At 73.1% G+C, this 56,573-nt stretch carries 51 protein-coding genes and 2 pseudogenes (1 of these 53 running past the window's edge); 29 read left to right on the forward strand and 24 right to left on the reverse strand.

All coding sequences use genetic code 11. The annotated features are described in order from the left end of the window. The 3 genes from QMF80_RS27880 to QMF80_RS27890 form a co-directional block, all read right to left on the reverse strand. The coding region (locus QMF80_RS27880) for an MFS transporter (protein ID WP_283458135.1) at positions 1 to 1,224 on the reverse strand (1,224 nt) is incomplete at its 3' end. Positions 1,225 to 1,930: 706 nt separating this feature from the next. Continuing rightward, on the reverse strand, positions 1,931 to 2,884 hold the full coding sequence (locus QMF80_RS27885) for an EamA family transporter (protein WP_283458137.1): 954 nt from the start codon (positions 2,882 to 2,884) through the stop codon (positions 1,931 to 1,933). Between the two features lie 73 nt (positions 2,885 to 2,957). After that, positions 2,958 to 5,813, reverse strand: coding sequence for an FAD-binding and (Fe-S)-binding domain-containing protein (locus QMF80_RS27890; RefSeq protein WP_502962937.1), 2,856 nt, complete (start codon positions 5,811 to 5,813; stop codon positions 2,958 to 2,960). Positions 5,814 to 5,863: 50 nt separating this feature from the next. Here QMF80_RS27890 and serC point away from each other — a divergent pair, with 50 nt between their 5' ends. From serC to QMF80_RS27920, 6 genes are all read left to right on the forward strand, one after another. Continuing rightward, on the forward strand, positions 5,864 to 6,982 hold the full coding sequence (gene serC, locus QMF80_RS27895) for a phosphoserine transaminase (protein ID WP_283458139.1): 1,119 nt from the start codon (positions 5,864 to 5,866) through the stop codon (positions 6,980 to 6,982). Positions 6,983 to 7,271: 289 nt separating this feature from the next. Continuing rightward, a complete protein-coding gene (locus QMF80_RS27900) occupies positions 7,272 to 7,853 on the forward strand; it encodes a hypothetical protein (RefSeq protein WP_283458141.1) in 582 nt (193 codons plus the stop codon). Next, entirely contained in the window at positions 7,846 to 8,493 is a 648-nt protein-coding gene (locus tag QMF80_RS27905) for a class F sortase (RefSeq protein ID WP_283458142.1), read from the forward strand. The genes QMF80_RS27900 and QMF80_RS27905 overlap by 8 nt, the downstream gene beginning before the upstream one ends. Positions 8,494 to 8,604: 111 nt before the next feature. Further along, positions 8,605 to 11,865 (forward strand): sacsin N-terminal ATP-binding-like domain-containing protein, encoded by a 3,261-nt coding sequence (locus QMF80_RS27910; RefSeq protein WP_283458143.1) that lies wholly within the window; start codon positions 8,605 to 8,607, stop codon positions 11,863 to 11,865. A gap of 81 nt (positions 11,866 to 11,946) precedes the next feature. Beyond that, complete coding sequence (locus QMF80_RS27915; protein WP_283458145.1) at positions 11,947 to 12,222, forward strand: DUF6400 family protein; 276 nt, start codon at positions 11,947 to 11,949, stop codon at positions 12,220 to 12,222. Then, positions 12,209 to 12,469, forward strand: coding sequence for a hypothetical protein (locus QMF80_RS27920; protein ID WP_283458147.1), 261 nt, complete (start codon positions 12,209 to 12,211; stop codon positions 12,467 to 12,469). The genes QMF80_RS27915 and QMF80_RS27920 overlap by 14 nt, the downstream gene beginning before the upstream one ends. 14 nt (positions 12,470 to 12,483) lie before the next feature. On the opposite strand, the gene QMF80_RS27925 is transcribed toward QMF80_RS27920, so the two are convergent. Beyond that, positions 12,484 to 14,952: a cation-translocating P-type ATPase gene (locus QMF80_RS27925; RefSeq protein WP_283458149.1), complete on the reverse strand. Its 2,469-nt coding sequence runs from the start codon at positions 14,950 to 14,952 to the stop codon at positions 12,484 to 12,486. 94 nt (positions 14,953 to 15,046) lie between these two features. After that, on the reverse strand, positions 15,047 to 15,442 hold the full coding sequence (locus tag QMF80_RS27930) for a DUF2530 domain-containing protein (RefSeq protein WP_283458151.1): 396 nt from the start codon (positions 15,440 to 15,442) through the stop codon (positions 15,047 to 15,049). Positions 15,443 to 15,649: 207 nt separating this feature from the next. On the opposite strand from QMF80_RS27930, the gene QMF80_RS27935 reads away from it, so the two are divergent. Further along, entirely contained in the window at positions 15,650 to 17,089 is a 1,440-nt protein-coding gene (locus tag QMF80_RS27935; RefSeq protein WP_283458153.1) for an NCS2 family permease, read from the forward strand. A gap of 94 nt (positions 17,090 to 17,183) precedes the next feature. Here QMF80_RS27935 and QMF80_RS27940 read toward each other — a convergent pair whose 3' ends face one another. Then, on the reverse strand, positions 17,184 to 17,366 hold the full coding sequence (locus QMF80_RS27940; protein ID WP_283458154.1) for a ribbon-helix-helix protein, CopG family: 183 nt from the start codon (positions 17,364 to 17,366) through the stop codon (positions 17,184 to 17,186). A 121-nt stretch (positions 17,367 to 17,487) separates the two neighbouring features. On the opposite strand from QMF80_RS27940, the gene QMF80_RS27945 reads away from it, so the two are divergent. Further along, positions 17,488 to 17,925, forward strand: a complete 438-nt coding sequence (locus QMF80_RS27945) for a MarR family winged helix-turn-helix transcriptional regulator (RefSeq protein WP_283458156.1) — start codon at positions 17,488 to 17,490, stop codon at positions 17,923 to 17,925. A 24-nt stretch (positions 17,926 to 17,949) separates the two neighbouring features. Further along, positions 17,950 to 19,317 (forward strand): MFS transporter, encoded by a 1,368-nt coding sequence (locus QMF80_RS27950; protein WP_283458158.1) that lies wholly within the window; start codon positions 17,950 to 17,952, stop codon positions 19,315 to 19,317. A gap of 87 nt (positions 19,318 to 19,404) precedes the next feature. Here the strand turns inward: QMF80_RS27950 and QMF80_RS27955 are convergent, their stop codons facing one another. After that, positions 19,405 to 20,433, reverse strand: a complete 1,029-nt coding sequence (locus QMF80_RS27955; RefSeq protein ID WP_283458161.1) for a WD40 repeat domain-containing protein — start codon at positions 20,431 to 20,433, stop codon at positions 19,405 to 19,407. Positions 20,434 to 20,510: 77 nt separating this feature from the next. Between QMF80_RS27955 and QMF80_RS27960 the strand changes: the two genes are divergently transcribed. Both QMF80_RS27960 and QMF80_RS27965 read left to right on the forward strand, forming a co-directional pair. Then, positions 20,511 to 21,191, forward strand: coding sequence for a GDSL-type esterase/lipase family protein (locus QMF80_RS27960; RefSeq protein WP_283458162.1), 681 nt, complete (start codon positions 20,511 to 20,513; stop codon positions 21,189 to 21,191). A 70-nt stretch (positions 21,192 to 21,261) separates the two neighbouring features. Continuing rightward, positions 21,262 to 21,414, forward strand: a pseudogene (locus QMF80_RS27965) (aldo/keto reductase); the annotation flags it as partial. Positions 21,415 to 21,489: 75 nt separating this feature from the next. Here QMF80_RS27965 and QMF80_RS27970 read toward each other — a convergent pair. Both QMF80_RS27970 and QMF80_RS27975 read right to left on the reverse strand, forming a co-directional pair. Beyond that, a complete protein-coding gene (locus tag QMF80_RS27970) occupies positions 21,490 to 22,479 on the reverse strand; it encodes an aldo/keto reductase (RefSeq protein ID WP_283458164.1) in 990 nt (329 codons plus the stop codon). Between the two features lie 68 nt (positions 22,480 to 22,547). Then, positions 22,548 to 23,075 (reverse strand): recombinase family protein, encoded by a 528-nt coding sequence (locus QMF80_RS27975; RefSeq protein ID WP_349372247.1) that lies wholly within the window; start codon positions 23,073 to 23,075, stop codon positions 22,548 to 22,550. Between QMF80_RS27975 and QMF80_RS27980 the strand changes: the two genes are divergently transcribed. After that, complete coding sequence (locus tag QMF80_RS27980; protein ID WP_283458166.1) at positions 23,075 to 23,929, forward strand: aldo/keto reductase; 855 nt, start codon at positions 23,075 to 23,077, stop codon at positions 23,927 to 23,929. The genes QMF80_RS27975 and QMF80_RS27980 overlap by 1 nt on opposite strands. Positions 23,930 to 24,046: 117 nt before the next feature. Here QMF80_RS27980 and thpR read toward each other — a convergent pair whose 3' ends face one another. Both thpR and QMF80_RS27990 read right to left on the reverse strand, forming a co-directional pair. Further along, positions 24,047 to 24,592 carry an RNA 2',3'-cyclic phosphodiesterase gene (gene thpR, locus QMF80_RS27985; RefSeq protein ID WP_283458167.1) on the reverse strand — a complete coding sequence of 182 codons (546 nt, stop codon included), beginning with the start codon at positions 24,590 to 24,592 and terminating at the stop codon, positions 24,047 to 24,049. A 76-nt stretch (positions 24,593 to 24,668) separates the two neighbouring features. Then, positions 24,669 to 25,241, reverse strand: a complete 573-nt coding sequence (locus QMF80_RS27990; RefSeq protein ID WP_283458170.1) for a TetR/AcrR family transcriptional regulator — start codon at positions 25,239 to 25,241, stop codon at positions 24,669 to 24,671. Positions 25,242 to 25,330: 89 nt separating this feature from the next. On the opposite strand from QMF80_RS27990, the gene QMF80_RS27995 reads away from it, so the two are divergent. The 3 genes from QMF80_RS27995 (at position 25,331) to QMF80_RS28005 (ending at position 28,832) form a co-directional block, all read left to right on the forward strand. Next, a complete protein-coding gene (locus QMF80_RS27995) occupies positions 25,331 to 26,851 on the forward strand; it encodes an MFS transporter (protein WP_283458171.1) in 1,521 nt (506 codons plus the stop codon). A 96-nt stretch (positions 26,852 to 26,947) separates the two neighbouring features. Then, a complete protein-coding gene (locus tag QMF80_RS28000) occupies positions 26,948 to 27,154 on the forward strand; it encodes an NfeD C-terminal domain-containing protein (RefSeq protein ID WP_283458304.1) in 207 nt (68 codons plus the stop codon). Positions 27,155 to 27,278: 124 nt separating this feature from the next. Then, the gene (locus tag QMF80_RS28005; protein ID WP_502962938.1) at positions 27,279 to 28,832 is read left to right on the forward strand and encodes a flotillin family protein; all 1,554 of its coding nucleotides are present in this window, start codon (positions 27,279 to 27,281) and stop codon (positions 28,830 to 28,832) included. A 184-nt stretch (positions 28,833 to 29,016) separates the two neighbouring features. On the opposite strand, the gene QMF80_RS28010 is transcribed toward QMF80_RS28005, so the two are convergent. After that, on the reverse strand, positions 29,017 to 29,949 hold the full coding sequence (locus QMF80_RS28010) for a DUF3027 domain-containing protein (RefSeq protein WP_283458175.1): 933 nt from the start codon (positions 29,947 to 29,949) through the stop codon (positions 29,017 to 29,019). Positions 29,950 to 30,303: 354 nt separating this feature from the next. On the opposite strand from QMF80_RS28010, the gene QMF80_RS28015 reads away from it, so the two are divergent. From QMF80_RS28015 to QMF80_RS28030, 4 genes are all read left to right on the forward strand, one after another. Then, a complete protein-coding gene (locus QMF80_RS28015) occupies positions 30,304 to 31,671 on the forward strand; it encodes an MFS transporter (protein WP_283458177.1) in 1,368 nt (455 codons plus the stop codon). Between the two features lie 377 nt (positions 31,672 to 32,048). Further along, on the forward strand, positions 32,049 to 32,561 hold the full coding sequence (locus QMF80_RS28020) for a DUF2771 domain-containing protein (protein ID WP_283458178.1): 513 nt from the start codon (positions 32,049 to 32,051) through the stop codon (positions 32,559 to 32,561). 8 nt (positions 32,562 to 32,569) lie between these two features. Continuing rightward, positions 32,570 to 33,340 carry a futalosine hydrolase gene (locus QMF80_RS28025; RefSeq protein WP_283458182.1) on the forward strand — a complete coding sequence of 257 codons (771 nt, stop codon included), beginning with the start codon at positions 32,570 to 32,572 and terminating at the stop codon, positions 33,338 to 33,340. Then, positions 33,318 to 34,184: a 1,4-dihydroxy-6-naphtoate synthase gene (locus tag QMF80_RS28030; protein ID WP_283458183.1), complete on the forward strand. Its 867-nt coding sequence runs from the start codon at positions 33,318 to 33,320 to the stop codon at positions 34,182 to 34,184. The genes QMF80_RS28025 and QMF80_RS28030 overlap by 23 nt, the downstream gene beginning before the upstream one ends. Before the next feature lie 70 nt (positions 34,185 to 34,254). Here the strand turns inward: QMF80_RS28030 and QMF80_RS28035 are convergent, their stop codons facing one another. Beyond that, complete coding sequence (locus tag QMF80_RS28035) at positions 34,255 to 34,638, reverse strand: cold-shock protein (protein WP_283458185.1); 384 nt, start codon at positions 34,636 to 34,638, stop codon at positions 34,255 to 34,257. Positions 34,639 to 34,782: 144 nt separating this feature from the next. Between QMF80_RS28035 and QMF80_RS28040 the strand changes: the two genes are divergently transcribed. Further along, positions 34,783 to 35,049, forward strand: coding sequence for a hypothetical protein (locus QMF80_RS28040; protein WP_283458187.1), 267 nt, complete (start codon positions 34,783 to 34,785; stop codon positions 35,047 to 35,049). Here the strand turns inward: QMF80_RS28040 and QMF80_RS28045 are convergent. Next, the gene (locus QMF80_RS28045) at positions 35,037 to 35,711 is read right to left on the reverse strand and encodes an HAD family hydrolase (RefSeq protein ID WP_502962939.1); all 675 of its coding nucleotides are present in this window, start codon (positions 35,709 to 35,711) and stop codon (positions 35,037 to 35,039) included. The two genes, QMF80_RS28040 and QMF80_RS28045, sit on opposite strands and share 13 nt — an antisense overlap. Before the next feature lie 187 nt (positions 35,712 to 35,898). Continuing rightward, positions 35,899 to 36,906: a hypothetical protein gene (locus QMF80_RS28050; protein WP_283458191.1), complete on the reverse strand. Its 1,008-nt coding sequence runs from the start codon at positions 36,904 to 36,906 to the stop codon at positions 35,899 to 35,901. Between the two features lie 130 nt (positions 36,907 to 37,036). On the opposite strand from QMF80_RS28050, the gene QMF80_RS28055 reads away from it, so the two are divergent. The 3 genes from QMF80_RS28055 (at position 37,037) to QMF80_RS28065 (ending at position 42,136) form a co-directional block, all read left to right on the forward strand. After that, positions 37,037 to 39,487: a helicase C-terminal domain-containing protein gene (locus QMF80_RS28055; RefSeq protein WP_283458193.1), complete on the forward strand. Its 2,451-nt coding sequence runs from the start codon at positions 37,037 to 37,039 to the stop codon at positions 39,485 to 39,487. A 60-nt stretch (positions 39,488 to 39,547) separates the two neighbouring features. Then, positions 39,548 to 40,192 (forward strand): DUF4291 domain-containing protein, encoded by a 645-nt coding sequence (locus QMF80_RS28060; protein WP_283458195.1) that lies wholly within the window; start codon positions 39,548 to 39,550, stop codon positions 40,190 to 40,192. Positions 40,193 to 40,411: 219 nt separating this feature from the next. Further along, positions 40,412 to 42,136, forward strand: coding sequence for a DNA repair helicase XPB (locus QMF80_RS28065; protein WP_283458197.1), 1,725 nt, complete (start codon positions 40,412 to 40,414; stop codon positions 42,134 to 42,136). 31 nt (positions 42,137 to 42,167) lie between these two features. On the opposite strand, the gene QMF80_RS28070 is transcribed toward QMF80_RS28065, so the two are convergent. Further along, a complete protein-coding gene (locus QMF80_RS28070) occupies positions 42,168 to 42,389 on the reverse strand; it encodes a hypothetical protein (protein ID WP_283458198.1) in 222 nt (73 codons plus the stop codon). A gap of 342 nt (positions 42,390 to 42,731) precedes the next feature. Between QMF80_RS28070 and QMF80_RS28075 the strand changes: the two genes are divergently transcribed. Continuing rightward, positions 42,732 to 44,801: a HelD family protein gene (locus QMF80_RS28075; protein ID WP_502962940.1), complete on the forward strand. Its 2,070-nt coding sequence runs from the start codon at positions 42,732 to 42,734 to the stop codon at positions 44,799 to 44,801. A gap of 166 nt (positions 44,802 to 44,967) precedes the next feature. On the opposite strand, the gene QMF80_RS28080 is transcribed toward QMF80_RS28075, so the two are convergent. Next, complete coding sequence (locus QMF80_RS28080) at positions 44,968 to 45,654, reverse strand: copper homeostasis protein CutC (protein WP_283458200.1); 687 nt, start codon at positions 45,652 to 45,654, stop codon at positions 44,968 to 44,970. A gap of 125 nt (positions 45,655 to 45,779) precedes the next feature. On the opposite strand from QMF80_RS28080, the gene QMF80_RS28085 reads away from it, so the two are divergent. Both QMF80_RS28085 and QMF80_RS28090 read left to right on the forward strand, forming a co-directional pair. Continuing rightward, complete coding sequence (locus QMF80_RS28085; RefSeq protein WP_283458201.1) at positions 45,780 to 46,466, forward strand: HD domain-containing protein; 687 nt, start codon at positions 45,780 to 45,782, stop codon at positions 46,464 to 46,466. Positions 46,467 to 46,541: 75 nt separating this feature from the next. Continuing rightward, on the forward strand, positions 46,542 to 47,753 hold the full coding sequence (locus QMF80_RS28090) for a Cmx/CmrA family chloramphenicol efflux MFS transporter (RefSeq protein WP_283458308.1): 1,212 nt from the start codon (positions 46,542 to 46,544) through the stop codon (positions 47,751 to 47,753). Between the two features lie 96 nt (positions 47,754 to 47,849). On the opposite strand, the gene QMF80_RS28095 is transcribed toward QMF80_RS28090, so the two are convergent. Both QMF80_RS28095 and QMF80_RS28100 read right to left on the reverse strand, forming a co-directional pair. Further along, positions 47,850 to 48,119 (reverse strand): DUF4031 domain-containing protein, encoded by a 270-nt coding sequence (locus tag QMF80_RS28095; protein WP_283458203.1) that lies wholly within the window; start codon positions 48,117 to 48,119, stop codon positions 47,850 to 47,852. Positions 48,120 to 48,135: 16 nt separating this feature from the next. Continuing rightward, a complete protein-coding gene (locus QMF80_RS28100) occupies positions 48,136 to 48,513 on the reverse strand; it encodes a DUF8819 family protein (RefSeq protein WP_283458204.1) in 378 nt (125 codons plus the stop codon). A gap of 303 nt (positions 48,514 to 48,816) precedes the next feature. Here QMF80_RS28100 and QMF80_RS28105 point away from each other — a divergent pair. From QMF80_RS28105 to QMF80_RS28115, 3 genes and pseudogenes are all read left to right on the forward strand, one after another. Then, a pseudogene (locus QMF80_RS28105) lies at positions 48,817 to 49,662 on the forward strand (MurR/RpiR family transcriptional regulator); the annotation flags it as partial. Positions 49,663 to 49,763: 101 nt separating this feature from the next. Continuing rightward, a complete protein-coding gene (gene murQ, locus QMF80_RS28110; protein ID WP_283458206.1) occupies positions 49,764 to 50,750 on the forward strand; it encodes an N-acetylmuramic acid 6-phosphate etherase in 987 nt (328 codons plus the stop codon). Positions 50,751 to 50,795: 45 nt separating this feature from the next. Continuing rightward, a complete protein-coding gene (locus QMF80_RS28115) occupies positions 50,796 to 52,325 on the forward strand; it encodes a PTS transporter subunit EIIC (RefSeq protein ID WP_283458208.1) in 1,530 nt (509 codons plus the stop codon). A gap of 54 nt (positions 52,326 to 52,379) precedes the next feature. Here QMF80_RS28115 and QMF80_RS28120 read toward each other — a convergent pair whose 3' ends face one another. The 5 genes from QMF80_RS28120 to groL all read right to left on the reverse strand — a co-directional run. Then, positions 52,380 to 53,624, reverse strand: a complete 1,245-nt coding sequence (locus QMF80_RS28120; RefSeq protein ID WP_283458210.1) for a serine hydrolase domain-containing protein — start codon at positions 53,622 to 53,624, stop codon at positions 52,380 to 52,382. An 87-nt stretch (positions 53,625 to 53,711) separates the two neighbouring features. Further along, the gene (locus tag QMF80_RS28125; RefSeq protein WP_283458212.1) at positions 53,712 to 54,314 is read right to left on the reverse strand and encodes a Uma2 family endonuclease; all 603 of its coding nucleotides are present in this window, start codon (positions 54,312 to 54,314) and stop codon (positions 53,712 to 53,714) included. Between the two features lie 134 nt (positions 54,315 to 54,448). Then, entirely contained in the window at positions 54,449 to 55,225 is a 777-nt protein-coding gene (locus QMF80_RS28130; protein WP_283458215.1) for a LamG domain-containing protein, read from the reverse strand. Positions 55,226 to 55,289: 64 nt separating this feature from the next. After that, positions 55,290 to 55,904 carry a phosphoribosylanthranilate isomerase gene (locus tag QMF80_RS28135; protein WP_283458218.1) on the reverse strand — a complete coding sequence of 205 codons (615 nt, stop codon included), beginning with the start codon at positions 55,902 to 55,904 and terminating at the stop codon, positions 55,290 to 55,292. Positions 55,905 to 56,004: 100 nt separating this feature from the next. Then, a protein-coding gene (gene groL, locus QMF80_RS28140) for a chaperonin GroEL (protein ID WP_283458219.1) crosses the window boundary here: on the reverse strand, positions 56,005 to 56,573 show its end. The gene runs 1,054 nt beyond the window's last position; 569 of the gene's 1,623 nt are visible here — the last part of the coding sequence; the start codon falls outside the window, past its right edge — the gene reads right to left on this strand; the stop codon is at positions 56,005 to 56,007.

A 56,573-nucleotide genomic window follows, 5' to 3' on the forward strand; every position in this document is an offset into this window, starting at 1 on the left:
GGCGGGGGTGGGATGGGGCGGGACGTCCGAAGGGCGGGGGGCGGGCTCGGGGAGGTGGGTGTCCAGGCGGGTGAGACAGGTCCGGCGCTGGACCACGGACAGGGCAGCGACTCCTGCGCCCAGGAGGAGCCAGCCGAGCGGGCCTGCCGTCATGACCACGCCGGTGAGCAGGAGGGGGCCGGCGCACTTCTGCACGGACTGCGCCATACCCGCCACGCCGATGTAGGAGGCCCGGGACTCTTCCGGGGCGAGGGAGACGGCCAGTTCCCAGGAGCTGACGGAACGGATCAGCTCGGCCACCGTGACCAGCATGGCGGCCGCGAGCATCGCGGCGGAGGCGGTCCAGACACCGCCGCCGGTGGCAGTGGCCAGGACGACGCAGCACGAGAGGAGGGCGACGCCGTAGAAGAGCGCGGCGCCGGCGGCCTGGCGCGGCTCTTTGACCCTGGCCGACACGTGCAGCTGGAGGACGACTACCAGCACGGTGTTGAGCGCCAGGAAGGCCGGGACGAAGGCGTGGGGGGCCGAGGTGTGGTTCACGAGCCAGAGCGGCAGGCCGACGTTGAGGATCGAGTCGTCGAGGCTGAGCGGGATGTCCAGCAGGACGAACCGCAGGTACGCGCGGTCACGCCAAGGGCTCGCGGGAGCGCTGGGCCTGGCGTCGGTGGAGCGGGCCACGACGTGGCCCCGGGCCTGGGGTTCACGGGTGCGCCACACGAGGGCGGCGGCCAGCAGGAACGACACGGCGTTGGCCAGGATCAGGACGTAGTACGCCTCGCGCGTGCCGACGGCGAGACCGATCGCGGCGATTCCCGCGCCCACCGCGTAACCGGCGTTCGCCGCACTGCGGGAGAGCGCCTGGTAGGTCGAGCGGCGCTCGCCCGCGACGCGGGTGGCGAACAGCATCTCCAGCGTCTTGGCCGCCCGGTCGCCCAGGTAGGTGACCGCGACCACCAGCAGCAGTACGTCGAACCTCGTGCACACCACCGTCAGCCCGAGGGTGACCACGCGCAGCAGGTGGGCTCCGATGAGCAGGGACCGTACGGGGAACCGGCCGGCCAGGCGGCCCGCCAGCGGCGACCCGGCGATCCCCGCCACCCCGGCCACGCCGAGCAGCAGGCCCAGCCGTTCGGCGCTGAGCCCGACGACGAAGGTGAAGTACAGGACCGACGCGGCGGCCCACACCCCCGAGCCGGTCCGGTCCAGCAGCTGCGCGAGCAGCATGATCCGCGCGTCCCGCCCACCCGGCGGCCGACGCAACTGCGCACCCAGCCCCATCGTCCGCCCCCGAAGTATCTTGACGTCAAGAGATCTGCGAACGGCAGCCTGCCGGAGATCACTCTCGACGTCAAGATATTCCTGCCCCCTCAGCCCGCCCCGCCCCAGGGCCCGGACCGGGCACAAGTAGCCATCAAAGCGCTACACATCCACCACGGGCGGCCGCCTGCGGGCTGCCCGGGCATGAAAGAACGTCTGACGAGCGTGAAGTCGGGTCAGGCGACATCCGACACTCAACGTCCCCACCCAATGCCCCTTTTGTCGGTGTCTGCCTCACCCATCGCGAGCCAATCGGCGTCTTGACCTGCTCCTACTTCGGCTGGGCCGTCGTGTGAGCCCATGACGGCCCGCAGCCGCCTGCCGACCACGACTGTGTGGCGATTCGTGGCGGCTTATACCCAACCCGGGCCGGTCCGCCACCCGCCGAGACGGCCACCGCCCATCACGGCGATCGTGCGTGCTTGTCGCCCGTCGCCTGTCGCCTGTGGTCTGTGGCTGTTCGCCGCCTCCCGGGCCCCGGCCGCTCCACGCGATCCCGGGTCAGGGGACAGCCTCCCCCTGCCCTTCCTCCGGGGGCCGCCCGACCCCGCCCCGAGAAAACCCGCCCCCCGGCGAAGCCGGGACCCGACCCCGGGCACCCACCCGACCCCGCCTATCCCCGCTTGCGCATCTGGGAGCGGACCGCCCCCATGCTGGCCGCGATGACCAGGGAGATCGCCAGGGCGTCCAGGGCCGACAGCGCCTGGTGGAGGACCAGGAAGCCCGCGGTCGCGGCGATGGCCGGCTCCAGGCTCATCAGGATCGCGAAGGTGGGCGCGGGCAGGCGGCGCAGGGCGAGCAGCTCCAGCGTGTACGGGAGCACCGAGGACATCAGCGCCACGCCGACGCCGAGGGCGAGGGTGCTGGGTACGAGCAGGGCCGAGCCCGCCTCGATGATCCCCAGCGGCAGCGACAGCACCGCCGCGACGGCCATCGCCAGCGCGAGCCCGTCGGCCTGCGGGAAGCGACGGCCGGTCCGGGCGCTGAAGACGATGTACGCCGCCCACATCACCCCGGCGCCCAGTGCGAACGCCGCCCCGGCCAGGTCGAGCGAGCCGAAGCCGGCGCCTCCGCCGTGGCCCGAGAGCAGGACGATGCCGACCAGCGCGAGCCCCGCCCACAGGAGGTTCACCAGTCGCCGCGAGACGATGACGGACAGCGCGAGGGGCCCGAGGACCTCCAAGGTGACGGCCGGGCCGAGCGGGATCCGGTCCACCGCCTGGTAGAACAGCCCGTTCATCCCGGCCATGGTGATGCCGAAGACCAGCACGGTGACCCAGTCGGAGCGCGTGTAGCCGCGCACCTTGGGGCGGCAGACCAGCAGCAGTACGAGCGCGGCGGCGGCCAGCCGCAGCGTGACCACGCCCGCCGCCCCCGCGCGCGGCATGATCATCACCGCGAGGGCCGCTCCGAACTGCACCGAGAGCCCCGCCGAGACGACCAGCGCGACCGGCCCGAAGCGGGGTCCCTTGGCCTGGGGCACCGGAGTCGGGGTGGAGGGAGCGGCGGCGACGGCAGGGGCAGCAGCAGGAGCAGGAGTCGTCGGGGACGTGGAAGGTACGGGCATCTCTCCAGGCTAAGGGGTGAGTAAGGACCCGCCGCGCGTGTTTTCCCTTACAAAACGTCCTTACGGCGCCCCCTTACAGCGCCTCCGCCAACAGTTCCGCCAGGTGGCGGGCCCGGAGTCCGCCCAGTTCGGCGATCTGGGTCCGGCAGGAGAACCCGTCGGCCAGGACGGCGGCCTCCGGTCCCGCCGCGCGCAGCGCCGGGAGCAGCTGTTCCTCCGCGCACGCCACCGACACCTCGTGGTGGCCGGGCTCGAAGCCGAAGTTCCCGGCCAGTCCGCAGCACCCGCCGCTCAGCTCGCCGGTCAGCCCGGCCCGCTCGCGCAGCCGCCGTTCCGCGCCGTCGCCGAGGACCGCGTGCTGGTGGCAGTGGGTCTGCCCGGCGACCGGGCGCTCCAGGCGGGGAGGCCGCCACCCCGGGGCGCGCTCCTCCAGTACCTGCGCGAAGGTCCGTACCGAGGCGGCCAGCCGGGCCGCGCGCGGGTCGTCCGGGAGCAGTGCCGGAAGGTCGGTGCGCAGCGCCGCCGCGCAGCTCGGCTCCAGCACGACCACGGGAACCCGTACGCCGCCCTCCCCGTCCCCCGCACCCACCGCACCCGCCCCCTCCACCGCGTCCAGCGTCCGCCGCAGCACCTTGCGCGCCGCGTCCAGTCGCCCCGTCGACACGTACGTCAGCCCGCAGCACACCCGGCCGCCCGGCAGCGCGACCGTCAGCCCCGCCGCCTCCAGGACCCGTACGGCGGCGTGCCCGACCTGCGGGGACAGGTACTCCGTGAACGTGTCGGGCCACAGCACGACATCCGCGCGCCCCGAACCACCGCCGGATCCACCCCCCGTTCGGCCGCCGCCCCACCCCCGGCTGAACGGCGCCCGCGCCACCTCCGGCAGCGACCGCTCCCGGGCCAGCCCCGGCACCGGCACCACCCGCCCGGCCGCGTTGACCAGCGGGGCCGCCCGCAGGGCGGCGATGGTGCGCAGCCAGCGCGGCAGGCCGCCCATCGTGTAGTGGGCCAGGGGCCGGACCCGGCCCGCCCAGTGCCGGTGCAGGAACTCGCTCTTGTACGTCGCCATGTCCACTCCCACCGGGCAGTCGCTGAGGCACCCCTTGCAGCCGAGGCACAGGTCCAGGGCCTCCCGCACCTCCTCCGAGCGCCACCCGTCGGTCACGATCTCCCCGGCCAGCATCTCGTGCAGCAGCCGGGCCCGGCCGCGCGTGGAGTGCCGTTCCTCGCCGGTGACCCGGTACGAGGGGCACATGACCCCCACCCCCGGTTCGGTGGACCGGCATTTCGCGATGCCGACGCAGCGCGCCACCTCCCCGGCGAGGGGGGCGGTCGCGGGCAGTACCGCGAAGCGCAGGTTCTCGTCGAGCAGGGCCGGGCGGGCGAGCATCCCGGGGTTCATGCCGCCCGCCGGGTCCCACACGTCCTTGTACGCGCCGAAGAGCCGGACGATCTCGGCGCCGTACATCTTCGGCAGGAGTTCCGCGCGCGCCTGCCCGTCCCCGTGCTCCCCCGAGAGGGAGCCGCCGTGGGCCACGACCAGGTCGGCCAGTTCCTCCGAGAAGGTGCGGAAGCGGGCCACCCCGGCCGCCGAGACGAGGTCGAAGTCGATACGGACGTGCACGCAGCCTTCGCCGAAGTGCCCGTACGGGGTCCCGCGCAGCCCGTGCGCCGCCAGCAGGCCCCGGAAGTCCCGCAGATAGGCGCCCAGCCGGGCGGGCGGAACCGCGCAGTCCTCCCAGCCGGGCCAGGCCATCCGCCCGTCCGGCCCCCTGGTCGCCGTGCCGGCCGCGTCCTCCCTGATCCGCCACAGCGCGCGCTGCCCGGCCGGGTCCTCGACCACGAGCACGTCCACCGCGTCGGCCGCCCGCGCGACCTCCCGCGCCGCGCCCGCGTCCCGCGTCTCCACGAACAGCCACGCACCCCCGCGCGGCAGCCCCGCGCCCCCGGAAACGGAACCGGGGCCGCCGCCCACCAGGTCGGCCGCCATCCCCTCCACCGTCAGCGGGCCGTACGGCAGCAGCCCCGCCGCCGCGTCCGCCGCCGCGCTCTCGTCGGCGTACCCCAGGACCACGAGCACCGGCGCGCGCGGCGCTTCCACGAGGCGCACGACGGCTTCGGTCACCACCCCGAGCGTCCCCTCGCTCCCGCAGAAGGCCCGGGCCACGTCCGCGCCCCGCTCGGGCAGCAGCGCGTCCAGCGCGTAGCCGGAGATCCGCCGGGTGAGCCCCTGGGGCATCCCGGTGCGCAGGGCCGCCAGGTTCGCGTCGACCAGTTCGCGCAGCCCGGCCGGGGCGCCCGCCCCGTCCCGCCCGAGGCGGTGGACGGCGGGAGCGGGCCCGTAGGTCAGCACCTCCAGCGCGGCCACGTTGTCGGCGGTGGTGCCCCAGGCGACCGAGTGCGCACCGCACGCGTTGTTGCCGATCATGCCGCCCAGGGTGCAGCGGGAGTGCGTGGACGGGTCGGGGCCGAAGGTCAGCCCGTACGGCCGGGCCGCCGCCCGCAAGTCGTCCAGCACCAGGCCCGGCTGGACGACGGCGGTGCGCGCGCCCGGGTCGAGGGAGACCAGCGCCCGCATGTGCCGGGTGAGGTCGAGCACCACCCCGGTGCCGGTGGCCTGGCCCGCGATCGAGGTGCCGCCGCCGCGCGGCACCACCGGGACCCCGGCCCCGGCGCACACCGCGAGGGCCGCGGCGACGTCGGCGGTGTCCCGGGGAGCCACCACGCCCAGCGGTACCCGGCGGTAGTTCGAGGCGTCCATGGTGACCAACGCCCGTGCGGCCGCCGAGAAGTCCACCTCTCCGCGCAGTTCCGCCCGCAATGCCCGTTCGAGATCCCCGGATGACGTCACGGCGCCCACCCTCCCACTCCCTTCCCCGGCCCCTCCCCCGACCCTCCCGCCGCCCGCCCGATCCCCCGTGCGTCTCATCCGCTGGACGTGCGTCCGAACCCGGCGACCCGACCCGATACCCTCCGCTCGTGGCTGAGATCCAGATTCCCGCTGACATCAAGCCCGCCGACGGTCGTTTCGGCGCGGGCCCCTCCAAGGTGCGGACGGACGCGCTGGACGCGCTGGCCGCCACCGGTACCTCCCTTCTCGGAACCTCTCACCGACAGGCCCCGGTCAAGAACCTGGTCGGCTCGGTGCGCCAGGGTGTCCGGGACCTCTTCTCCCTCCCCGAGGGCTACGAGGTGATCCTGGGCAACGGCGGCTCCACCGCCTTCTGGGACATCGCGACCGCCGGGCTGATCGAGCGGAAGTCCCAGCACCTCACCTTCGGCGAGTTCTCGTCGAAGTTCGCGACGGCCGCGAAGCTCGCGCCGTGGCTGGACGCGCCGTCCGTGATCTCCTCGGACCCGGGCACGCACCCCGACCCGGTCGCCGAGGCGGGCGTGGACGTCTACGCGTACACGCACAACGAGACCTCGACGGGTGTCGCCGCGCCGATCAAGCGCGTCGCGGGCGCCGACGCCGGTTCCCTCGTCCTGGTGGACGCGACCTCGGGCGCGGGCGGCCTGCCCGTGGACATCACCGAGACCGACGTCTACTACTTCGCCCCGCAGAAGTCCTTCGCCTCCGAAGGCGGCCTGTGGCTGGCCGCGTTCTCCCCGGCGGCCCTGGAACGCGCGGCCCGTGTGCACGCCTCCGGCAGGCACATCCCGGAGTTCTTCTCGCTGCCGACCGCGATCGACAACTCGGTCAAGAACCAGACGTACAACACCCCGGCGCTGTCCACCCTCTTCCTGCTGAACCAGCAGCTGGAGTGGATCAACAGCCAGGGCGGCCTGGACTGGGCGACGGCCCGTACGGCGTCCAGCGCGGCGAACCTGTACGGCTGGGCCGAGGCGTCGAAGCACGCGGAGCCCTTCGTCACGGACCCGTCGAAGCGTTCCTCGGTCATCGGCACGATCGACTTCTCGGACGACATCGACGCGGCGGCGATCGCCAAGGTGCTGCGCGCCAACGGCATCGTGGACACCGAGCCGTACCGCAAGCTCGGCCGCAACCAGCTGCGCGTGGCGATGTTCCCGGCGATCGACCCGGCGGACGTGCAGGCCCTGACGGCCTGCGTCGACTACGTGATCGAGAAGCTCTGACCCTTCGCCTCGAACAGCCGCAGCCCCCGGTGACCTCCTGTCACCGGGGGCTGCGCGTTCTCCGGCTACAACTCTTCACACCCCGGGACTTTGGTCCCAAAAATCGGGGCAAAGGCTCTGCAAACGGAACGCCCCGAGTCCCCTTGCGGCCTGCGCGTTCACCCCGGGGGACCTTCGGCAGGCCCTTCCCCCACCCTCTCGCCGCCCTGCAACCAAGCGCCCTGGATGTCCCTCATGTCTGGTGTGCCAGGAAAAATCCTGGCTCCCGGCCCGTTCAGGAGGAATCCTCATGCGCAAGGCAGTCAAGCTCTCGGCGATCGCGCTCGCCTCGTCGATGGTTCTCGTCGCCCCGGCCTACGCCTTCGCCGCGGACGCGCCCACCGGCCCGTCGGCGCAGGCCGACAACTCGCCGTCCCCCGACCGCGAGGACACCGCCCGGCTCGGCGTCACGTCCCCCGCCCCGGACCCCGCGCCGCGGCCCTCCACCCTCCAGCTCTCCACCGACTTCGGCCGCCCCGGCGACAAGGTCGCCGTCACCGTCAAGACCACCCGGAAGTCCGCCTCGGTCTCGTCCGGCGCCTTCGGCGGCAAGGTCGACCTGAAGAACGACGGCAAGGGCACCTGGACCGGCACCGCGACCGTCGCCGCCAACGTCACGTCCGGCTACTACGGCGTCGACGCCTTCGCGGGCGGCAAGAAGTTCGACACCGCCAAGTTCTCCACCGAGGCCAAGGGCGGACACAGCGGCCACAGCGGCCACCACGACGTGACGCCGCTCAACCCGAGCCGGCACAAGAAGCCCAGGGGCTCCGTCAACACCGGCCAGGCCCCCGCCGGTTACATCGCAGAGGGCACCGCGACCCATGGCTGAGCGGTCCCCCCTCCGCCGCCAGGGCGGCCACGGGCGCCGTACGCGCCGCGCGGCCGCCCTGGCGGGCGCCGCGGGCCTCACCGCCGTCCTCGTCACCGGCTGCTCCGGCGGTGACGGCCCGGCGACGACGGCCGGCGGCGCCTCGTCCGCCTCCCCCGTCTCGGCCGCCTCCGTCCTGAAGCCGTCCGTCCCGGACCGGATCCGGATCCCCGGCATCGAGGTCGACGCCCCGCTCGACACGGTCGGCCTCGACGCCCAAGGCGTCATGCGGGAACCGGACTTCAGCAAACCGAAGGACGCGGCCTGGTACAAGGACGGCCCCACCCCCGGCGAGCGGGGCGCCTCCGCCGTCGTCGGCCACCTGGACACCCCGCAGGCCCCCGAGGCCGTCTTCTTCAACCTCAACAAACTGAAGGAGAACGAGCAGATCGAGATCCACCGCGCCGACGGCAGCACCGCCGTCTTCGCCGTGGACGACGTGGAGACGTACAAGAAGGACGCGTTCCCCAGCGAAAAGGTCTACGGGGACACCCACGGCAAGGCCGAACTGCGCCTGATCACCTGCGGCGGCCGGTTGACCGCCGACCGCCACTGGGACTCCGACGTCGTGGTCTTCGCCCACCTCACCGGCAAGCGGTAGCGGTCCGTCACGCGAGCGGCAGCCGTACGCCGCGCGCGCGGCGGCCCGACACCCGCGATACCTTCGGGGCTTCGGCATTCGGTGAATGCGGTACAGCTTGGAGGCAGCGGCGTGAGCGTGCGAGTAACGGCGGCCCAGGGCGGCGTGGACCCCTTCGGGACGGCCCGGCTGCGACGCGGAGTCCTCGATTCCTGGGGCGCGGGTCCGGCCCGGTTCCGGGAGGACGCCAACGCCGAGGAGGACCTGGCGCTCGGCGGCTACCGGGACCGGCTCGTGGTGGAGCTGGCGCAGAACGCGGCCGACGCCGCCGCCCGCGCCGGTACCTCCGGGCGGCTGCGCCTGACCCTGCACTCCGGCGAGGGCGGCCACGGCGTCCTCGCCGTCGCCAACACCGGTGCCCCGCTGGACGCCACCGGCGTCGAGTCCCTGAGCACCCTGCGCGCCTCCGCCAAGCGCGAGGCCGCCGGGGCGCGGCCCGGGGAGACCGCGTGGGAGAGCGTCGGCCGGTTCGGCGTCGGCTTCGCCGCCGTCCTCGCCGTCAGCGACGAACCCGCCGTCGTCGGCCGCCACGGCGGAGTCCGCTGGTCACTGGCCGAGGCCCGCGAACTGGCCCGGGGCGCCGCCCAGGGCAGCCCCGGCCTCGGCGACGAACTCCGTCGCCGCGACGGCCACGTACCGCTGCTGCGCCTGCCGCTGCCCGCCGAGGGCACCGCCCCCGACGGCTACGACACCGTGGTCATCCTGCCGCTGCGCGACGCGGCCGCCGCCGACCTCGTGGAGCGGCTGCTGGCCGGGATCGACGACGCCCTGCTGCTGACCCTGCCCGGGCTGACCGAGGTGGCCGTGGAGACGGCGGCGGGCGTACGGATCCTGCGCCGCCGCGCCGAAGGCCCGTACACGGTCATCGAGGACAGCGCCCGCGAGCGGGACCGGGGCGACGCCGCCCGGCGCTGGCGGACCGTGCGGCACACCGGAGCCATCGACCGCGAACTGCTCGCCGACCGGCCCGTCGAGGAGCGGCTGCGGCCCGCCTGGACCGTGTCCTGGTCGGTGCCCGTCGACGACGGGGGCGCGCCCGTACGTCCGGACACCGCGCCCGTCGTGCACGCGCCGACCCCCACCGACGAGCCCCTCGGCATCCCCGCGCTGCTCATCGCGACCCTGCCCCTGGACACCGCCCGCCGCCACCCCGCGCCCGGGCCGCTGACCGACTTCCTGGTCGAGCGGGCCGCCGACGCCTACGCCGAACTCCTCGGCACCTGGGAGCCGGTGAGCACCGCCCTGGTCGACCTGGTGCCCGGGCCGCTGGGCCGGGGCGAGCTGGACGGCGCGCTGCGGGAGGCCGTGCTGCGGCGGCTGCCCCGCACCGCGTTCCTCGCCCCCGCCGCCACCCCCGCCACCGGTGCGGGGGAGCCGCAGGAGGGCCGGGCCGCCCTGCGCCCCTTCGAGGCCGAGGTGGTGGAGGGAGCGGGCGCCGACACCGTACGGGTCCTGGCCGAGGTGCTGCCGACCCTGCTCCCCGCCGGGCTGGAGCGGCGCTCCGAACTGCGCACCCTGGGCGTCGGACGGCTGCCGCTGGGCGACGCGATCGAGCGGATCGCGGGCGCGGACCGGCCGCCGCACTGGTGGTACCGGCTGTACGACACCCTCGCCGGGGTGGACCCGGACCGCCTCTCGGGCCTGCCCGTGCCGCTGGCCCCGACCGGCGACGAGCCGGAGCCCGCGGGGAAGGCCGCCGACGACGGCGACCACGACTTCGACGACTTCGGGCGGCCCGCCGCCGCCTCCGGGATCCGTACCGCCATCGGCCCCCGGCACATCCTGCTCCCCGGCCCCGGCACCCCCGCCGGACTGACCCGGCTCGGCCTCAAGGTGGCCCACCCGGACGCCGCGCACCCGCTGCTGGAGAAGCTGGGCGCACTGCCCGCGAGCCCGCGCGCCGTGCTGACCACCCCGCAGGTGCGGGCCGCCGTGGCCGCCTCCCTGGACGCGGGTGAGATCTGGGACGAGGACGCCCTCGACCCCGACGAGCTGGCCGCCATCGTCCTGGGCCTGGTCCGTGACGCGGACCTCGCCCCGGGCGACGAGCCCTGGCTGGGCGCGCTGGCGCTGCCCGACGAGGACGGCGAACTCACCCCGGCCGGTGAACTGCTGCTCCCCGGCAGCCCGTTGGCCTCGGTGATCCGCGAGGACGAGATCCCGTACGTCGACGCCGCACTCGCCGAGACGTGGGGCGCGGGCCCGCTCAGCGCCTGCGGGGTACTGGCCGAGTTCCAGCTCGTACGGGCCACCGACGTGGTCCTCGACCCCGACGAACTGGAGCCGCGCGAGGGCGACTTCGCCGAGCCCGACGACGCGGGGCTGCTGGACGCGGTCGACGTGTGGTGCGAGGACCTGCTCGACCAGTTCCCCGACACCCCGGTCCCGCCGGTCGCCACCGAGCTGGTCGCCGTACGGGACCTGGACCTGGTCGACGACGACTGCTGGCCCCGCGCGCTGGCGATGCTCGCGCGGCCGCCGTTCCGCGACGCGCTGACCCAGCCCGTGCGGATCCTGCTGCCGGACGGCACCACGCAGTCCGTCCGCCCGTACACCGCGTGGTGGCTGCGCGACCACCCGGTGCTCGACGGCCGCCGCCCGGCGGGCCTGCGCGCGGCGGGCGGGGATCCGCTGCTCGCCGGGCTGTACGCCCCGGCCGACGCCACCGGTTTCGAGGACGAGCAGGTGCTGCGGGCCCTGGGCGTACGGACGTCCGTGGCCGCGCTGCTGGACGAGCCCGGGGGCGCGGCCGAGCTGCTGGGGCGGCTCGCCGACCCGGACCGCGAGGTGAGCGGGCACCAGCTGCACGCCCTGTACGGGGCCCTGGCGGACCTGGAGCCCGAGCAGGTGACCCTGCCCGACGAGCTGCGCGCGGTGGTGGACGGCGAGGTGGTGGTGGTGGACGCGGCCGACGCGCTGGTCGCCGACGCCCCGGACCTGCTCCCGCTGACGGCGGGCCTGCCGCTGCTGCCGGTGGCTCCGGCGCGGGCGGCCGATCTGGCGGAGCTGCTCCAGGTGCGGCGCCTCTCGGACACGGTGGCGGCGGAGGTCGACGCCCCGGGCGAGGAGCGCGAGGTGCCGGAGCGGGTACGCACCCTGCTGGGCCCGGCCACCCCGGCGACGTACGTCGAGCACGAGGAGCTGGTCGCGGGCGGTGTCGAGCTGGACTGGCGGCGCACCCCGGACGGCATCCTGCACGCGGCCACCCTGGAAGGCGTGGCGGCGGGTCTGGCCTGGGCGGCGGGCCAGTGGCCGCGCCGCTTCGAGGTGGCGGCCCTCCTGGAGGACCCGTCCCGGACGGCGGAACTGGCCCGGGACCGCTGGTTCGACTAGCGGGGCCGACCCGGCCCGGGCCGCTGTGACCTCTCCCACCCCCTCTTGCCAGAGGAAGGAAGGGTTACCTAAGTTCGAAGCATGCCCCCACAGCAGCCCGACCCCGCACCGCTCGGCTCCCCCGCACCGTTCGACTTCAGCGTCGACCTCGCCGCGCACGAGACGCTCCGGCGGGCCCACGTCATGGCCGCCCTCGGCCCCGACTGGGACCCCGTCGAGGTGCTGCGCGGCGAGGAGGCGGCGTACGGCCTGCTGTACTCCGGCCTCGACGAGCAGCAGCAGCGCGTGTACGACGATCTCGTCGCGGCCGGTGTGCTGCCCGCGCGCGGGGGCGGGGGCGGCCGTGCTGCCGCTTGACCCGCAGGCGGACATCGGCCGCCGGGCCTGGGTGGCCTGCCCGAACTGCGCCGACAGCCGCGGCTGCGCGCCGTGCGAGGAGCGGCGTACCTGCTCCACGCACTGGCGCTACCTGTTGACCAACACCGGCAGCCTGCTGCACCTGCAGTGCCCCTCGTGCACCCACGTCTGGACCCACGAGACCGGTTTCGGAGCCACCCGCTCCACCCGGTGGAACCGGGTCGTGGGCGGCCTCTCCCGGCCGTAGCGCCGGTCAGGCGGTCAGGCCGGGAACTTGCGGTCGACCCAGCGGAAGACGACCTCGATCAGGGCGGACGCCACCACCGCGATCCCGACGGCCGTCCACGGCATCACCGCGCCCTCCAGCTTCAGCTGGAAGAAGTCCTGCAGCCACGGCACCACGAGGACCACCAGGAAGGCCGCGCCCATCGCGCCGACCAGGGCCACCCGCCACCACGTGTAGGGCCGGGCGATGATCGCCAGGACCCACATCGAGGTCAGGAACAGGGCCAGGGTCGCGGCGCTGGTCTCGGCCTTGAGGGAGTCCTCCCCGGCGTAGTGGGCGCGCGCGATCAGGTACGTCACGAAGGTGGCGACAGCCGCGATCACCCCGCCGGGGATGGCGTAGCGCATCACGCGTTTCACGAAGTGCGGCTGGGCCCGCTCCCGGTTCGGCGCCAGGGCCAGGAAGAAGGCCGGGATGCCGATGGTGAGCGTGGACAGCAGGGTCAGGTGGCGCGGCAGGAAGGGGTACTCGACCTGGCTGCACACCACCAGGATCGCGAGCAGCACCGAGTAGACGGTCTTGGTGAGGAACAGCGTCGCGACCCGGGTGATGTTGCCGATGACGCGGCGGCCCTCGGCCACCACCGAGGGCAGGGTCGCGAAGCTGTTGTTGAGCAGGACGATCTGGGCGACCGCGCGGGTCGCCTCCGAGCCGGAGCCCATCGAGACGCCGATGTCGGAGTCCTTGAGGGCGAGGACGTCGTTGACCCCGTCGCCGGTCATGGCGACGGTGTGGCCCCGGGACTGGAGGGCGGCGACCATGTCCCGCTTCTGCTGCGGGGTGACCCGGCCGAAGACCGAGTTCTCGTCGAGGACCTTGGCCAGCTCGTCCCGGTCGGTGGGCAGGTCGCGCGCGTCGACGGTGTTCTCGGCGCCCGCCAGACCCAGCTTGCCCGCGACCGCGCCGACCGAGACCGCGTTGTCGCCGGAGATGACCTTCGTCTGGACGTTCTGCTCGGCGAAGTAGCGCAGGGTGTCGGCGGCGTCGGGGCGCAGCCGCTGTTCGAGCACGACCAGGGCGGTGGGCTTGACGGCGCTGGTGACCTTCTCGTCGTCGAGTTCGTGGCCGGAGCGGGCCAGCAGCAGGACGCGCAGGCCCTGTTCGTTCAGCTCGTTGATCTCGTCGAGGGCCGGATCGCCGACGGGCAGCAGTACGTCGGGGGCGCCGAGCAGCCAGGTGGAGTTCTCGCCGTCGCCCTCGCTGAAGCTGGCGCCGCTGTACTTGCGGGCGGAGGAGAAGGGCAGCGACTCGGTGCAGCGCCACTCCTGGCTGTCGGGGTAGGCGTCGATGATGGCCTGGAGGCTGGCGTTGGGGCGCGGGTCGGACTCGCCGAGGGCGCCGAGGACCTTCTGTACGTACGCCGGGTCCGCGCCGCCGAGGGGGCGCAGCTCGGTGACGTCCATGCCGCCCTCGGTGAGGGTGCCGGTCTTGTCGAGGCATACGACGTTCACCCGGGCGAGGCCCTCGATGGCGGGCAGTTCCTGCACGAGGCACTGCTTGCGGCCGAGCCGGATGACACCGATGGCGAAGGCCACGGAGGTGAGCAGGACCAGGCCCTCGGGGATCATCGGGACGATGCCGCCGACGGTGCGGGCGATGGAGTCCTTGAGGTTGGAGTCCTTGACGACGAGCTGGCTGATGACCAGGCCGAGGGAGGTCGGGATCATCATCCAGGTGACGTACTTGAGGATGGTGGAGATACCGGTGCGCAGCTCGGAGTGGACGAGCGTGAAGCGGGAGGCCTCTTCGGCGAGCTGGGCGGCGTAGGCCTCGCGGCCCACTTTGGTCGCGGTGAAGGCGCCACCGCCCGCGACGACGAAGGAGCCGGACATCACGGGGTCGCCGGGCTTCTTGAGGACCGGGTCGGCCTCGCCGGTGAGCAGGGATTCGTCGATCTCCAGGCCGTCGGCCTCGCCGGTGACGCCGTCGACGACGACCTTGTCGCCGGGGCCGAGTTCGATGACGTCGCCGAGGACGATCTCGGAGGTGGAGATCTCGGCGGCGCTGCCGTCGCGGCGGACGCTGGGCTTGGCCTCGCCGATGACGGCGAGGCCGTCGAGGGTCTTCTTCGCGCGCAGTTCCTGGATGATGCCGATGCCCGTGTTCGCGATGATCACGAAGCCGAAGAGGCTGTCCTGGATCGGCGCGACGAAGAGCATGACCGCCCAGAGCACGCCGATGATCGCGTTGAACCGGGTGAAGACGTTGGCCCGGACGATGTCCGGGGTGGAGCGCGAGGAGCGGACGGGGACGTCGTTGACCTCCCCGCGGGCGACGCGTTCGGCGACTTCGGCGGTGGTGAGGCCGCCCGCCCGGAAACGGGGTGCGGGCGGTGGCACCGGGTGTACCGGGTCCAGCTCCGCCCCCGCGTCGATGGCGGTGGGGGCGGCGGCACGGCCGCCCGGCTCCTGCCCATCGGAATCGATCTTCGCCCGCTGCGTCATGCTTTCGACGGTAAACGGCGTTCGAACCGTTCACCCGCCGAGCGGGTCGAAGATCCGACTTCGGGATGACCGAAATCGTCCCTTGGGACTCCTTCTACCCGGCGGTCCGGTGCCCGGGGGGCTTGACGTGGGCCGCGGGGTCCGCTTCGGCTGCCCGGGACGTCTCCCCGGCCTGCGATTCCCCGGCCTGCGCTTGCGCGTGGGGTTCCGCGGTCTGCGCTTGCGCGTGGGCTGCCGCCGCCCGGGCCGCCGCGTGCCGCTTGAGGGCGGCGTCGCGCCCGCGGACGTACCAGAGGCCGATGAGGCCGAGCACCCCGCCCGCCGCGCAGCACCACAGCCACCACAGCATCTCGTGGTCCGCGAACCAGCCGTAGAAGGGCAGCTGCACGAGGAAGAGCGCGAACCAGAGAATCGTGCCACCGGTGACGGTCGCGACGATCGGGCCCTCCAGGGGCTCGGGCGCCTCGTGCTGTGCGGTCCATTTCGCCATGCCACCAGTCTATTCGGCGGCCCGGCGGGGGCCGGGGGCGGCCCGGCGCGGGCCGATGCCGCCCGATGCGGCCCGATGCGGCCAGTCACCGCAACGCTCTACGCGCGGAGATGGCGCCACACTTCTCATCTGTTCATACTGAAACGGTTTGCCTGTGACGGGATTCGTTCGTACGAACCCACCAAAACGAACCAGTTTGAGGACCGCATGAGCACCTCGGCACCCGCCGCGGCCCCCACTCCGACGCCCACCAGCGGCGTCGACCGCTACTTCAAGATCTCGGAGCGCGGCTCGACCGTCGCCCGCGAGGTCCGGGGCGGCTTCGCCACGTTCTTCGCGATGGCCTACATCATCGTGCTGAACCCGATCATCCTCGGCAGCGCGAAGGACATGTACGGCCACCAGCTCGACGGCGGCCAGCTGGTCACCGCCACCGTGCTGACCGCGGCCTTCTCCACCCTGCTGATGGGTGTCATCGGCAACGTGCCGATCGCCCTGGCCGCCGGGCTCGGCGTGAACACGGTCGTCGCCCTCCAGCTCGCCCCGCGCATGAGCTGGCCGGAAGCCATGGGCATGGTGGTCCTCGCGGGCTTCATCGTGATGCTGCTGGTCGCCACCGGCCTGCGCGAGCGGGTCATGAACGCCGTACCGCTGGGCCTGCGCAAGGGCATCGCGATCGGCATCGGCCTCTTCATCATGCTGATCGGCCTCGTCGACTCGGGCTTCATCACCCGCATGCCCGACGCCGCGCACACCACGGTCCCGCTCCAGCTCGGCAGCAACGGCCACCTGCACGGCTGGCCGGTACTGATCTTCGTGATCGGCGTCCTGCTCACCCTGGCGCTGATCATCCGCAAGACGCCCGGCGCGATCCTGATCTCGATCGTCGCCATGACCGTCGTCGCGGTGGTGGTCCAGCTGGTCACCGAGCTGCCGGACGGGGCCTGGGGCCTGACGGTCCCCGAACTGCCGGGCAACCCGGTGGCCGCCCCCGACTTCGGTCTCGTCGGCCAGGTCAGCCTGTTCGGCGGCTTCCACAAGGTCGGCGTGCTGACCGGTGTCCTCTTCGTCTTCACCGTGCTGCTGTCCTGCTTCTTCGACGCGATGGGCACGATCCTCGGCGTCGGCGACGAGGCCAAGCTCATGGACAAGGACGGCAACTTCCCCGGCATCAACCGGGTCCTGCTGATCGACGGCCTCGCGGTCGCGTCCGGCGGAGCCACCTCCTCCTCGGCCACCACCTGCTTCGTGGAGTCCACGGCGGGAGTCGGCGAGGGAGCCCGTACCGGTCTGGCGAACGTGGTCACCGGCGCTCTCTTCACGGTGGCGCTGTTCCTCACCCCGATCGCCACCATGGTCCCCTCGCAGGCGGCCACCCCCGCGCTGCTGGCGGTCGGCTTCCTGATCCTGGCCGGTTCGGTCAAGGACATCGACTGGAGCGACTTCACCATCGCCGTCCCCGCCTTCCTGGCGATGACGATGATGCCCTTCACCTACTCGATCACCAACGGCATCGGCATCGGCTTCGTGAGCTTCTGCGTGCTGCGGCTGGCGACCGGCCGGGGCCGCGAGGTCCCGGTGGCCATGTACGTCGTGTCGGCGGTCTTCGTCTTCTACTACGCGATGCCCGCGCTGGGCCTCACGTAGCACTGCCCGCCGCCGGGCCTCACGTAGCACTGCCCGCGCGCCTGCCCGCGCGCCTGCCCGCGCGCCTGCCCGCGCGCCCGCCCGCCCGACGGCCTCACGTCAGGCCGTAGAACCTCTCCGTCTCGTCGACCGCCACCTTGAAGCGCTCGTCGAAGTCGTCGCGAATGAGCGTCCGGACCACATAGTCCTGGACGCTCATTCCGCGTTTTGAGGCGTGTTCCCGGAGCCGGTCCAGCAGCTCCCCGTCTATCCGCATGCTGAGCACATGAGTCCCCATGCCCCACAGGGTCGGGGCACGAGGCGTGCACGCGAGTCACTTTCCGGAGCGGACTCACCCGTACGAGTGACGACAGGAACCCGGTGTTCTTTAGGTAGAGTAATGAGTTACTCTAAAGAACATGCAAGACCTTTCCCATGGCGACGACATCGCCGCCGTGAACGACCTCCGGTCCGCCGTGATGCGGCTCGGCCGACGCCTCAAGCACCAGCGCGTCGACGAGTCACTCAGCCCGACCGAGATGTCGGTCCTCGGCACCCTCGCCCGCTGCGGCCAGGCCACCCCCGGTGAGCTGGCCCGACGTGAGCACGTACAGCCGCCCTCGATGACCCGCATCGTCGCGCTGCTGGAGGCCAAGGGACTGGTCCGGCTGGAGCCGCACCCCGACGACCGCCGCCAGAAGGTGGTCAGCCAGACCGAGGAAGCCGAAGCGATGCTCGAAGAGAGCCGTCGCAAGCGCAACGCCTTCCTGGCCGGGCTCGCGGCCGAGCTGACCGAGGACGAGTGGGCCAAGCTCCGCGAGGCCGCACCCGTCCTGGAGAAGCTCGCGCACTTGTAACCGCACACGCCAGGAGGCGCACCCTTGAGTACGGGAAACGGAGCAGACTCCGCACCCGGCCACACACCCGCTCCTACCGCAGTACCTGCCACACCTGCCGCTCGTCAGCCCAAGAACTCCATGTTCAGCTCGCTGAAGATCCGCAACTACCGGCTCTTCGCGACCGGACAGGTCGTCTCGAACACCGGCACCTGGATGCAGCGCATCGCCCAGGACTGGCTGGTGCTCTCCCTGACCGGCTCCGCCTCCGCCGTAGGCATCACCATCGCGCTGCAGTTCCTGCCGATGCTGATGTTCGGCCTCTACGGAGGTGTCCTCGCCGACCGGCTGCCCAAGCGGCCGCTGCTGATCGGCACCCAGGGCGCGATGGGCCTCACCGGCATCGCGCTCGCCGCCCTCACCCTCGCGGGACACGTCCAGGTCTGGCACGTCTACCTGGCCGCCTTCCTGCTCGGTCTGGTCACCGTCGTCGACAACCCGGCCCGGCAGTCGTTCGTGTCCGAGATGGTCGGACCGGAGCAGCTCGGCAACGCGGTCAGTCTGAATTCGGCCAACTTCCAGTCCGCGCGGCTGGTCGGCCCGGCACTGGCCGGTGTGCTGATCACCGCCGTCGGTTCCGGCTGGGCCTTCCTGCTGAACGGCCTGTCGTTCGCCGCCCCCATCGCGGGACTCCTGCTGATGCGGACGCACGAACTGCACCGCACGGAGCCCCAGCCGCGCGCCAAGGGGCAGCTGCGGGAAGGGCTCCGCTACGTCGCGGGGCGGCCCGACCTGATCTGGCCGATCGTGCTGGTCGGCTTCATCGGGACCTTCGCCTTCAACTTCCCGATCTGGCTGTCCGCCTTCACCAGTGACGTGTTCCACGGGGACGCGGGCACGTACGGCCTGTTCAACACCCTGATCGCGGCCGGATCCCTCGTGGGCGCCCTGCTGGCGGCCCGGCGGGCCCAGTCCCGGCTGCGGATGCTGGTCGCGGCGGCCGTGCTGTTCTGCGCGCTCGAGATCGTGACCGCCTTCGCGCCGGGGTTCTGGCTGTTCGCGCTGCTCCTCGTCCCGATCGGGATGTTCGGGCTGACGGTGAACGTCACGGCCAACTCCAGCGTCCAGATGGCGACCGACCCCGAGATGCGCGGGCGGGTCATGGCCCTGTTCATGATGGTCTTCACGGGCGGTACGCCGGTGGGGGCGCCGGTGGTCGGCTGGGTGACCGACACCTACGGGGCGCGGATCGGGATGGCGTCGGGCGGCGCGGTGGCCTTGCTGGCCGCGCTCGCGATCGGCGTGGTCCTGTCCCGGGTCGGCAACCTCCGGCTCAGTGTGGACCGCCGCCACGGCCTGGCCCTGGTCCCACGCCAGCCCGCCCCGGCCCGCGTCCTGGTCCCGGCGGCCTGAGCCCGGACCGCTCCCGGCCCCGCCATCGGCGGGCCCCGGGGCGGGCCCGGTACGGCCAAGGCCCGGCCCCGGCGGGGCGGACAGGACCTACGGGGTGGGGCGGTTGCGGGAGACGAGCCGTTTGCCCGCCAGGACGATCGCGGTGGCCGCCACCAGGACCATCGCGCCCACCGTGAAGTTCCCCCCGCCGGAAGCGGCGGTCCCCGGGCCGGCTGAGGCCGACGGGCCGGACCCCGGCGTGCCCCCCGGTGTGGTCCCCGGCTTCGCCGGAGCCCCGCCGCCCGGTTCCACCGGCACCGCGACCACCCGGCTGTTGGCCCCCTCCGACCCGAACATCAGCACCTTGCCGTCCGGGGTGTAGGTCACCGACTCCGCCTGCCCCTGCCACGGCGCGTCCACCCTGCTGCCCTCGCCCTGCGGCGTGCCGTCCTTCCACGGGAAGGTCCGGGCGAAGAAGTAGCCGCGCAGGGCCAGGGTCCCGCCGTCCGGCGAAAACGCCCCGTCCGTCACCCACGGCACGGCCGCGATCCGCCGGAATTCGTTGCTCCCCGTCGCCGACAGCTGCTGCGGCCCCTCGTACAGGCCGCCCTTGTCCTCGCTCTTGCTCGCGATGTACACCCGCCCCGTGACCGGATGCACCATCAGCGCCTCGGCGTTGCGCGGCCCGTCCGCGTACCGCACGGTGTACTGCACCGGTTTGACCGTGACGTCCCCGAGCTGCGCGGGCTCCGGGAAGCGGTAGATCCACACGTGGTCCCAGGTCCCGCCCAGGTTGTCGCCGATGTCCCCGACGTAGAGCTGCCCGTCCGGGCCCAGCGAGATCGCCTCGACGTCGCGCGGGGCCCCGATGCCCGCCATGGTGACGCGGGCGACCGTACGGCCGGTGGCCGAGTCCACCCCGTACACGTACGGCCCGTCGTCACTGTCGTTGTGCGTCCAGTAGACCCCGGGGTGGATCTTGCTGGCGGCCAGCCCGCTCGACTCCTTGATCCGGGGGTCGGAGAGGGTGAAGGAGGAGGGCCCCGGCGACCCGGACGCCGCGAGCGCGGCGCCCGGCAGCAGGGCGAGGCCGGCGACGGCGACGAGGGTGGCGGCGGCAGGCAGGAGCGGGCGCATTCCCCCAGCCTGCCAGGCGCCGGACGCGTGTCCGGCATCACGTGGGCACCGGCCCGGTGATCCGCGATGATGACCCGATGCGTTTCATGTTCGTCGGCGACTCCATGACCATCGGGCGCGCGGGCGACTTCACCTGGCGCTACCGGATGTGGCAGCACCTCGACGCCACCTTCGGCGGCCCCTACGAGATCGTCGGCCCGCGCCGCGAGGTCTACGACACCTCCGCCGACGCGCCCGTCAGCCACGCGTACGCCGACCCCCGCTTCCCCGCGCACGCCCGCCGCCACCTGGCGGGCTGGGGCGAGGGCTGGCAGCACATGGTCCCCCTCGTCGGCGACGCCGTCCGCGCCCACGAACCGGACGTACTCCTCGTCTCCCTGGGCCTGATCGACCTCGGCTTCTACACCCGCGCCGACCAGACCGCCGACAACGCCCGGCGCTTCGTGGCGCAGGCCCGCGCCGCCCGCCCCCGCCTGCGGATGGTGCTGCTGCCGGTCATCCCCAACGTCCGCGCCGACGACGACGCGCCCTTCGCCGCCGAGGTGGCCCGCTTCAACGAACTACTGGCCAAGGCCGTCGCAGACCTGTCCACCGACGCCTCGCCGCTGCTGCTGGCCGCCCGCCCGCAGGACTACGACCTGCGCCACGACACCTACGACGGCACCCACCCCAACGCCTCGGGCGAACACCGCCTCGCGGGCGAGTTCGCGGCCGCCATGCACCAGGCGTGGGGCATCGGCGCGCCGTACGCCCGGTAGCGGGGTCTGCAACACGCCCTTCACCGTGGGGTCTTGCTTCGAGCGCGCTCCAAGCAGTTGGCTTGGGCCCATGAAGTACACGCAGCTCGGACGCACCGGCCTCAAGGTCAGCCGACTTGTCCTCGGCACGATGAACTTCGGCCCCCAGACCGGGGAGCCGGAGAGTCACGCGATCATGGATTCCGCGCTCGGCGCGGGCATCAACTTCTTCGACACCGCCAACCAGGCAGTTTGACGCCGAGGTATGCAAGGGCCGCCGCCCCGATCGGAGGGGGCGACGGTCCGGTGCACTACTGGTTTACCAGGCGAAGGCCTCCGGGGACGGTCCCGGTCCGGGGAAGATCTCGTCCAGTGCGGCCAGCACCTCCTCGCTCAACTCCAGTTCCAGCGCGCGCAGCGCGCTGTCCAGCTGTTCGGCGGTGCGCGGGCCGACAATGGGGCCCGTCACGCCCGGCCGGGTGAGCAGCCAGGCCAGGGCGGTCTCGCCGGGCTCCAGGCCGTGCTTGTCGAGGAGGTCCTCGTACGCCTGCAGCTGCGCCCGTACCTTGCTGTCGGCCAGCGCTTCCGCGGCCCGTCCAGAGGCCCGGCGGCCGCCCTCGGTCTCCTTCTTGATGACCCCGCCCAGCAGGCCGCCGTGCAGCGGGGACCAGGGGATCACCCCGAGGCCGTATTCCTGGGCCGCCGGGATGACCTCCATCTCGGCCCGCCGCTCGGAGAGGTTGTACAGGCACTGCTCGCTGACCAGCCCGACCATCCCGCGCCGGGCGGCCGTCTCGTTGGCCTGGGCGATCTTGTATCCGGGGAAGTTGGAGGAGCCAGCGTAGAGGATCTTGCCCTGCTGGATCAGCACGTCCACGGCCTGCCAGATCTCCTCGAAGGGGGTCAGGCGGTCGATGTGGTGGAACTGGTAGACGTCGATGTGGTCGGTCTGGAGCCGCTTCAGGCTGGCCTCGACGGCCCGGCGGATGTTCAGCGCCGACAGCCGGTCCTCGTTCGGCCAGGTCTCGCCCTCGCGGGACATGGAGCCGTAGACCTTGGAGGCCAGGACCGTCTTCTCCCGCCGGCCACCGCCCTGCGCGAACCAGGTGCCGATGATCTCCTCGGTGCGGCCCTTGTTCTCACCCCACCCATAGACATTGGCCGTGTCTACGAAGTTCAGACCCGAGTCAAGCGCGGCATCCAGGATGCTGTGGCTGGTGGGTTCGTCTGTCTGAGGACCGAAGTTCATCGTGCCGAGGACAAGTCGGCTGACCTTGAGTCCCGTGCGTCCGAGCTGCGTGTACTTCATGAGCCCCAAGCCAACTGCTTCGAGTCCACTCCAAGCAAGAGCGCCCCGCGAACCCACTGGTTTATGCGTCAACGCGCATAGTCGCGTTGACGGATGGAGGGCTGACCACTCCCCTTCGTACGGTCTTGGTGGTCGTCCCTGGCCAGGGCCGCGAACCAGGGGGTTCGCATGGCTCGTGAGGACCGGAAGAAATCACCCTGGGTGTGCACGTGGAGCACACGCCTGGAGAGGCGGTCGAGCTTCAGCGCGCAGATGATGTCGTACTCGTCGGCCCGGGACTCCTCCAGCGCGATCCGGTGCTCGATCGAGCTGACCTCTTTGCCGATCGTAGAAGGCAGCCACCTACTGAACTCCGGGCGCTTCCAAGGCTCGACACCGCCGGATACGTCGATGTCTTCGACCCACCCGACAACGACGTGCCCTTCCTGGTCGGCCCATCGTTGAACCGATCGGCGCTGGCGCTCCGGCGATGTGGTCTCGTCCGACACCTTCGACAGGCGGACTACTCCCAGGACTCTTGCCGCTTGCTCTCCCCATCCCCTGTGATGCTTGGAAATCGACGCTAGGGCCCCCGCGGGCCGGGCGTCAAAGTGGATTGTTTGGTACCGCCAATGTCTACGGCTGGGGCGAGAACAAGGGCCGCACCGAGGAGATCATCGGCACCTGGTTCGCGCAGGGCGGCGGCCGCCGCGAGAAGACGGTCCTCGCCACCAAGGTCTACGGGAACATGGGCGCCGAGGGCGACCCGTGGCCCAACCACGACCGCCTCTCGGCGCTCAACATCCGGCGGGCCGTCGACGCCAGCCTCAAGCGCCTGAACACCGACCACATCGACGTGTACCAGTTCCACCACGTGGACCGGAACACTCCCTTCGAGGAGATCTGGCAGGCCATCGAGGTCCTGATCCAGCAGGGCAAGATCCTCTACGCGGGCTCCTCCAACTTCCCCGGCTGGAAGATCGCCCAGGCCAACGAGGCGGCCGCGCGCATCGGGCGGCTCGGCCTGGTCAGCGAGCAGTGCCTCTACAACCTCGCGGAGCGGCGCGCCGAGATGGAGGTCATCCCGGCCGCCGAGGCGTACGGGCTCGGGGTCGTCCCCTGGTCCCCGCTGCACGGCGGGCTGCTCGGCGGCGCCATCCGCAAGTCCGCGGAGTCCGGCCGCACCGCCTCGGGCCGCTCGGCGGAGGCCCTGTCCAACAGCTCCGTACGGACCCAGGTCCAGGCGTACGAGGACCTGCTCGACAAGCACGGCCTGGAACCGGGCGACGTGGCCCTCGCCTGGCTGCTGACCCGTCCCGGGGTCACCGGTCCCATCGTGGGGCCGCGTACGCCGGAACAGCTCGCCTCCGCGCTGCGGGCGGTCGAGCTGGAACTCTCTCAGGAGGTGCTGGACGGCCTCGACGAGATCTTCCCGGGACCGGGTGCCTCGCCGGAGGCCTTCGCCTGGTAGGCGCCTACTGTCCGACGGCGGCGGCGACCGCCACGACGACGAACATCAGGACGAGCACACCGGCCATTACGCGGTTACGGGTCTTGGGATCCACCTGTTGAGACTAACGCGTCGGGGTCAGCCGCCGATCGGCCAGGCCCCGACGACGTCGTAGCGGGGGCCGCCGACCGGGTCCAGGTCGCTGCGGACCAGGCTGAGTTCCCGGACCGGCCACGGTCCGCCCTCGAAGCCCGCGAGGGCCTCCGCGTACGGGCGCAGGTCCGCCGCCCCCTCCTTGGCCCGGGCCAGGGTCAGGTGGGGGGTGTAGCGGTGGTGCTGCTCCATCGGTACGCCCGCCCGCCGGGCGGCGGCGTCCGCGCGCTCGGCGAGCATCCGCAGGGCGTCGAGGCCGCCTGCCGCGCCGACCCAGAGGGCGCGGTCGCCGAAGTGGCCCGAGCCGTGGACGCGCAGCGTGAAGGGTTCCGTCCGCGCGGCGGCGCGGGCGAGGCGGGCGAGGAGATCGGGGAGGAGGTCCTCCCCGACCTCTCCCATGAAGGCGAGGGTGTAGTGCCAGCCGCTCTCGGCGGTCCAGCGCACCCCTGGCGCGGCGGGCAGCCCTTGGACGACCCCGCGCAACTCCCCCACGGCCCCGGCGGGCGGCAACACAGCAGCGAATAGCCTCACCCCCCGACCCTAGCCCCACCGCTCCACCCCAGCCCGCCCGGCGTTTGAGGGCCCGCCGGGGTGGGCGGCCGCCAGGTCAGGGGGTCAGGAGGGACGTCGACAGGCGGCGCATGCCTTCGGCCAGGTCCGCCGCCGAGGGAGCCGTCGCCGGGTCGAACTCCCACTGCAGCATGACCCCGGTCAGCAACGCCTGGTAGACCGCCCCCAGCGTCCGCAGATCGCGATCCGTCAGGTCCGTCTCCGGGACCCCCGTGAACAGGGAGATCAGGCCCCGCCGCCCCTCCCCCTCCGACGCCGCCAGCAGCGCCCGCAGCTCCGGCATCCGGTCCCGGCTGAGCGCGACCTCCATGCTGGCCGTCCACATCGCCGCGGACTGCTCCTGGCGGGCGAGGATGCCCTGCCACACGGAGTGGAAGCGCTCCAGCGAGCCGCCGACCCCGGTCACCTCCGGGGAGAAGGCGTCGCCCCACTCCTCCGCGAGGGCGAGGAACGCCTGCATCATCAGGGCGTCCTTGGAGCCGTAGTGGTAGCCGATCGAGGCCAGGTTCGCACCGGACGCGTGGACGATGTCCCGCGCGGTCGTGCGCCCGAACCCCTTCTCGACCAGGCACTTCTTCGCGCCTTCGAGCAGATCTTCACGATGTCCCATGCCAGAACCCTAACAAGACAACCGTCACAGACAGGCGTCCTATACATCCGTACTAGACAGATGTTTATGACGCTTGTACATTGCTGCTCATGACGAACTCCGCAGCACGTCTCGCGGGCCGCCGGGAATGGACCGCCTTCACCGTCCTCCTGCTCCCCCTGCTCCTGGTCTCGATGGACGTCTCCGTCCTCTACTTCGCCGTCCCCGCCATCACCCGGGAGCTGGACCCCACGGCCACGCAGCAGCTCTGGATCTTCGACAGCTACGCCTTCGCCCTCGCCGGACTCCTCATCACCATGGGCTCGCTCGGCGACCGCATCGGCCGCCGCAAGCTGCTGCTGACCGGCGCCGCCGCCTTCGGGCTCGCCTCCGTCGGCGCCGCCTACGCCACCAGCGCCGAGATGCTCATCGCCGCCCGCGTGCTCCTCGGCATCGGCGGCGCGACCCTGATGCCGTCCACGCTGGGCCTCGTACGCAATCTCTTCCAGGACGACGGGCAGCGCAGCCGGGCCATCGGCATCTGGTCCGGCGCGATGGCCGGCGGCATCGCCCTCGGCTCGGTCATGAGCGGGCTGATCCTGAACCACTTCTGGTGGGGTTCCGTCTTCCTGATCAACGTCCCCGCGATGCTGCTCCTGCTGGTCCTGGTCCCCGTCCTCGTCCCCGAGTTCAAGGACCCGGCGCCGGGCCGCTTCGACCTGCTCAGCGTGCCGCTCTCGATGGCGGCCGTGCTCCCCGTCGTCTACGGCCTCAAGGAGATCGCCGCCGACGGCTTCGAACCCCTCCCCCTCGGCTGCCTCGCCGCCGGTCTGCTCTTCGGCCTCCTCTTCGTCCGCCGTCAGCTGACCCGCCGTGACGCCATGATCAGCCGGGACCTGTTCCGGGGCCGCGGCTTCGCCGCCGGAGTCGCCTTCAACAGCATCTCCGCCTTCGCCATGATGGGCTCCGCCTACTTCACCACCCAGTACCTCCAGTCCGTCCTCGGGATGGGCACCCTCGAAGCCGCCCTGTGGGGCCTGGCCCCCTCCGTCGCCGTCGGCGCAGCCGCCCCGACCGCCACCGCGATGGGCCAGCGGTTCGGCCGTCCCGTCGTCATCGCGGCCGGGTTCGTCATCGCCGCCGCCGGGTTCCTGCTGCTCGCCCTCACCGGCACCGACTCGCTGTGGCCGCTGCTCGCCGGAGCCGCCGTCCTCGCCTCCGGCATCGTCACCGTGATGGCGCTCGTCTCCGACATGGCCCTCGCCTCGGCCCCCGCCGAGAAGGCCGGTTCCGCCGCCTCGGTCCTGGAGACCGGCAGCGAGTTCGGCGGGGCCCTCGGCATGGCCCTGCTGGGCAGCCTCGGCACCGCCGTCTACCGCGCCGACCTGGCCGACGCCCAGCCCGCCGTACGGGAGACCCTCGGCGGCGCCACCGCCGTCGCCCACCAGCTCGGCGGCCCGGCCGGGGAGACCGTACTGGCCGCCGCCCGCGAGGCCTTCGTGCACGGCATGCACGCCGCTTCGTACGGCGCCACCGCCCTGCTCCTGGCCGCCGCGGTGGTCGCGGTCACCCGGGTCCGGCGCACCGAGGCCGCGCGGGCGGCGCGCGACGCCGTGGCCCTCGCCCACTGAGCGGCGCACCCGAGCCGGGTCACGTACGGATACGGAGGGGAAGGGCCCGGGGTCTCCCCGGGCCCTTCCGCGTAACCTGCCCGCATGGACCAGGACATGGCAGGGATGACGGGGCGGGTCACCGGCACGGTGGGGCCCGGGCTCGTGGGCGAGGTCATCATCCGGATCCGGGGCGGCGCCGAGCACTTCCTCGCCTACCCGGCCCTGGACGAACGGGACCGCATCCCCATCGGAACCGTGGTCACGGTGGTCGAGCACCTGCCGCCCCGCACGGTGTACGTGACCACCGCCTACGCCACCTGACCCGCGGCCGCATCAGGTACGTATCAAGATTGCGACAAGGAACCGTCAGCGTCTTCACGCCACCTTCCCGCAGGCGCACACTCGCCCTCATCGGTGCCGCAACGGCACTGCACTAAGGGGGCGTTTGCCGGTGGCTATCGGCGTCGTGGCGGGAGCAGTACTCGCCGCACTCATCGTTCTGGTCGGCCTCTTCAAGCTCATGTGGCGGGTGGCCGAACCGAACGAAGCACTTGTCATCTCCGGTTCCGCGCACAAGACCGAAGGTCTGGGCGACGGCATGGGGTTCCGGATCGTCACCGGCCGCGGCACGCTCGTCCTGCCCGGCGTCCAGGCGGTACGGAAGCTGTCGCTGGACCTGAACGAGACCCAGCTGCTGGTGGACTGCGTGACCCACCAGGGCATCCCGCTCAAGGTCAAGGGCGTGGTGATCTTCAAGGTCGGGGACGACATGGTCTCGATCGCGAACGCGGCACGACGGTTCCTGGACCAGCAGAAGATGATCCCCGATCGCGTGCACATCGTGTTCGCCGGTCATCTGCGCTCCATCGTGGGCGGGCTGACGGTCGAGGACATGATCCGCGACCGCGAGAAACTGACCGGGCAGACCCGGGCGGCCTGCGGCAGCGAGATGGAGAAGCTCGGCCTGATCGTCGACTCGCTCCAGATCCACGAGATCGAGGACCCGACCGGCTACATCAAGAACCTCGCGATGCCGCACGCGGCCGCCGTCCAGCGGGACGCGCGGATCGCCCAGGCCGACGCGAACCTGCTGGCCACCGAGGCCGAACAGGCCGCCTTCGCCCGGATGTCGGAGGCCACCCGGGACAGCGAGATCCTCCAGGCCGGGTACCAGGCCGAGCGCGACAAGGCGGCGGCCTCGGCCAAGCAGGCCGGACCGCTCGCCGACGCGGCCGCCCGCCAGGAGGTCGTGGTCCAGGAGACCCGGGTCGCCGAGCTGGAGGCCAACCGCCGCGAGCAGCAGCTCCAGGCGGACGTACGCAAGCCCGCCGACGCCAAGGCCTACGAGCAGCGCACGCTCGCCGAGGCCGACCGCGACTCCCGGATCTCGGCCGCCCAGGCCAAGGCCCAGGAGACCGAGCTGGCGGCGGCCGCCGAGGCCACCCGGGTCAAGACGGCCGCGGCCGCCGAGGCCCAGGCCACCGAGGCGCGCGGGCTGGCGGCGGCGAAGGCCACCCGGGCGACCGGTGAGGCCGAGGCGGCGGCCACCCAGGCCAAGGGCCTCGCGGACGCCGAATGGGCGCGTGCCCTGGGTCTGGCGGAGGCGGACGCGTCGAAGGCCAAGGGTCTCGCCGCGGCCGAGTCCATCAAGGCCCGCGCGGCGGCCCTGGCGGAGAACCAGGAGGCCGTGGTCGCGCAGCAGCTCGCCGAGAACTGGCCCAAGATCGTGGAGGCGGGCGCGAGTGCCTTCGGCAACGTCGAGCACATGGTGCTGCTGAACGGGGCCGAGGGCATGTCGGAGATGTTCGCGAAGGCGCTGACGATGGGCGGTACGGGGCTGGGGCTGGCGCGCCAGCTGCTGTCGTCGATGAACCAGAGCGCGCCCGGTGGTGCGGGGGCCGCGGTGGCGCCGACCCCGCCGGACGCCACCGCGCCGCCGACGTCGGTCCCCGTTCCGATTCCGATTCCGATCCAGATCACGGAGGAGACCCGAGCCTGACCCCGACCGGGTCCAGGCTCACGACCCGGGCTCCGCATGAACCCGCCCTCCGGGGGCGCCTCAATCGAGGCGCCCCCGGAGGGCACGCTCATGCGCGCCACAGCGCGGCCCCGCCGGGGGCCAAACCCAGCCCCGCCGGCGATTGAGGCGACAGGGCCAGGTCAGGGCCAGGGTCGGGCAGGGGTCAGGAGTGGCCCAGGTCGGCCGGGGCGAGGTCGGTCTCGGGGACCGAACCGGAGTCGGCGTCGGCGGTCGGCCGCAGCGTGAACTCGTCCGACGCCATGGAGTCCAGCACCGGCGGCGCGGGCCGCATCGGCGCCGGCATGACCGCCGCCTCGGAGTGCCCACCGCACCCGTAGGACAGGGACACGAGCCGCCCGTCGGCCGGACCGAACTCGTTCGCGCAGACCCCGAAGGCCTGCCCCAGCGATCCGCCGATCGCGACGAGGAAGCCACAGGACACGCACGACGCGGGCGCCGCCTGCGCCATCGGGGTCTTCGCGCCGAAGGACTCGTCCCAGCGGTCGGCCGCCGTGTGCAGCCCGTACCGCGACAGCACCCGCGCCCGCCGCATGCCCAGTTCCTCGGCCACCGAGGTGATGGACCCGCGCACCGGCACCACGGGCGCCACCGCGCGGTCGATGACGTCGGCGTCCTCCGCCTCGACCAGTTCGGCCATCTCGGCGGAGACCACCGAGTTCGGCGGCGGCGCGTCCTCGCCGGACCAGCCCGACTCCAGCCGCAGGTCCTCGGCATCGGTGGGCAGCAGGTCGCCCGGCCCCATGTCACCCGGCCGCAGCCGTTCGCTCCACGGCACCCACTCGGGCGCGAGGAGCGCGTCGGACCCGGGCAGCAGCACCGTTTCGTCGAGGGTGACGTTCTTCGCGCGGGAGGCGCGCGTCACCGTGACGGCCCAGCGCCAGCCCCGGTAGCCCGGTTCCTTGGCCTCGAAGTAGTGGGTGACGACCCGCTCACCCTCCGCCACCGCGGAAACGTGCTCTCCTACCACTCCGGGGAAGGCGGTCTCCTCGGCCGCCGCCCGCGCGAGTTCTACCGCCTCGACGCACAGGCGGTCAGGGGTACGCGGGGTACGGCTTCGCGTCGTCGCAGCACTCACTGGTCTCGTTCTCTCCTACGCCGTCTCACGTGTGCGCCGTCCGTACTGTCGTCTACAACGACCCGTCGGTGCTGTCCGTACGTGGCGCGGGCGGAGCGGACCAGAGGGCCGCGTCGACGTCCGCACCCGATCGGCCTCGGGCGCACCTATTGCAATCCATTCTGCGGGATCGCGAAGAGGCGCGCGGCCAAGAGCAACCGCCGGTGGCGCGCTACGCACGCTACCCCTTCTTTAGGCCTGGGCCCACATGCAAGTCCGATTCGCGGACGCCCGGCTCGTTCCGGTTCCGGCCGAGGAGGTGCCGGGAGCGTGCCGGGAGGGGTCCGCGGGGGTCGCGTGGGGCACTATGACCAGGTGGCACCCGTACGGTCGTCCGATGACGCCTCGGGACCGGTCAGGAGGACCGGCCGGGCATTCGGCCGCGCCCTGCACCTGCCGATCACCGGTACGGCGCGGGGGATCCGGCGGGCCACGCATGCCCACGGGGCCGGGGAGTCGGGCCTGGGCAAGCTGATCGAGCTCCACGCGATCAACGGCGCCGGTGATGTGATGATCACAGTGGCGCTCGCTTCCACCGTCTTCTTCTCGGTCCCCACGGACGAGGCCCGCGGCCGGGTCGCGCTCTATCTGGCCATCACCATGGCCCCGTTCACCCTCCTGGCCCCCGTCATCGGCCCCCTGCTGGACCGGTTGCCGCACGGCCGCCGGGCCGCGATGGCGGCGGCGATGTTCACCCGGGCGCTGCTCGCCGTGATGATGTCGGGCGCGGTCGCGACGGGCGGGCTGGAGCTCTATCCGGCGGCGCTGGGCGTACTGGTGGCGTCCAAGGCGTACGGAGTGGTGCGCAGCGCGGTGGTGCCGCGGCTGCTCCCGCCCAAGTTCTCCCTCGTCAAAGCGAACTCCCGGGTCACGCTGGCCGGTCTGCTCGCCACCGGGGCCGCGGCGCCGGTGGGGGCGGCGCTGCACACCATCGGCCCGCCGTGGCCGCTGTACGGGGCCTGCGCCATCTTCATCTGGGGCACCTTCGCGGCGTTCACGCTGCCGCACAAGGTGGACGAGGCGAAGGGCGAACGGCGGGCCCGGCTCTCCACCCACGAGGCGCACTCCCGCAAGCCGGGGCTGCGGACGGTCAGCCGGCCGGTGCTGTGCGGGCTGCTCGCGAACGCGGCGATGCGGGGGCTGTCCGGGTTCCTGATCTTCTTCCTGGCGTTCCTGCTGCGGGAACACCCGCTGTCGGGGCAGAGCGCGGCCGTCTCGCTGGGCATCGTGGGCGTCTCGGCGGGGGTGGGCAACGCGTGCGGGACGGCGGTGGGGGCGTGGCTGCGGGCCAGGGCGCCGGAGAAGATCATCGCGGTGGTGCTGTGCGTGACGCTCGGCGTGGCGGTGGTGGCGGCGGTCTTCTTCTCCGGCGTCCTGATGGCGGTGCTGGGCGCGACGGCGGGGTTCTGCCAGGCGCTGGCCAAGCTGTCGCTGGACGCGATGATCCAGCGGGACGTGCCGGAGGCGGTACGGACGTCGGCGTTCGCGCGGTCGGAGACGCTGCTGCAGGTGGCGTGGGTGCTGGGCGGGGCGATCGGGATCGTGCTTCCGCTGCACGGGGTGCTGGGCATGGGCGTGGCCGCGGTCATCGTGGCCCTGGGTACGAGCATGGCCCTCCGCGGCCTCCTCTCCACCCCCCGCCCCCGCACCCCCGCGGGGCGTAACCCCCTCCCCCGCCAGTGAGCCCCCGGCCCCACCCCGCCGACCCACCTTCCGGCCCGCCGAGCGGTTTTCAGCCTCGCCGGCGTTTGAGGCGCGGGCCCGGGCGGCGCCCGGCTCCAGCCCGCCGGCCCCCGCCGGCCACCTTCCGGCCCCGAGAGGGGCAACCCCGGGACGGCACGGGACCGGCGGCGCCGGGGTAGGGCCCTCCGGGGGCGCCTCAAACGCCGGCGGGGCTGGATAGGCCGCCCCGGCCGCAGCGGGAAGACGTCGGCCAGGCCCCGGGCGGGCTGGGTGCCCGGCCCGGCTACGGGTGGCCGCCCCGCCGGGAAGGCGCGGCGGCGGCCCGCCAGGGGACCCGGTGCGGGGCGCGGGGGCGGCGGCCCGATAGCCTTCGGCTCATGACCGCACCGCTTTTCTCGGGTAGGGCCCGCCGCAGTGTCGCGGCCCTCGGAGCCGTTACCGCCGGCCTCCTCGTCCTCTCCGCCTGCGACAAGCCGACGCCGCTGGCGACCGTGACGGTCGGCAGCTCCTCGGTGTCCGCCCAGGCTGTCTGCCGGCCCAAGGCCTCGGAGAAGGAGCTGTCGGAGGAGCGCGTCCAGGAGTGCCTCGGCGACTCCAAGGGCACGAAGAACGCCAAGTCCATCACCTACACGGCTGGTGACACCCTCCGCCTCGGCGTCGAGCCCGACGTCGTGGAGGGCGGCAAGAAGTGGCTGGCCGCCGTCGGCACCCAGCGCCTCGGTGACCTCACCGGCAACACCTACCAGAGCTTCCCCGGCCTGAACCCCTTCTCGACCGGCGGCCAGGGCGCTCCGGTGGCGACCGACGCGCAGCCGATCCACATCATCGAGCTGAGCAAGGAAGGCAAGCCCACCGCCGTCTGGACCTTCGACCTCAAGCTCAACAAGTAGTCCGTCCGGTGCGCGCGCTCGTCGTGACCGCGGTGGCGGCGGAGTCCGACTCCGTCGTCGCCGGTCTCACCCCTCATCCGGACCCCTCCGGACCGCCCGAGCCGCGCACACTTCCCGGTGGGTACCTCATCACCCGCCGGGACCTGCCCGGCCTCGCCCTCGACGTACTCGTCGGCGGGGTCGGACCGGCCGCCGCGGCGGCCGCCACCGCCACCGCGCTCGCGACCTCCCTCGCGGCCGCGCCCGGCACCGGCACCGGCCCGTACGGCCTCGTCGTCTCCGCCGGGATCGGTGGCGGCTTCCGGCCCGCCGCCCCGCTCGGCACGCTCGTCGTCGCGGACGCGATCGTCGCCGCCGATCTGGGGGCCGAGACCCCCGACGGGTTCCTCGACGTACGGGAACTCGGCTTCGGCCACACCGTGCACCTGCCGCCCGCCGAACTCGCCGCCCGGGCCGCCGAAGCCACCGGCGCCCTGCTCGCGCCCGTGCTCACCGTGTCCACCGTCACCGGCACCGCCGAGGGCGCGGCCCGGCTCGCCGCCCGGCATCCGCTCGCGGGGGCCGAGGCCATGGAGGGGTTCGGGGTCGCGGAGGCCGCCGCCGCGTACGGGCTGCCCGTACTGGAGATCCGCGCCGTGTCCAACGCCGTGGGCCCCCGTGACCGCGCCGCCTGGCGGATCGGGGACGCGCTCGGCGCGCTCACCGCGGGGTTCCGCGCACTGGGCCCCGTACTCGCGAACTGGGGAGAACGCCACCATGCGCAGCAGCAACAACGCTGAACCGCTGAAGATCGCCTACTCGCCCTGCCCCAACGACACCTTCGTCTTCGACGCCTGGGCGCACGGCCGGGTGCCGGGCGCGCCCGCGCTCGACGTGACCTTCGCCGACATCGACGTCACCAACGGCATCGCCGAGCGCGGTTCGGCGGAACTCGACGTGCTGAAGGTGTCGTACGCCGTGCTGCCCTGGGTGCTGGAGCAGTACGCGCTGCTCCCCTGCGGCGGGGCGCTGGGCCGGGGCTGCGGGCCGCTGGTGCTGACCCGCGAACCGGGGCTCGACCTGACGGGCAGGACGGTGGCCGTGCCGAGCGAGCGCTCCACGGCCTACCTGCTGTTCCGGCTGTGGGCGGCCGACGTGCTGCCCGGCGGGGTGGGCGAGGTCGTGGTGCTGCCGTTCCACGAGATCATGGCCGCCGTGCGCGACGGCTCGGTGGACGCCGGACTGGTGATCCACGAGGCCCGGTTCACGTACCAGGACTACGGGCTGCACCGCCTGGCCGACATGGGCGAGCACTGGGAGTCCACGACCGGGCTGCCGATCCCGCTCGGCGCGATCATCGCCCGGCGCTCGCTGGGCGCGGAGGCGCTGCGGGCGCTGGCGGAGGCGGCCCGCACGTCGGTGCGGATGGCGTGGGCGGACCCGGAGGCGTCACGGCCGTACGTACGGGCGCACGCGCAGGAGCTGGATCCGGCGGTCGCGGACCAGCACATCGGGCTGTACGTCAACGAGTTCACGGCCAACCTCGGCGAGGCCGGGTACGCGGCGGTGCGCGGGCTGCTGACCCGGGCGGCGGCGGAGGGCCTGGTCCCGGCGATCGCGCCGGGCGCACTCGACTTCCCCTGAGAATCCGGGACATGGCTGTGCCCCGGCCCCCGCACGCGGCGGGGGCCGGGGCACAGCCGTGCGTCTGGTCTCAGACGTCGAGCTGGTCGGCCACCGCGCGGAGCATGTCCGCGATCTTCGAGCCGTGTGCCTTGTCCGGGTAACGGCCGCGCTCCAGCTGCTGCGTGACGTTCTCCAGCAGCGTCGTCAGGTCCTGGACGATCGAGGCCAGCTCGTCGGGCTTGCGGCGCTGCGCGGCCGCGACCGACGGCGTGGGGTCCAGCACCGTCACCGAGAGGGCCTGGTCGCCGCGCTGGCCCGCGACCACGCCGAACTCCACGCGCTGGCCGGGCTTGAGCGCGTCGAGCCCGTCAGGCAGTACCGACGAGTGGACGAAGACGTCGCCGCCGTCGTCGCGGGAGAGGAAGCCGAAGCCCTTCTCACTGTTGAACCATTTGACCTTGCCGGTAGGCACGTCCGTCCTCTGTCCTTGTGCTCGTCGGTGTGACGCACCGTCCGCGGTCCGTCACCCTCAAGGCTAATGGTCCTGGCCGCCCTGACAAGGCGTCCCCCGGTCCTTCCTGCGGTGGCCCTTCGGCCAGGGAACTACCCTGGTGGGGTGACTTCCACTCCTGATTCCGACGAAGCCCGGCCCGGCGACGCATTGGTCAAGGCGGGCGGCATCGTGTTCATCCTCGGCGCCGTGGCGACCCTCGCGACGATGGCCCCGCTGTTCCTGCACACCCGGCCGTTCCCGTCGTACGCGTGGGCCGTCTGCATGCTGATGGGCGTCGGGTTCGCCATCTCGGCCGCCGGGGTGCTGCGTTCGGCCGGTGCCCAGCGCGGGGCCGCCCGCCGCTCGCAGGCCGGCTCTCAGGCCTCCTGAGCGACCGGGGCTGCCTCCGGACGCGTACGGACGTACTCGGCGAGCCAGGCGGGCAGCGCGGTCAGGTCCGCCAGGACCACGTCCGCGCCCGCCTCGCGCAGCTCCGGCTCGGGGCACGGTCCGGTCGGCACCGCCACCGACAGCGCGCCCGCCGTACGAGCCCCGCGCACGTCGCCCACGTGGTCGCCGACGTACACCTGCGCCCCGTACGCGCGCAGCGCCCCCGCCTTCGCCTCCGCCCACAGCCAGCCGATCACCGCGTCGGGCTCGATGCCCAGGTGCGCCAGGTGCAGCCGGGCGTTGGGCTCGTGCTTGGCCGTCACCACGATCGCCCGCCCGCCGAGGGCCCGCACCGCCTCGATGGCCTCGCGCGCCCCGCGCATCGCCGGGGTCGGCTCGATGGCGTATGTGGGATAGATCTCCCGGTACCGGTCGGCCATCTCCGCGATCCGCTCCTGGGGGAACCAGTTGGCCAGCTCATCGTCCAGCGGCGGCCCGAGCCGCGTGACGGCCTCGTCGGCGTCGATCCAGGTCCCCGTCTCGGCGGACAGCGCCTCGTAGGTCGCCTTGATCCCGGGCCGGGAGTCGATGAGGGTCATGTCGAGGTCGAAGCCGACGGTGAACGCGTGCGGGGCGGGGGAGGCCGTGCCGGGGGAGGTCATGCCCCCCATTGTGCCGAGACGGTGCGAACGCACGGGAACGTGGACTTAGGTTCGCCTTACCAGATCATGAAATGCGGTGAGATGTCAGCCGCCGCTCCCAGCGCCGTTCCGCGGCGCGCTCCGACGGTCCGCCGACTCGGCTGGACGGTGGTCGCGCCCGGCGATCGAGGGCAAGGGCGCGGGCTGCCTAGTGGTGACGGCGGGAGCGCCAGGTCAGGTAGACGGCCGAGGCTACGGCGGCGCCGCGGATCAGCCACGGCCACATGCCCTGGAACGCCTCCCCGAGGTGACCGTCGGCCAGCGGGTCGCCCCAGCGGCCGTTCAGCCGCCCCCACACCCACACCACCGCACCCGCGAAGACCGCCCCCGGCAGCCCGAACACCACCCACTTCTTCTCGGCCGGGCCCAGCACCCGCGACGCGTACGCCAGCAGCCAGCCCAGCCCGAGCAGGACCCAGTAGCCGGTGGCCACACCGACCGCCAGGAGCAGCGCGGCCAGCAGCAGGAAGGCGTGCGGCTTCGGGCGCACCGCGACGACGGCCGCCGCTTCGGGCACCACCGCGGCCGCCGCCGCCTCCTTCTTGCGCCGGCGCCGCTCGCGCAGCACCCGCACGACGGCCCGGCGCCGCGTCTCCCCCGGCCCGCCCGGCCCCGCCGGCCCGGTAGCCGCGGCCTCGGCCGCCTCGTCCTCCTCCGCCGGGACCTTGAAGAGGTCCGGCATCTCGATGCCGCCCGCGAAGCCGTCGACCTGCGGCCCGTTCCCGTACGCGCTCGGCGCGACCCGCCACCAGTCCGGCTCGGCGCCCCCGCCCCCGTCCGGGCCGAGTTCGTCGAGCCCGGCCAGGTGCGGCGACGCGGGCCCGGGCGGCTCCGCGGGCGGCTTGCGGGCGCGCGGACGGCCCGGGCCGCGCTGCTCGGGAACGGCGGGCGCCGGAGCCGCCGGAGCGGCACCCGAACCCGGCGCCGAACCCGACCCCAGCGCGTCCAGGATCTCCTCGGGGCTGCCGATCCGGTCCAGGATGCGCCGTACCGCCGCCGGGGTCTCCGGGTCGTACTTGGCGCGCCGCCGGTCGATCTCGTCCCGCAGTCCCGTCACCAACCGCATCCGGTCCCCGGAGGTCAGGTGCCTCCGCTGGGCCAAGTCCCCGACCCTGCTCAGATATTCGTAGACCAGATGGTCGCTCTCGATGCCCACGCCCCGGCTCCTCCCGTACCGCCTCGTCGAAAGGTAGCGCGTGCGCCCGTGGAGCCGTCGCGTACGCAGCGGATAACGTGGACCGGATGGGAACCGGCCGACGACCGGCCGACGCGACCAGGAGGCGACCGTGCCCGAGGCAAGCACCGCAGGGACCGCTCCGCGTTCCCTCGCCGAGGCGCTGCGCGCCCGCGACGACTCCGCGCTCGGCGCACTGCTGCGGGCCCGGCCCGACCTGCTCAACCCCGTTCCGGGCGACGTCACGCGGCTCGCGACCCGCGCCGGGACCCGCGCCTCGGTGGTGCGCGCCCTGGAACACCTGGACCGCTTCGCGCTGCAGACCGCCGAGGCGCTGGCGGTGGCCCCGGACCCGTGCCCGTACGAGGTACTGGAGTCGCTGCTGACCGGCGCGCCCTCCGGCGGCGAGGACGACCGCCGGGCCGCCGCCGACGCCGTCCGGGCCGCGCTGCCGCACGCCGTGGCGACCCTGCGCGACCAGGCCCTCCTGTGGGGCGCGGGCTCCTCGCTGCGACTGGTGCGCACCGCACGGGAGTTGCTGTCCCCCTCCGCTTCCCGCCCCTCCCCCACCGGGCTCGGCCCGACCGTCGCCGAGGCCACCGCGGGCATGTCCCCGGGCCGGGTCCAGGAGATCGTGCTGGCCGCCGGGCTGACCGCCACCCACGACCCGGTGTCGGCGGTGTCCGCGCTGACCGCCCTGTTCACGGACGACGCCCGGATGTCGGCGCTGCTCGACGAGGCGCCCGCCGAGGCCCATCAGGTGCTGGGCCGCCTCGTGTGGGGGCCGCCGTACGGGGAGGTGACCGCGAATCCGACCCCGCCCGTGCGCTGGCTGCGGGACCGCGGGCTGCTGCTGCCCGCCTCGACGCGGACGGTCGTACTCCCCCGCGAGGTCGCCCTGCACCTGCGCGGCGGGCTGGCCCACCGGGTGCCGGAGCCGCTCGCGCCGCCCGTGACCGCCTCGCTCGAGCACCGTCCACAGCTTGTGGACGCGAACGCGGCCGGGCAGGCGCTCGCCGCGCTGTCCACGGTCGAGGAACTCGTGAAGTTCTGGGAGCACGCCGGGCCCGCCGTGCTGCGCGCGGGCGGGCTCGCCGTCCGCGACCTCAAGCGGACCGCGACCGCCCTGGACACCACCGAGTCCCTCGCCGCGTTCTGGATCGAACTCGCCTACGCCACCGGGCTGCTGGCCAGCGACGGCGCGGCGGACGAGCGGTACGCGCCGACCCCCGCGTTCGACGACTGGACCGAACTCCCGCCCGCCGAGCGGTGGTCGGCCCTGGCCGCCGCCTGGCTCCCCGCCACCCGCACGGGCGCGCTCGTCGGCGAACAGGACGCCAAGGGCCGCACCCTGTCCGTGCTGGGCCCCGACCTGGACCGCTCCGCCGCGCCCGAGGTACGCCGCCGGGTGCTCGAACTCCTCGCCGCGCTCCCCGAAGGCGGCTCCGCCGACCCGGACGCGCTGCTCGCGCGGCTCGCCTGGGAGCGCCCGGTGCGCGGCGCCGGCGACCTGCGGGCCCGCCTCGCGCACTGGACCCTGTCGGAGGCGGAACTGCTCGGGGTGACCGGGCGCGGGGCACTGTCCGCGCCGGGCCGGGCGCTGCTCGCGCACGAGGATCCGGGGCCGCTGCTGGCGCCGCTGCTGCCGGAGCCGGTGGACTACGTACTCCTCCAGGCCGACCTGACGGCGGTCGCGCCGGGCCCGCTGCGCCGCCCGCTGGGGGACGTACTGGCCGTGCTCGCCGACGTGGAGTCCAAGGGCGGGGCGACGGTGTACCGGTTCACGCCCGGTTCCGTACGCCGGGCGCTGGACGCCGGGCGGACCGCCGTCGACCTGCACGCCTTCCTGGCCGAGCACAGCCGTACGCCGGTTCCGCAGCCGCTGTCGTACCTGATCGACGACATGGCGCGGCGGCACGGGCACCTGCGGGTGGGCGCGGCCTCCTCGTACGTGCGCTGCGACGACGACGCGGTGCTCGGCGAACTCCTCGCCGACAAGCGCTCGGCCGGGCTGGGCCTGCGCCGTCTCGCGCCGACCGTGCTGGCCGCGCAGGCCGAACCGGGTGCGCTGCTCGACGGGTTGCGGGCGATGGGCTACGCCCCGGCCGCGGAGTCCCGTACCGGTGACGTGCTGGTGGCGCGGGCCGACGCGGTGCGCGCGCCGCGCCGCAGCGCGCCGGTACCGGTCCCGGAGGGCCCGCCGGTGCCGGACGCGCGACTGCTGGGCGCGGCGGTACGGGCGATCCGCGCGGGCGACCTGGCGGCGACGGCGGTCCGCAAGGAGCCCGCGACGTCCGCGTCCGCCTCGCCCGCGCTCCCCGGTGAGCTGCCGCGCACCAGCGCGGCGGAGACCCTGGCGACGGTGCAGGCGGCGGCGCTGACCGGGTCGGCGGTGTGGATCGGATACGTGAACGCCGACGGGGCCGCGAGCCAGCGCGTGATCGCCCCGGTCCGGGTGGAGGGCGGCTTCGTCACGGGCTACGACCACACGGCGGACGAGGTCCGTACGTACGCCCTGCACCGGGTCACGGGCGTGGCGGAACTGGCCGACGACCAGGTGTGAGCGGACCCCGGCGGCGAAATCCACTGGCCGGGCACGACGGCGGGCGGCGATCCTGACGCCATGACCACGAGCAGCACGACGGGCGCCGCGGGCGCGCACACAGGCGCGAGCGCCGCCCCCGTCGAACCGGCCCGCCGGATCCGGGCGGCCCACACCGCCGGCACCGTCACCGTCTACCAGGCGTACGGTCCCCACCTCGGCCTCCCCGCGGCCCGCGACGGCCGCTTCCCGGCCGCCTGGAAGCGGGAGCGGATGACGTGGATCAAGCCGTCGTTCCTGTGGATGATGTACCGCTGCGGCTGGGCCGCCAAGGCCGACCAGGAGACGGTCCTGGCCGTCGAGATCACCCGGGCCGGTTTCGACCACGCGCTGCGCCACGCCTGCCTGTCGCACTACGAGGCCGCCACGCACCCGGACCGGGCCGCCTGGCGGGAGGCGCTGCGCCGGGCCCCGGCGCGCGTCCAGTGGGATCCCGAACGCGACCTCCACCTCAACGCCCTGCCGTACCGCTCCCTGCAACTGGGCCTGTCCGGCTTCGCGTCCCGCGCGTACGCCGACGAGTGGACGGTGTCCATCCGCGACGTCACCCCACTGGCCCAAGAGATCCACGCCCTGGTCCGCGCGGGCGACGAGGCGGCGGCCCGCGCCCTGCTCCCCGCCGAAACCCCCTACCCCACGGGCCAGCTGCCGCACCTGGGCGCGTAACCCGCCCCCGTACGGCGGCCCAACGAGCCGCGGTCCGAGCCGGTCACCGCCTTCGAGGAGGCCGCCGACCCCGCGGCGGCAGCCGGCGCCCTGACCGCCCCGCGTGCCCGGTACCAGCCCCGGCCACCGCCATGAACCCCCACACGAGGCGGGGGATGCGGCAGACTGGAGGTTTGGCCGTCCGCGCCCGGACAGCCACACCGCCGGAAAGGGACGCTCTTGAACGGGCCTCTGATCGTCCAGAGTGACAAGACCCTCCTGCTTGAGGTCGACCACGAGCTGTCCGCCGCCGCTCGGCGGGCCATCGCGCCGTTCGCCGAGCTGGAGCGGGCTCCCGAGCACATCCACACCTACCGGATCACCCCGCTCGGGCTGTGGAACGCCCGGGCGGCCGGGCACGACGCCGAGCAGGTCGTGGACGCGCTCGTCGAGTTCTCCCGCTATCCCGTGCCGCACGCGCTGCTCGTGGACGTCGCCGAGACCATGGCCCGCTACGGGCGGCTGACCCTCAGCAAGCACCCCGTGCACGGGCTGGTCCTGACCAGCACCGACCGGCCCGTGCTGGAGGAGATCCTGCGGTCCAAGAAGGTCGCCCCGCTGGTCGGCGCCCGGCTCGACGCCGACACCGTCGCCGTGCACCCCTCCGAGCGCGGGCAGATCAAGCAGACCCTGCTCAAGCTGGGCTGGCCCGCCGAGGACCTCGCCGGGTACGTCGACGGCGAGGCGCACCCGATCGAGCTGGCCGAGAACGGCTGGGCGCTGCGTCCCTACCAGCAGCAGGCCGTCGAGGGTTTCTGGCACGGCGGCTCGGGCGTGGTCGTGCTGCCCTGTGGCGCGGGCAAGACGCTGGTGGGCGCCGGGGCGATGGCGCAGGCCAAGGCGACCACGCTGATCCTGGTCACGAACACCGTCTCGGCCCGGCAGTGGAAGCACGAGCTGATCAAGCGGACCTCGCTCACCGAGGAGGAGATCGGCGAGTACTCGGGCACCCGCAAGGAGATCCGCCCGGTCACGATCGCGACGTACCAGGTCCTCACGACGAAGCGGAAGGGCATCTATCCGCACCTGGAGCTGTTCGACTCCCGGGACTGGGGCCTGATCATCTATGACGAGGTGCACCTGCTGCCCGCGCCGGTCTTCAAGTTCACGGCGGATCTGCAGGCCCGCCGGCGCCTCGGGCTGACCGCGACGCTGGTCCGCGAGGACGGCCGCGAGTCGGACGTGTTCTCGCTGATCGGCCCCAAGCGGTTCGACGCTCCGTGGAAGGAGATCGAGGCGCAGGGCTACATCGCCCCGGCGGACTGCGTCGAGGTACGCGTCAACCTCACCGAGGCCGAGCGGCTCGCCTACGCGACCGCCGAGACCGAGGAGAAGTACCGCTTCTGCGCGACGACCACGACGAAGCGGAAGGTCACCGAGGCGCTCGTACGCAAGCACCGGGGCGAGCAGACGCTGGTCATCGGCCAGTACATCGACCAGCTCGACGAGCTGGGTGAGCACCTGAACGCGCCCGTCATCAAGGGCGAGACCTCGAACGCGCAGCGCGAGAAGCTGTTCAACGCGTTCCGCGAGGGCGAGATCAGCGTGCTGGTCGTCTCGAAGGTCGCGAACTTCTCCATCGACCTCCCGGAGGCCACGGTGGCCATCCAGGTGTCGGGCACCTTCGGCTCCCGCCAGGAGGAGGCCCAGCGGCTGGGCCGCGTGCTGCGTCCGAAGGCGGACGGGCACGAGGCGCGCTTCTACTCGGTGGTGGCCCGGGACACGATCGACCAGGACTTCGCCGCGCACCGCCAGCGGTTCCTGGCCGAGCAGGGCTACGCCTACCGGATCATGGACGCCGACGAGCTGCTGACCAGCCACGGCGAGGACGGCGTTAGCGGCGAGGACGGCGAGAACACGGACGCGGACGAGAGCGCGGCCGAGGGCGGGACCGGGGAGGAGTAGGGCCCGGGGAGGATCGGCGACGCCGGGGGCGTCAGCGACGTATGACGCCCGCGTCCTCGGCGTATTCACCCAGCAGGACCACGCTCACCGCGGTGCCTGCGAAGATCTTCGCCGCCCGCAGCAGACCGCCCTTGCGGCGCGCCGCGAGGGCGTCGGCCGCGGGCTGTTCGTCATGGGTGCGGACGACGGGAGTAGTGGCGGTGGCGCCGCGAGCGCGGCGGCCCTGGATCGGGGTGAAGGTTGCGGTGCTCATGTATCCATGGTCCGTTTTCGAGGCCCCTCGCACATCGCCCTCGGGAGGGAACCTCGGGGCCTCCCGTCTCCTCCTCACGGCTCACCCCGACCCCCGGGGCCTCTGCCGAAGGTCTGACCCTCCCCCTCATGTCACCCCTGGGCTCACCCTGATGTCACCCCCCTGGCTCCCGGGAGCCCCGGCCGGGTAAACCGTTCGCGTCCCGCCGCCGCGCTGACTACACTCTCCGCTCTTGCCGCCTCCCCTCCCGCCGTCGCTCCACCACGCCGCCGGGGAGAGCCGCCGTCCGCTCGGAAACCGGACGGTACCGATCACACAGATCAGTCAGCTGGAGGCAGTTCCGTGTCCGCAGGCAGTCCCGTGTCCGCCGATCCCCTCGCCCGCGAACGGGCCCACCTCTTCGCGTCCCGTTCCGCGCTGCGCGCCATGCGCGAGGACGTCGAGTCCCTCGACATCCGCGACGTCACCGCGAACTGGGTCAACGCCGTCGTCCTCCAGGCCCAGATCGACGACCGCATCAAGGCCCTCGCGGACCTGGCCCACACCCCGCTCTTCTTCGGCCGCCTCGACTACCTGCACTCGCCCGGCGCCGTGCTCGCCGAAGGCGCGGAGGGCGAGCAGTTCTACATCGGCCGCCGCCACGTCCACGACGCGGGCGGCGACCCGATGGTCATCGACTGGCGCGCCCCCGTCTCGCAGCCCTTCTACCGGGCGTCCAAGACCGACCCGCAGGACGTCGGGCTGCGCCGCCGCTTCGGTTACACGGGCGGCGAGTTGACGGCGTACGAGGACGAGCACCTGTCCGACCCCGCCGAGACGGCGGCCACCGTCAGCAAGCTGCTCCAGCGGGAGATCGAGCGCCCGCGCGTCGGCCCGATGCGTGACATCGTCGCCACGATCCAGCCGGAGCAGGACGAGATCGTACGGTCCGGCCTCGGCGGGTCGGTGTGCGTGCAGGGCGGCCCCGGCACCGGCAAGACCGCCGTCGGCCTGCACCGCGTCGCCTACCTCCTCTACGCGCACCGCGACCGGCTCGCCCGCACCGGCACCCTGGTCATCGGGCCGAACCGTTCCTTCCTGCACTACATCGAGCAGGTCCTCCCGGCCCTGGGCGAGCTGGAGGTCAAGCAGGCGACCGTCGACGACCTGGTGGCCCGCCCGGGCGGGGCCGAGGTCCGGGGCGCCGACCAGGCCGAGACCGCCGTCGTCAAGGGCGACGCCCGGATGGCGCAGGTGCTGCGCCGGGCCGTACGGTCACACGTCACCCTGCCCACCGAGCCGCTGATGGTGGTCCGCGGCTCGCGCCGCTGGCGGGTCCCGGCGTACGAGCTGGGCGAGATCGTCGAGGAGCTCCAGAAGCGCGACATCCGCTACGGCGCCGCCCACGACGCGCTGCCGCAGCGCATCGCGCACACCGTGCTCGTACGGATGGAGCAGGCGGGCGAGGCACCCGACGACCGGGTCCAGGACGCGGTGGCCCGCAACCCGGCGGTCAAGGCGGCCGTCAAGCAGATGTGGCCGCTGGTGGAGCCGGCGAGGCTGGTGCTGCGGCTGCTCGCCGATCCGGAGTTCCTCGCGCAGCACGCGGCGGGGATCCTCAGCGAGGACGAGCAGAAGCTGCTGCTGTGGCCGAAGCCGTACCGGAGCGTGAAGGCGGCGAAGTGGTCCCCGGCGGACCTGGTGCTCATCGACGAGGCCACCGACCTGGTGGAACGTACGCACTCGCTCGGTCATGTCGTCCTCGACGAGGCGCAGGACCTGTCGCCGATGCAGTACCGGGCGGTGGGGCGGCGCTGTACGACGGGTTCGGCGACGGTACTGGGCGACCTGGCGCAGGGCACCACGCCGTGGGCGACGCGCAGTTGGGCGGAGGCGCTGGGTCACCTGGGCAAGCCGGAGGCGGTGCTGGAGGAGCTGACGGCCGGTTTCCGCGTGCCGCGCGAGGTGATCGCGTACGCGTCGCGGCTGCTGCCGGAGATCTCGCCGGGGCTGGCGGCCGTGTCCTCGGTGCGTGAGGCGCCGGGGTCGCTGGTCGTGCGGGAGGTCGGGGCGGCGGACCTCACGGCGGCCGTGGTGACGGCCTGCCGGGAGGCGCTCGCGCACGAGGGCTCCGTCGGGCTGATCGCGGCGGACGCGCGGATCGGGGGGCTCGGGGAGGCGCTGGGGGCGGCCGGTCTGCCGTATCTGGCGCCGGGTGAGGAGACGACCGCCGCGTCGCGGCTGACGCTGGTGCCGGCGTCGTTGGCGAAGGGCCTGGAGTACGACTACGTGGTACTGGACGAGCCGGGGGCGATCGTGTCGGGCGAGCCGGACGAGCGGACGGGGTTGCGGCGGCTGTACGTCTGCCTGACCCGTGCCGTCTCCGGCCTGACGACCCTCCACGCCAGCCCGCTGCCGCCGGCCCTGACCTAGTGCCGCGCCGGGGCCCGCCCTCCGGGGGCGCCTCAAACGCCGGCGGGGCTGGCTGTCCGCCCGGGCCGGGGCTGGGTCGGCGCAGCCCGGGCCCGGCCACAATCAGCCCGCCCGGCGATTGAGGGCAAAGCCGGGCCGCGGCATCCGGCCCGCCGGGGCGACCCGGTTACGACAGCGCCTCGCGCCAGGCGGCGACCGCCGACGCGGCGACCGGGGCGGACCAGCCCCGGGGGCGGGCCGCGCCGCCGATGTGGAAGGCGTCCACGCCCGCGGCCCGGAGCTCCGGCAGGTGGTGCAGGTCCAGGCCGCCGCCGACCAGGATCCTCGGCCCGTACCCCGGATCGCCCCGCCGCGCCGCCTCCGCCAGGAGGGTCGGGAGGCCCGCGTCCACGCCGCCCGCGGCCCCCGCCGTCAGGTAGGTGTCCAGGCCCGGCACATCCGCCAGCGCCTTGCGCAGCCCGTCCCGGTCCGCGGCCCGGTCAATGGCCCGGTGGAAGGTCCACCGGCAGCCGTCGAGCTCCGCCACCAGCGCCTCGACCGCGCCGAGGTCGGGCGTACCGTCGGGGTTCAGGAAGCCCAGTACGAACTCCTGCGCACCCTCCGCCCGCAGCCCCCGCGCCACCGTGACCAGCGCCTCGACGTCCCCGGCCGCGAAACCGTCGGCCAGCCGCAGCATCACCCGCAGCGGGATGTCGACGGCCGCCCGGATCGCCGCGAAGGTCTCGCGCGGCGGGGTGAGGCCGTCGGCGGCCATGTCGGTGACCAGCTCCAGCCGGTCCGCCCCACCGGCCTGGGCCGCGATCGCGTCCTCCACGTCGAGGGCGATCACCTCCAGGAGCGCACGGTTGCTCATTTGACCCCATCCTTCGGCTTGCTGCTCGTATACGTCTTTTGGCAAATAGGTCTAGTCCAATATCCAGGGTACGGCTCCCCCGGCACCCTTCACCAGCACCATCACGCCACCCGCACAATGTCCGTATGGACTCCGACACGCCGCAGCGCCGCAACGACCCGCTCCAGGAGGATCTGCGCGACGCCTGGCGCCGGACCGCCGAAGCGGCGGGCGCCGACCGCGACCCCGCCCCCTACGCCGACCGGCTGCTCGCCGCCTGGGCGGAGCCCCAGCGGCGCTACCACTCCACCGCGCACCTGGCCGCCGTACTGGCCCACATCGACGTCCTCGCCGGGCACGCCGGAGATGTGACCACTGTCCGCCTCGCCGCCTGGTTCCACGACGCCGTGTACCGCCCCGACCGCTCCGAGAACGAGGAGCGCAGCGCCGTCCTCGCCGAGCGCGCCCTGGCCGAACTCGGCGTCGACCCCGCCCGCACCGCCGAGGTCGCCCGGCTGGTCCGGCTCACCGTCACCCACGACCCGGCCCCCGGCGACGCCGACGGCGAGGTGCTGTGCGACGCCGACCTCGCGGTCCTCGCCGGGACCCCGCGGGCCTACGCCGCCTACGCCGCCGCCGTCCGCGAGGAGTACGGCTTCGTCCCCGACGAGGCCTTCCGGGCCGGCCGGGCCGCCGTCCTGCGCCAGTTGCTCGCCCTGCCCCGGCTCTTCCGCACCCCCCACGGCGCCGCCCACTGGGAGGCACCGGCCCGCGCCAACCTGGCCGCCGAAGCCGCCGAACTTGAACGTGTGAGCGATCAAACAGGCGCATAACAGGCGCATAGGGGAATGCGCGGGCGTTCCGCCCGGTTGGTGCATGTCATGCCCGCCGCAGCCGAACGCACCCGCATGCCCGTCGCCGTCTACATCCTCGGCCTCTCCGTCTTCGCCCTGGGGACCAGCGAATTCATGCTGTCCGGGCTGCTGCCACCCATCGCCGAGGACATGGGCGTCACCATCCCGCAGGCGGGCCTGCTCATATCCGCCTTCGCGATCGGCATGGTCGTCGGCGCCCCGCTGCTCGCCGTGGCCACCCTGCGCCTCCCGCGCCGCACCACCCTCGTCTCCCTCATCAGCCTCTTCGGCCTGGGGCAGGTCGCGGGCGCGCTCGCCCCGACGTACGAGCTGCTCTTCGCCTCCCGCATCCTCTCCGCCCTCGCCTGCGCGGGCTTCTGGGCGGTCGGCGCGGCCGTCGCCATCGCCATGGTCGAGAAGCACCAGCGGGCCCGCGCGATGGCCGTCATGATCGGCGGCCTGTCCATCGCGAACGTCCTGGGCGTCCCGGCGGGCGCCTTCCTCGGCGAGCACCTCGGCTGGCGCTCCGCCTTCTGGTCGGTCGGCGCCGCCTCCGCCATCGCCCTCGTCGGCATCCTCGCGCTGATCCCGCCGATCCCGCTGCCCGCCGAGAAGCCCCGGCTGGTGCGTGAGCTGCGCATCTACCGCGACCGCCAGGTCTGGCTGTCCATCGGCGTCACCGCGCTCGCCGCGGGCGGCGTCTTCTGCGCGTTCAGCTACCTCTCGCCGCTGCTCACCGACGTCGCCGGGCTGGACGCGGGCTGGGTCCCGTGGATCCTGGGCCTCTTCGGGGTCGGCGCGCTCATCGGTACGACGGTGGGCGGGCGGGTCGCCGACGCGCACCTCTTCGGCGTGCTGCTCTGGGGCATCAGCGCCTCCACCGTCTTCCTGACCGCCCTCGCGCTGCTGGCGTCCGCGCAGGCGGCCGCGATCGCGCTGGCGTTCCTGCTCGGCTTCTCCGCCTTCTTCACCGCCCCGGCGCTCAACGCCCGCATGTTCAACGTGGCGGGCGCCGCCCCCACCCTGGCCGGGGCGACCACCACGGCTGCCTTCAACCTCGGCAACACCGGCGGCCCCTGGCTCGGCGGTACGGTCATCGACGCGGGCTGGGGCTTCGCCGCCACGGCCTGGGCGGGAGCCGCGATGACGGTCACCGCGATCGCGCTGGCCGTCGTATCCCTGCGCCTGGACCGCCGTACGCCGTCCCCCGCGACCCGCGTCGTGGCCGCGTCCCCCGCTCCCGCACCGCAGGAGCAGCGGGTCTGACCCTCCGCACCGCAGGAGCAGCGGGTCTGACCCTCCGCACCGCAGGAGCAGCGGGTCTGACCCCCGCCCCCGCCCGGAGCCGGCCGGAACCGGTTTTCAGGAGGCCGGGCGGCCCTTCGGGCGGCGCAGGCCCGCCGCCGTGATGCGGCGGACGATCTCCTTGCTGCCGACCTCGACCGCGCCCGCGCGCACCGCGTCCGCGTACCGGTGCGAGGGGACGTCGTAGTGGTCGCGCTCGAAGGCCCGCTCCGGGCAGCCGATGGCCGCCGCGAAGGCGTGCAGCTCCTCGAACGAGACGTCGCTGACCAGGTGCGACCACATACGGCCGTGGCCCGGCCAGGTCGGCGGGTCGATGTAGAGCGTCATCCGCGCCCCGCCGCCCTCAGTGCCCGGGCCCGACGACGGAGTCCAGGGCGCCCACCGGTGCCACCCGGACCTGCGCCTTGCCGCACACCCAGTGCGGGTCGGGCCCCAGCTCCGGATCCACGTCGAGCGCGTGCGGATCGCCGTCCGCGCAGACCGGGCACAGCGGCCAGCGCCCGTACCGCTCCAGCAGCGCGTCCTGTACGTCCTGGGCGACGAGCCCGGGGAGGTAACCGGCCCCCTCGGGCCACTGCTCGGCCCACCAGCGGCGGTGCACGACCGAGTCCTCGACGAGGGAGACGACGTCGGCGTCGGCGACCTGGCCCGCGACGAGGTCGGCGAGTACGAGTGCACGGGCGGCGTGCAGCGCCTGTTCCAAGGGGGGCGTGTGGTCCATGAAGCCATTGTGCCCCCGGGCCGCGAAGGGGTCGAAGGTCCCCCCGAACCAGTGCCTCATGGCGCCTTGACGCACCCGCCGCGCTGAAAATAGATTTCAAGCGTGAGCGAAATAGAGAAGAAAACTTTCAGTCGCCCGGTCCTGCCCGAGACGCCCGAGCCGGCCGAGGCGACCGGAACGGCCGAGACGCCCGGGCCCCCCACCTCGCCCGCATCCCCCGCGCCCGCCCGGGCTTCCACGCAGGCCACGCAGGCCCCGCAGGCCACACCGTTCCCGCAGGCCACGGCCACGGCTCCTGAGAGCCTGCGCGCCAAGATCCGTACCCTCGGCCCCTCGATGACCCGCTCCATGCACGCCGTCGCCGAGGCAGTAGCCGCCGACCCCGCCGGGTGCTCGCAGCTCACCGTCACCGCCCTCGCGGCCCGCTCCGGCACCAGCGAGGCCACCGTCGTCCGCACCGCCCGCCTCCTCGGCTACCCCGGCTACCGCGACCTGCGCCTCGCGCTCGCCGCGATCGCCGCCCGCCAGGAGTCCGGCGCGGCCCCCGCCGTCACCGCGGACATAGCCGTGGACGACCCGATCGCGGACGTCGTCGCCAAACTCGCCCACGAGGAGCGGCAGACCCTCGCCGATACCGCCGCGGGCCTGGACCACGCCCAGCTCGCCGCCGCCGTGACCGCGCTCGCCTCCGCCCGCCGCATCGACATCTACGGCGTCGGCGCCTCCGCCCTGGTCGCCCAGGACCTCGCGCAGAAGCTCCTCCGGATCGGCCTGATCGCCCACGCGCACAGCGACCCGCACCTCGCCATCACCAACGCCGTCCTGCTCTCCCCGGGCGACGCGGCGGTCGCGATCACCCACTCCGGTTCCACCGGGGACGTGGTCGAACCGCTGCGCCACGCCTTCGAGCGCGGGGCCGCCACCATCGCCATCACCGGCCGCCCCGGCGGCCCGGTCGTCCACTACGCCGATCTGGTCCTCGCCACCTCCGCCGCCCGGGAGACCGAGCTGCGCCCGGCGGCCATGTCGAGCCGGACCAGCCAGCTGTTCGTCGTCGACTGCCTCTTCGTCGGCATCGCGCAGCGCACCTACGAGACGGCCGCGCCCGCGCTCGCCGCGTCGTACGAGGCCCTGGCACCCCGGCACCGCGCGTCCGTCCCGCGTGCGCCGTCCAGCGCCTCCGGCGAGGCACAGCGCCGAACACCGCGACCCGGCACACCTTCCCGGCCACAGCACTAGGAGCCCCCGCCATGACCGCGTACGCCGCCCTCCGCGCCCAGCTGGACACCCTCACCACGGAGGCGTTCCGCCCGGAGCTCGCCGACATCGACCAGCTGGCGACCCTCGACATCGCCCGCACCATGAACGCCGAGGACGCCACCGTCCCCGCCGCCATCGCAGGGCAGCTGCCCGCGATCGCCGCGGCCATCGACGCCATCGCGGAGCGCATGGCCCGCGGCGGGCGCCTGATCTACGCGGGCGCGGGCACGGCGGGCCGGATGGGCGTCCTGGACGCGAGCGAGTGCCCGCCCACCTTCAACACCGACCCCGCCGAGGTCGTCGGCCTGATCGCGGGCGGCCCCTCCGCCATGGTCAAGGCCGTCGAGGGCGCAGAGGACTCCGCCGAACTGGCCGCCGAGGACCTCACCGCCCTCGACCTGACCGCCGACGACACGGTCATCGGCATCTCGGCCTCCGGCCGCACCCCGTACGCCGTCGGCGCGGTCGCGTTCGCCCGCGGTCGCGGCGCGCTCAGCGTCGGCCTCTCCTGCAACGCCGGCTCCGCGCTCGCCGCCGCCGCCGAGCACGGCATCGAGGTGGTCGTCGGCCCCGAGCTGCTCACCGGCTCCACCCGCCTCAAGGCGGGCACCGCGCAGAAGCTCGTCCTGAACCTCATCTCGACGATCACCATGATCCGCCTGGGCAAGACGTACGGGAACCTCATGGTCGACCTGCGCGCCTCCAACGAGAAGCTGCGCGCCCGTTCGCGCCGCATCGTCGCCCTCGCGACCGGCGCCGCCGACGAGGAGATCGAGGCCGCGCTGACCGCCACGGACGGCGAGGTCAAGCACGCCATCCTGGTGCTCCTCGGCGTGGTCGACGCCCCCACGGCCGCCGCCCTGCTGAAGTCCTCCCACGGCCACCTCCGCGAGGCCCTGGCCGCCGCCGCCCCGTCCCGCGCCGCCACCGCCCCGTCGTCCCCCACCGCCACGACCACCGCCACGACCACCGCCTGACCCGCCGACGCCACGACCGACCCCCACCACCTAGGGACCCGCACCATGTCCACAGACAAGAACCGCGCCACCGCCGCCGCGATCCTTCCGCTGGTCGGCGGCTCCGGCAACATCACCTCGATCGCGCACTGCATGACCCGCCTGCGGATCGGCCTGCGCGACCGCACCCTCGTCCAGGACGAGGCCCTCAAGGCCCTCCCCGCCGTCATGGGCGTCGTCGAGGACGACACGTACCAGATCGTCCTCGGCCCCGGCACCGTCGCCCGGGTCACCCCAGAACTGGAAGCCCTGGTCGCCGAGGAGCGCGCCGCGGCCCCCGCGCCCGAGCCCGCACCCGACCCCGGCCACGGCCCCGGACACGCGGTGACCGCCGACGAACTGGCCGCCCAGGGCGCGGCCCTCAAGCAGGCCCAGAAGGCGAAGAACTCCACCCCCTTCAAGCTCTTCCTGCGCCGCATCGCGAACATCTTCGTCCCGCTGATCCCGGCCCTCATCGGCTGCGGCATCATCGCGGGGCTCAACGGACTGCTGATCAATTTCGGCTGGCTGCCCACCATCGTCCCGGCGCTCGCCGCGATGGCCTCCGGCTTCATGTCGCTGATCGCCGTCTTCGTCGGCCTCAACACGGCGAAGGAGTTCGGCGGTACGCCCATCCTGGGCGGTGCGGTCGCCGCGATCATCGTCTTCCCCGGCGTCGCCAAGATCGACGTCTTCGGCCAGCAGCTCTCCCCCGGTCAGGGCGGTGTGCTCGGCGCCCTCGCCGCCGCGCTGCTCGCCGTGTACGTCGAGAAGCGGTGTCGCAGGTGGGTGCCCGAGGCCCTCGACGTCCTGGTCACCCCCACCCTGACCGTGCTGATCGCCGGTCTGGTCACCCTCTTCGGCCTGATGTTCCTCGCGGGTGAGGCCTCCACCGCCATCGGTACGTTCGCCACCTGGCTGCTCGCCAGCGGCGGCGCCTTCGCCGGGCTGGTCCTCGGCGGGCTCTTCCTCCCCCTGGTCATGCTCGGCCTGCACCAGGCCCTGATCCCGATCCACACCACCTTGATCGAGCAGACCGGCTACACCGTCCTGCTCCCCATCCTGGCCATGGCGGGCGCGGGCCAGGTCGGCGCGGCCATCGCGGTCTACTACCGCCTCCCGCGCAACGGTTCGCTGCGCCGCACCATCAAGTCCGCCCTCCCCGCCGGTTTCCTGGGCATCGGCGAACCGCTGATCTACGGCGTCTCGCTGCCGCTGGGCCGCCCCTTCGTCACCGCCTGCGTCGGCGGCGCGGCGGGCGGGGCCTTCGTGGGCCTCTTCAACCAGCTGGGCGTGGCCTTCGGTTCGACCGCGATCGGCCCCTCGGGCTGGGCCCTCTTCCCCCTGCTCAACGGCAAGGGCGGGCTGGGCGCCACCATCGCGATCTACGCGGGCGGGCTGGCCATCGGCTACGCGGTCGGCTTCCTCGCCACCTACTTCTTCGGCTTCACGCGGCAGATGCTGGTGGACCTGAACACCGACCCGGAGAACGGCCCGGCCGCCGCCGACGCCACGGCCGCATCGCCGGTCCCCGAGAAGGAACCGGCGATGTCGTAACGGCCTCACGCCCGACGGCCTACGCCGTCACGCTCGTACGGCCCGGGGCGGAGGTCACTTCGCCTCGGGCTCCCCGGGCAGGGTGTAGACGTTCCCCGGCGAGACGATCTTGGTGATCGCCTGTCCGATGACCGTACTGGGCTCGGAGTCCTTGTAGTTGGTGTCCGTGTTCAGCACCACCACCATGGTCGCCTTCGCCGACGGCAGGTAGACGGTCAGCGACTCGTAGCCCGGCAGCGAACCGTTGTGCCCGGTCCAGCCCTCGGTCGTGAAGATGCCGAGCCCGTACCCGGCGTCCGGGATCGTGGTCGTCAGGGTCTTCAGCCGCTGCCGCTGCGTGGCGGCACTGACCATGACCTTCCCGTCGGGCAGCACTCCCGTGGCCACCGTGCGCGCCCATGTCCGCAGGTCGTCCAGGGTCGAGATCATCGCGCCCGCCGCCCAGCCCCAGGAGGGGTTCCAGTCGGCCGTGTCCTCGGTCTTCCCGCTCGCCGTCTGCTCGGTGTACCCCTGCGCGTGCGGCTCCGGGAACTCCGCGCCGGCCGGGAAGAGCGTGCGGTCCATGCCCGCCGGGGTGAGGATGTGCTCCTTGACGTAGTCCGCGAGCGGCTGACCCGACTGCTTCTCGACCACCAGGCCGAGCAGGATGAGATTGGTGTTGCAGTAGAAGAACTTCTCGCCCGGCGCGGACAGCACCGGGTGCTTGAAGGCGTACGCGAGCAGCTCCTGCGGGGTGAACGCCCGGGTCGGATCGGACGTCAGGGCCTTGTAGAAGCCGGGGTCCTGGGTGTAGCTGAACAACCCGCTGCGCATCTCGGCCAGCTGCCGCAAGGTGATCTTGTCCCCGTTGGGCACCCCGTCGACGTACTTCCCGATCGGGTCGTCGAGGCCCACCTTCTTCTGGTCGACGAGCTGGAGCAGCGCCGTCACCGTGAACGTCTTGGTCTCGCTGCCGATCCGCATGTACAGGTCCGGCGTCATCTTCTGCCCGGTGGCCTTGTCGGCGACCCCGAACGACTTCACGTACTGCCCCTTGTCGGGCGTCCACACCCCGACGGTGGCGCCGGGCACGCTCGCCTCGCGCATGGCCTTCCGCACCGCTTCGTCGAGCTGCTGGGCCACGGCGGGCGTGAGTTCGCGTACGGCGCCGGGCGGGACCGGTGGATCGGTGGCGGAGGCCACGGCAGCTACGGAGGCCGGGTGCGCGAACGCCACCCCGCCCGCGACCGGCACCATCAACGTCCCGACCGCGACGGCGGTCACGGCCCCCTTGCGCAACCGATTGCCCGAATGTGTCATGGGATGACTCCATCCATACGAGGACAAACCTCGGAGTCATCGTAGGCCGTCACGGAGGGGGCCCGCTCGTGGAGCGCCTCGACGAGGTCAGTGCGGGAACGCCGCCGTGTCCAAGGTCAACGGGAAGGGCTTGGGCAGCACCAGCTTGTCACCGAACGCCACGCGGTCCGCGTGCTTGTACGCACCGTTCTGGGGTTCGGTGAACAAGGTGGTCGTCGGACCGTGCTCGTCGAAACGGTCGATCAGCAGGTAGGCCGGGACCGGAGCGTGCGCGTACGCCCACAACTTCTTCTTCCGGTCCTCCTCGGCATTGCCCTTGGAGGTGATCTCCACGACGAGCAGCGCATCGGCCGCGTCGACGGGGAGGGAGACGTCCGGATCGGCTCCGGCGACCAACTCCCGCGGGACGACCACGAGGTCAGGCACATACAGCTTGTCCAGCGGCCCGACCTGGATCCCGAGCGTCTGATAGAGCCCCCACGCCATCGGCAGGACGCCGTACAGCGCGCGCTGAAGCCGTTCGGCGATCTCGTTGTGATGGGGGTGGTGCGGTGGCACCAAGGTGATCTGCCCTCCGTCGATCTCGGCGCGCCAGCCCTCCGGCACGTCCAGGTCACGCCAGCTCTGCAGCAGGTACTCCCACGCACGACTGCCGGAGTCCCGGCCGTCCTCGACCATGGCAGCGGTCATCGAGGGTCCCCTCTCCCGTGGCATATGCCAGCAAGCGTAATTCGACGGTTTCGCGGTGCGCAGCCGCTCCTTTCAGCGTCCCACGATCGAGTGGCTCACGCAGCAACCCCGCGCACCCGGCCGCGGCGGCCCTGCTACGCCCGGTACACCCGCAGGGCCGACACCTCCCAGGACATCTCCGAGATCCCCGGTTCCGGGGCCGGATGGTAGTTCCCGGCCGAGACCGACAGGTTCACGATGAGGTACGCGCGCCAGCGGCGGCCGACGCCCTTGCGGTCCGCGAAGACCCGGGTGCCGTTGATCCACCAGACCACCGAGTTCCGCCCGAGCTCGACCTTCAGGTCCACCCAGGCGCCCGGCCGGACCCCCGGGTCGTGGTGGTAGTGGCTCGCGCCCCGCACGTGGTTCGACAGCTCCAGCAGGTCCGGGTTGTCGGGGTGGTACTCGAAGAAGTCGATCTCCTGGCCGCCGTCGCGCCAGGTCCAGATCGCGGGCCAGGCGCCCAGCTCCACCGGCAGCTTCACCCGCGCTTCCAGCACGTCGTCGGTGCGCACCGTGAAGCCCTCGTCGCTGCCCTCGGTGGTGAGCAGGCCGGAGTCCCAGTTTCCGTCGGGGCGACGGGTCGCGCGGAAGACACCGCCGCGGCTGTAGGAGGGGTCGGTGACGAGGTGGTCCAGTTTGTTGTCGCCGGGGTTGGTCGGACCGCCGCCCGGATACGCCCACGAGCGTCCCGCGACCCATTGGGCGGGCGAGGTGAAGTCGGCGGTGAAGACGGGGGCGCGGCGCGGCAGCCCGGCCCCCGCGCCCGCTTCCACCCCCACCACGGCGCCGCCCCGGCCGCCGCCGCCCGTGCCGATACTGCCGAGGCGGCGCGTCAGGCGCCGGAGCCATCCCAGATATTCCGCGTCCATACGGATGAAATGCCCGCAAGAGGACACCCGCACACGCGAATTCTCGCTCAGAGTAATACGACAACTACACGGGGCGACCCGCGTCGCGTGCGGCAGCGATGAACTTCCGGATCAGCTCGGGGGACTTCACCCCGCGCACGCTCTCGACGCCGCTCGATACGTCGACCCCCCAGGCCCCGGTGACCACCACGGCCCGCCGCACCGTGTCGGGAGTCAGCCCGCCCGCCAGCAGCCAGCGCCCGGCCGGGGCGGTGAACTCCGCCGAGCCCCAGTTCCACGGCTCGCCCGACCCCGGGTCCGGGGCGTCGATCAGCAGCAGGTCCTCCCCGTACTCCCCGCACCGCTCCACGTGCTCGGAGGTGGCCCGCAGCAGCGTCCGGCCCCCGGCCCGCAGGGCCTCGTAGTACTCCGGCCCCTCGTCCCCGTGCAGTTGGACCGCGCGCAGCCCGCTCTCCTCGGTGAGGCGCCGCACCTCGTCCACCGACTGCCCCCGGAACACCCCGACGGTCAGCACCCCGTCCGGCACCCGCCGGGCCAACTCCCGCGCGAGCGCGGCCCCGACCGTACGGGGACTGCCGGGCGCGAACACGAACCCGAGGGCGTCGGCCCCCGCCTCGACGGCCACGTCCACATCGGCCGCTTCCCGCAACCCGCAGATCTTGATGAACACATCACTCATACGGGCAGTCAACCACCCCGCCGCGAAAACGCCCGAGGGCGGCACCCCCCGTGGGGAGTGCCGCCCTCGTTCGAAGAACAGCCGATCAGCCAGGGGCCGATCAGAAGTCCATGTCACCGCCCGGCATGCCGCCGCCCGCGGGGGCACCGGCCTTCTCGGGCTTGTCGGCGATGACGGCCTCGGTGGTGAGGAAGAGGGCCGCGATCGACGCCGCGTTCTGCAGCGCGGAACGGGTGACCTTCGCCGGGTCGATGATGCCCTCGGCGATCATGTCGACGTACTCGCCGGTCGCGGCGTTCAGGCCGTGACCGATCGGCAGGTTGCGCACCTTCTCGACGACGACGCCACCCTCGAGACCACCGTTGATGGCGATCTGCTTGAGCGGGGCCTCCAGCGCGAGCTTCACGGCGTTGGCGCCGGTCGCCTCGTCGCCCGTGAGCTCGAGCTTCTCGAAGACCGCGGTGGCCTGGAGCAGGGCCACGCCGCCACCGGCGACGATGCCCTCTTCGACGGCCGCCTTGGCGTTGCGGACGGCGTCCTCGATGCGGTGCTTGCGCTCCTTGAGCTCAACCTCCGTCGCGGCACCGGCCTTGATGACGGCCACGCCGCCGGCCAGCTTCGCGAGGCGCTCCTGGAGCTTCTCGCGGTCGTAGTCCGAGTCGGAGTTCT

The organism is Streptomyces sp. G-G2, assembly GCF_030063135.1.
In the GTDB taxonomy this organism is placed as follows: domain Bacteria; phylum Actinomycetota; class Actinomycetes; order Streptomycetales; family Streptomycetaceae; genus Streptomyces.

Excerpts from the sequence above, each read along its gene's own strand:
- QMF80_RS28020 (WP_283458178.1), top strand. The coding sequence starts at position 32,049 with ATGACCGCACCGCTTTTCTCGGGTAGGGCCCGCCGCAGTGTCGCGGCC.
- QMF80_RS28060 (WP_283458195.1), top strand. The coding sequence starts at position 39,548 with ATGACCACGAGCAGCACGACGGGCGCCGCGGGCGCGCACACAGGCGCG.
- QMF80_RS27990 (WP_283458170.1), bottom strand. The coding sequence starts at position 25,241 with ATGGGACATCGTGAAGATCTGCTCGAAGGCGCGAAGAAGTGCCTGGTC.
- QMF80_RS27945 (WP_283458156.1), top strand. The coding sequence starts at position 17,488 with ATGCAAGACCTTTCCCATGGCGACGACATCGCCGCCGTGAACGACCTC.
- QMF80_RS27955 (WP_283458161.1), bottom strand. The coding sequence starts at position 20,433 with ATGCGCCCGCTCCTGCCTGCCGCCGCCACCCTCGTCGCCGTCGCCGGC.
- QMF80_RS27970 (WP_283458164.1), bottom strand. The coding sequence starts at position 22,479 with ATGAAGTACACGCAGCTCGGACGCACGGGACTCAAGGTCAGCCGACTT.
- QMF80_RS28115 (WP_283458208.1), top strand. The coding sequence starts at position 50,796 with ATGTCCACAGACAAGAACCGCGCCACCGCCGCCGCGATCCTTCCGCTG.
- QMF80_RS27890 (WP_502962937.1), bottom strand. The coding sequence starts at position 5,813 with ATGAGACGCACGGGGGATCGGGCGGGCGGCGGGAGGGTCGGGGGAGGG.
- QMF80_RS28120 (WP_283458210.1), bottom strand. The coding sequence starts at position 53,624 with ATGACACATTCGGGCAATCGGTTGCGCAAGGGGGCCGTGACCGCCGTC.
- QMF80_RS28095 (WP_283458203.1), bottom strand. The coding sequence starts at position 48,119 with ATGACGCTCTACATCGACCCGCCGACCTGGCCGGGCCACGGCCGTATG.
- QMF80_RS28085 (WP_283458201.1), top strand. The coding sequence starts at position 45,780 with ATGGACTCCGACACGCCGCAGCGCCGCAACGACCCGCTCCAGGAGGAT.
- murQ (WP_283458206.1), top strand. The coding sequence starts at position 49,764 with ATGACCGCGTACGCCGCCCTCCGCGCCCAGCTGGACACCCTCACCACG.
- QMF80_RS27995 (WP_283458171.1), top strand. The coding sequence starts at position 25,331 with ATGACGAACTCCGCAGCACGTCTCGCGGGCCGCCGGGAATGGACCGCC.
- QMF80_RS28070 (WP_283458198.1), bottom strand. The coding sequence starts at position 42,389 with ATGAGCACCGCAACCTTCACCCCGATCCAGGGCCGCCGCGCTCGCGGC.
- QMF80_RS28045 (WP_502962939.1), bottom strand. The coding sequence starts at position 35,711 with ATGACCTCCCCCGGCACGGCCTCCCCCGCCCCGCACGCGTTCACCGTC.
- QMF80_RS27925 (WP_283458149.1), bottom strand. The coding sequence starts at position 14,952 with ATGACGCAGCGGGCGAAGATCGATTCCGATGGGCAGGAGCCGGGCGGC.
- QMF80_RS28030 (WP_283458183.1), top strand. The coding sequence starts at position 33,318 with ATGCGCAGCAGCAACAACGCTGAACCGCTGAAGATCGCCTACTCGCCC.
- QMF80_RS28125 (WP_283458212.1), bottom strand. The coding sequence starts at position 54,314 with ATGACCGCTGCCATGGTCGAGGACGGCCGGGACTCCGGCAGTCGTGCG.
- QMF80_RS27915 (WP_283458145.1), top strand. The coding sequence starts at position 11,947 with ATGCCCCCACAGCAGCCCGACCCCGCACCGCTCGGCTCCCCCGCACCG.
- QMF80_RS28090 (WP_283458308.1), top strand. The coding sequence starts at position 46,542 with ATGCCCGTCGCCGTCTACATCCTCGGCCTCTCCGTCTTCGCCCTGGGG.
- QMF80_RS27940 (WP_283458154.1), bottom strand. The coding sequence starts at position 17,366 with ATGGGGACTCATGTGCTCAGCATGCGGATAGACGGGGAGCTGCTGGAC.
- QMF80_RS27900 (WP_283458141.1), top strand. The coding sequence starts at position 7,272 with ATGCGCAAGGCAGTCAAGCTCTCGGCGATCGCGCTCGCCTCGTCGATG.
- QMF80_RS27885 (WP_283458137.1), bottom strand. The coding sequence starts at position 2,884 with ATGCCCGTACCTTCCACGTCCCCGACGACTCCTGCTCCTGCTGCTGCC.
- QMF80_RS27930 (WP_283458151.1), bottom strand. The coding sequence starts at position 15,442 with ATGGCGAAATGGACCGCACAGCACGAGGCGCCCGAGCCCCTGGAGGGC.
- QMF80_RS28100 (WP_283458204.1), bottom strand. The coding sequence starts at position 48,513 with ATGGACCACACGCCCCCCTTGGAACAGGCGCTGCACGCCGCCCGTGCA.
- QMF80_RS27905 (WP_283458142.1), top strand. The coding sequence starts at position 7,846 with ATGGCTGAGCGGTCCCCCCTCCGCCGCCAGGGCGGCCACGGGCGCCGT.
- QMF80_RS27960 (WP_283458162.1), top strand. The coding sequence starts at position 20,511 with ATGCGTTTCATGTTCGTCGGCGACTCCATGACCATCGGGCGCGCGGGC.
- QMF80_RS27935 (WP_283458153.1), top strand. The coding sequence starts at position 15,650 with ATGAGCACCTCGGCACCCGCCGCGGCCCCCACTCCGACGCCCACCAGC.
- QMF80_RS28130 (WP_283458215.1), bottom strand. The coding sequence starts at position 55,225 with ATGGACGCGGAATATCTGGGATGGCTCCGGCGCCTGACGCGCCGCCTC.
- QMF80_RS28080 (WP_283458200.1), bottom strand. The coding sequence starts at position 45,654 with ATGAGCAACCGTGCGCTCCTGGAGGTGATCGCCCTCGACGTGGAGGAC.
- QMF80_RS28000 (WP_283458304.1), top strand. The coding sequence starts at position 26,948 with ATGGCAGGGATGACGGGGCGGGTCACCGGCACGGTGGGGCCCGGGCTC.
- QMF80_RS28135 (WP_283458218.1), bottom strand. The coding sequence starts at position 55,904 with ATGAGTGATGTGTTCATCAAGATCTGCGGGTTGCGGGAAGCGGCCGAT.